Here is a 55,488-nt window from a genome sequence, read left to right as displayed (position 1 = left end):
ATGATTCCGGCACCCTATCCCAACCGCGCGGCCATCGTGACCGTGGGTTTCGGGCGGCCCGAGATGCTGGTCGAGATCCTCGCCTACGCGGCACTCGGCTGAGTCGCCCCCGCGCCAACGCTTATCTCCGAAGGACTGATCCCATGCCATCCTGCGACCTGTTGTTCACCAACGCCACGTTGATCGATGGTACCGGCGCCACACGTCGTACCGGCGCGCTGGCCGTGACGGACGGACGCATTGTCGCGCTCGGTGACTGCTCCGGCTGGCAGGCCGCGCGTACCGTCGACGCAACCGGCCATGTACTGGCGCCCGGCTTCATCGACGTGCACACGCACGATGACAGCGCCCTGCTCAGCACGCCTGCAATGCCGGCCAAGACCAGCCAGGGCGTGACGAGCGTGATTGCCGGCAACTGCGGCATCAGCATCGCGCCGCTAACGCCGACCCACGGCCTGCCGCAGCCGCTGATGCTGCTGGGCGAGGTCTCGGACTACCGCTTTCCCTCCGTCGCCGACTACCGGCGCGCGCTGGAGGCCTCGCCACCCAGCGTCAACGTCGGTCTGCTGGTGGGTCACAGCACGCTGCGCGCGGGCGCAATGACCGATACCACGCGTGCCGCCACCGCCGAGGAAATCGAGGCGATGGCCGCGATGCTCGATCAGGCGCTGAGCGATGGCGGCTTGGGCATGAGCACCGGCCTCAGCTATCCGGCAAGCCGCGCGGCGCCAACCGCCGAAGTAGTGGCCCTGGCGCGCGTGACCGCGCGTCACCCGGGCGCGATCTACACCACCCATATGCGCAGCGAGCGCGATCAGGTCGTCGAGGCCGTCGGCGAAACGCTGGAGATCGGCCGCGAAGCCGCGCTGCCCGTCGTGATCTCGCACCACAAATGCATCGGGCGCAAGAACTTCGGCAAGACCACCGTCACCCTGAGCCTGATTGACAAGGCGCTGGCCACCCAGGACGTATCCCTCGACGTCTACCCCTACACGGCAAGCTCCACCGTGCTGCTGCCCGAGTTCGTCGGCGAGGCGGAACGGATCATCGTCACGAGTTCGCAGCCGCATCCCGAGCAGGCACGCCGGGACCTGTCGGCCATCGCCGCCGACTGGCATGTATCGCTGGAGGAAGCGGCCGCACGGCTCGGGCCGGCCACCGCGATTTATTTCCAGATGGATGAGGGCGACCTGCGCCGCGTGCTGTCTCACCCGCGCACGATGATCGGCTCGGATGGCATTCCCGGCCCTTACCCGCACCCACGGCTCTGGGGCAGCTTTCCGCGCGTGCTCGGCCACTACGCCCGCGAACTGGGCCTGCTGACGCTCGAAGACGCCGTGCGGCGCATGACGTCGCTGCCGGCCTCGGTCTTTGGCCTGCCCGGGCGAGGGGTGCTGGAAGTGGGCTACGCCGCCGATCTGGTGCTGTTCAATCCCGAACAGGTGATCGACCGCGCCGACTACACGCAGCCGTGCGAGCCGTCGGCCGGCATCGAAGCGGTCTATGTCAACGGCGTGCAGGTCTGGGGCCCGGATGGCGCCACCGGCGCCGCCGCCGGACAGTTCCTGCGCCACTGAGCCGGACGATCCAACTACCGGCCCGCCGCCCCCGACACATCCATTCCGACAAGAATCACGAGGAGACCCAACTTGAAACGCAGACACTTCCTTCTGGCGCCCGTCCTCGGCGCCATCGCGCTGGGCACCGCCACGCTGGCGCACGCCGCCTATCCCGACCGGCCGATCACGCTGGTTATCCCCTTTTCCGCCGGGGGTCCGACCGACGTCGTGGGACGTATCGTTGCCAGCAAGGCTTCGGAGATCCTGGGCCAGCAGATCGTGGTCGACAACCGCGTCGGCGCGGCCGGCACGATCGGCATGAATGCCGTGGCACGCGCCAAGGCCGATGGCTACACGCTCGGCCTCGCCACGGTCAGCACGCACGGCACCGCGCCGCATCTGCTGGCCAAGCCGCCCTATGACCCGGTCAAGGACTTTACGCCGGTCGTCAATCTGGTCAGCAGCCCCAACATCCTCAGCGTGCACCCCGGCTTCCCGGCCCGCACGCTGAAGGAGTTCGTGGATTACACGAAGAAGCACCCCGGCAAGGAAAGCTACGCCAACGCCGGTGCCGGAGGCATCAACGACCTTGGCATGGCCTGGTTCCTGCAGCTCAACGACGCCAACATGATCAGCGTGCCCTACAAGGGCTCGGCGCCGGCGCTCAACGATGCGATCGGCGGCAACGTCAAGGTCATCTTCGACAACTTCCCGTCGTCCCTGCCATTCATCAAGGCGGGCAAGCTGCGCGCGCTCGCCATCACCGGCACGCAACGCAACGACAAGCTGCCTGACGTCCCGACCTTCGCCGAGCAGGGCTACAAGGACTATGACGTCAGCGCCTGGTATGGCGTGGTAGCGCCGGCAAAGCTGCCGCCGGAGGTTCGCACCCGCCTGGTGGAAGCCTTCCAGGCAGCGCTGGCCGATGCCAACACGCGGCAGCGCCTTGTCGATGCCGGTGCCTTCCCGGTCTCGGTCGGGCCGGATGCCTTTGCCCGCCAGATCCGTCAGGAATACGAGCGTTGGGGCACGGTGATCCGCAAGGCTGGCATCACGCCGCAGTAAGCCTCGCGGACATCGCGAGCACAGGGACGGGAGCGGGCAGCGCCGGCAGAGGCCTGCCCGTCCAGCAATACAAGACGACACAAAGATAAGACGAGAGCAGGCAGGAGCCGTCACATGACATCAGTAGCAAGCAAAGCCCCCACTTCCTCAGACCTGCAGCCGAGCCGGCGCATCGCGGCGATCGCGGTGTTCGTGGCGGGTCTGGCAATCGCCCTGTACACGCACCTGGCCATGCCCGGCGAGACGAGCCTCTGGGGCCTGACGCCCGTGCTCGTGTTCGCCATCATCGCGCTGCTCGGCGTTGACATCGTGCTGTCGACCATCGCCGCCATCGTGCTCGGCGCGATCATGACCGGCACGACGCCGGTGGGCATGGGCAAATTGCTGGCCGACTCGCTCGGCTCCTTTATCGCGGTTGTCGGCCTGATCATCGTGCTGGGCGCCGGCGTGGGCGAAGTGGCCTCGCGCACGGGCGCCGCCGAGCAACTGGTGCGTGCCATTGTGCGGCGTATCGGCTTGTCCAATCAGGTACGCGTGCGCCTCGGCATCATGGTCACCTCCACGCTGATCTGCGGCGCGCTGGGCACGCTGGCCGGCGGTAACGCCATCATCGCCGCCGTGGTGATCCCGATCGCCGCGGCGGTGCGCCTGTCGCCGCCCGCGGTGGCCGCGCTGTTCCAGACTGCGGGTTCCGCCGGCCTGGTGCTTGGACCGTTCACGCCCAACGTTGTGACCGTGCTGGGGCTGACCGGACTGAGCTACCCCGAATACCTGATGGTGGCCGGCATCCCGATGGCGGCGGCCACGCTTGCCAGCGGCTGGTTCATGTCGGGCCGCATCCAGAAGATGACCGAGGCCGAGCACCAGTACGACGAAGCCAAGAACGGCATCGCCGCGTTCGACCTGTCCGCCACGCCACCGCGCACGGCAGTACGCGCCGCGTGGGCGTTCTGCCTGACCATCATCGGGCTGGCCACGGCCGGCGTGATCGTCAAGGCCGGCTTTGCCTTCGCCATCATCGTCATGGTGTCGCTGGCCGCCACCACCGGCCTGGCCGGCGGCATGGGTCCGCGTGCCATCCTGCAGGCGATGTATGCCGGCGCAGGCAAGCTGATCTGGATCTTCTTCCTGTTCTGGCTGTTCAACCCCGTGCTGGTGCTGGTGGACAAGCTCAACGCCTACCACGCACTGCTCGACATCGCCAGCCCGCACCTGGCAGGCATCGGCGGCGCCATGCTGTGCGTGATCATCCTGTGGTTCAACGTGATCGGACACATCCCCGGCGCGGCAGTCGCGCAGATGACCTTCACGGCCAAGATCTTCGGCCCGCTGCTGGCCGCCGCCGGCGTCGGCCCCGCGGCCACCACCGCCGTGATCCTTGGCAGCTCGCAGATCGACTGGTTCGGCCCCTTCCCGACCTCCGACATGTTCGGACAGATGGGCCTGGCCCGTTCGACCCAGCTAAAGTACATGCTCTACAACGGCTGGGCGGTGATCATCGTGAATCTCTGTCTGTTCTCTGGGCTGTTCTTCTTGCTGGTCTGAGGAGGCGATATGGAACTCGTGGCATTTCCGCTAGGTAGCCGGATTCCCGATGCCGCCGCGCTTCGCGCGCGGGTAGAAACCGCGCTGGCACCGCTGCTGGCCGGCACGCAGGCACGTGTGGCGATCAGCCTGCGGCTTGCCGATGGCAAGGTGGTGCTGGAGCGCGAGGCCGAGCGCGTGCAGCCATCGGCCAGCATCATCAAGCTGCCGATCCTGTTCACGCTGCTGGAACAGGTGGCGCAGGGGCATCTGCAGCTTGAGCAACGATTCTCTCTGGACGGACTCGAGCGCGTGGGCGGTACTGGCATCCTCAACCAGTTGCCGAGTGTCCAGAGCCTGACGCTGGCGGAACTGGCGCGGCTGATGATCGTGCTGAGCGACAACCTGGCGACCAATGCGCTGATCGAACTGCTCGGCTTCGAGGGCGTGAACGACTGGTGCGATCGCGCGGGACTCGGGCAGACGCGGCTGCAGCGTCGCATGATGGACGCCGCCGCGCGCGCCGCAGGGCTGGACAACTTCACGAGCGCCAGCGACGCTGCGGCCTCGCTGTGCTGGCTGCTGCGTGATGGATCGTTGCCAGCCCCGCTGCGTGACTTCGCACTGGGGCTACTGGCCGATCAGCGCGAGCGCGCCCATTTCGGCGCGGCGCTGCCAGCCGGCGCCATGCTGGCCAACAAGACCGGACAGTTGCCCGGCCTTCGTCACGACGCCGGCATTCTGACCGTAGGCGCCTACAGCGTCGTGCTGGCCGTACTGGCCGACGGTTTCACGGACGCGCGCACCGCGCAGACGCTGCACGGTGGCGATGGCGCGCAATGGCTGGCCGAAGCGGCGCGGATCGTGGCGCAGGCGCTTGCCGCGCAGCAAGACGAGAACGGAGCCGAATGATGCGGATAAAAGTCGCTGCCATCCAGATCGACAGCCGGCAGGACCGCGAGGCCAACCTGGCGGCACTCGAACACTGGATTCTTGCCGCCGCGGCGGACGGCGCGAAACTGATCGTCACGCCGGAGTACAGCGACGTCCGCGGCGATGCCAACGCGCTACAGGCGGCCGCCAGCGCGGTTCCCGGCCCCGTCTCCGAGCACATCGCCTCGCTGGCGCAACGCACCGGTTGCTGGATTCATCTGGGCTCGATGCATGAACGGTTGCCAGGCGAGACCCGCCTCGGCAATAGCGGCATCACGTTCGCGCCAGATGGCGGCATTGCCGCACGCTATCGCAAGGTGCACCTGTACGACGCCGTGGTGAATGGCAAACCCTATCGCGAGTCAGCCGACTTCGCGCCGGGGGACGGCCTGCATACCGTGGACGCTGCCGGCCTGACCCTGGGTCTGAGCATCTGCTACGACCTGCGCTTCGGCGAGCTGTACCGGACCCTGCGCGCACGCGGCGCCAACGTGCTGCTGGTGCCCGCCGCCTTCAACGTGCACACCGGACGCGACCACTGGGAAACGCTGCTGCGGGCCCGTGCCATCGAAAACCAGTGCTACGTGATTGCCGCCGCGCAGATCGGCGGCCCGGGACCCGCCCTGCCCTGCCTGGGGCGCAGCATGATCATTGACCCCTGGGGCACCGTGCTGGCCTGTATGCCGGACACCACCGGCTTCATCACCGCCGAACTCGATACAGAGCGCGTGGCCGGCCTGCGCGAGGCGCTACCGGCATGGGAGCATCGCCGCACGGACCTGTATTTCGGCGGCATTCAGAACTCAGGCTGAGCCCTGGCCCCGCGTCCAAGAGACGCTATCAAAATGGGGCGAAGCGGCTCTGGCTGGACGCGCGGCCGCAGACAGTACAGGTACGCCAGAATCGTTCTGATCGTATCTCTAGGCCCGCGCGCACTTGATGACGGTGTCCAGCGTGCGCGTGGTGATGTCCTTTCCGAACGAGCGCTCGAGCAGCGTCATGAATACCGGTCCTTTCTTCGGGTCCGGCAAATATGCACTGAAGACTTCCGCTGCGCTGGCCTTGATGATGCTGGCGCCGTCGCGCTCGATTGGCAGTGCGATTTCGGGCGCCACCGGACTGCGGAGAAAGGTGACGACCCGCTTGGCCCCGGGCGCCAGGTCAAACTCGGCAAACGGATCGGCCTCGATCAGGTCCCGGAGATAGCCAGCGGGCCGAACGAACGTGCCAAAGCTATGACCCAGTTCGGCGTGCATGGCCTGCTCGGCGCGTCGCTCCAGCGCTGTGGTGGACGCCGAACGCGCGTCGAACACAACGTTCCCGCTGGACAGCAACGTTCGTACCTCGGAGAAGCCCGCCGCTTCGAAGCAAAGCTTGAGCTCTGGCATCCTGGCGTTCATCGGACTGACACCGCGAAGAAAGGCGACGTATCGGGGCATGGTGATCTCCTGCTGGCTGCCGGGCAGCCGCTCACGATTGGCGTGACACGCAGTCTACGCCCACCAGGCCCCCTTCCTGCGGCGTCGCGCCACTGAAGGCGCGAGGCATCGCCCGTTGCATGCGATGCCCGCCGAGTATCGAATCAGTCGACCTGCGCGCCCGAGACTTTCACCGCTTCGGCCCAGCGCTTGCTCTCGCTATCGATGAATGCCGAGAACTCCTTCGGTCCTTCGTTCACCGCGTCGCCGCCCAGGTCCTCGATGCTGGCACGCGTGGCGGGCTCCGCCACGATGCGCGTCACGTCCTCGTTGATCTTCTGACGCAGGCCGGGCGGCATGGTCGCCGGGCTGAAGAGACCGAACCACGTGGCCGCCTGGAACGGCAGGCCAGCCTGCGTGAACGTCGGCACGCTCGGCAACGTCGGGCTGCGCTTCGAATGGGCCAGCGCAATCGCGCGGAGCTTGCCGGACTTGATATGCGGCAGCGCCGATGACAGCGTGACGAACGCCATCTGCACCTGCCCGCCCATCAGGGGGCAAGGCTCGACTGACAAAAAAGACAACGGCGCCCGGGCGCCGACACCGCTGCGTCAGGCAGCGAAAAACCGGCGCTCCGCTTCCGCGGGCATCGCCATGCCGGTGACCCGGGCTTTCTCCAGCACCTCCCAGAAGTAACGGTAGGTGGCGCGGTCATGTAGCTCGCCCTTGTACTGGATCGGTCCCCAGTCGGCATCCTGCGCGGCGAGCAGGATGCCGGCAGCGTCCTCCACCTCGGCAAAGTCCGGGCGCATTGCGCTGACGATCGGCAGGATCTGCGCGGGATAGATGCTCCACATGCGCAGGAAGCCGAACTGATTGCGCGCACGGCTGGCGTCGGCGCCAATCACGTCGGCGTCCTTGAGGTTCAGGCAGACGTTGTGCGCAGGCACGATGCCGTTGGCCAGCGCCGCAGCCACCATGTCGGCCTTGGCGCGTGCCAGCAGCGCGTGCTCGAACTGGCCGGGGCTGCGCATTGCCGCAGCGGGAATCGCGCCGTGATGGCCACTGACAAAGTCCATCAGGCCGAAGTCCAGCACCTCGATGTCCGGCAGTTCGGCGATCGGGAACACGTCGCGCAGCGCGCCGTGGGTTTCGATCAGCACGTGCACCGGCACCGGCCGTTCCAACCCGGCACGTTGCGCGGTCTCGCGGATGAACGCGATGACCTCCGCCACCTGCTCGTGATGCGTGGCCTTGGGCACGGTGATATAGGCCAGCCGGCTGCCAGCCTGCCCGACGATGATCTCCACGTCCTGACGCCAGGCCGGGTGCGACGGATCATGAATCCGCGCGCCTGCGCGCCCGAAGCGGTTGCGGTCGGAGGCGATCATCCTCGCCACCATTTCCGCGTGCTCGCGTTCCTGCCCCGTAGCGGCGCCGTCCTCGCAGTCGCAGGTCACGTCGAATACCGGCCCGTACTCCACTTGCAGGTCCATGGCCTTGCCGATCAGCTTTTCGCTACCGGCAAAGTGCTCGCAGGCGGCCAGCGCGGGAAAGGCTTTCTCGCCGGCAAACAGGGCATTTCTCGGGTGTGTCGCGGTTGTCATGCTTTGTCTCTCGTGTGTGTCGTGTGTCGTGTGTCGTGTTCTCGATGGGTCGGACAGGCCGGGGCTTACCCCGCCCCTTGTCGTTACCGCCTTGTCGTTGCCGCCTCGGCATTGGCGCCGGGGTATTACCGCCTTGGGATGGCGATGGTGTAGTCCAGGTCCAGCACCACGCTGGATGGATGCGCGGTCCGGCCCTCGCCGGGCGCGGGGAACGCGATGGATGCCGCGCTGGCGTTCTTCACGCCGATCATGCGCAGCCGCAGACCACCGAGGTGGTCCTGCCCCAGGTCGAGTTTCTCGATCACCTGCGTCGCGCAGGCGATGGTGTCGCCGGCATAGGTCGGATTCACGTGGCTGCCGCCGTTGATGGCGAGAATCGACAGCGCGTTCTCCAGTCCGTCGTACGACAGCGCGCGGCATACCGAAATGATGTGGCCACCATAGACCAACCGACGGCCACCGCCGGCCGCCATGGCATGACCGTCGAAGTGCGCGCGGGCCGTGTTCTGGTACAGGCGCGTGGCGATGCTGTGGTCGCTGTCGTTGATCGTCATCGCGCCCGGGTGGTCGATGCGCTCGCCCACTGCGTAGTCGTCCCACAGGTCCGCAAAGCCGGTCATCGCCGTGATTTCGCGAACGCGCGCGGTGTAGTCGTCGCGACGCATCCATGCGCTCGGCACCACCGCCTGCGTGGCCGGCACCACCGCTTCCGCGCACGCCGCACCGTGGTCCCGCTTGTGCACCATCACCCAGCGCACCCAGCTCAGCACCTCGCGGCCATGCTGGTTGCGCGCCATGGATCGCACGTAGACCACGCCGCTCTTGCGACTGGTGTTCTCCTTCAGGCCGATAACCTCGGACTCGACCGCCAGCGTGTCACCCGGATACGCGTGGGCGAGAAAGCGCACTTCCGCATAGCCCAGGTTGGCCACCGCATTGAGCGAGATATCCGGCACGGTCTTGCCGAACGCCGTGTTGAACACCAGCAGGTCTTCCAGCGGCCGTCGCTCCATCCCCAGATCGCGTGCATTGGTCTCGGCCGTGCACAGCGCCGCCCGGCTGCCGGTCAGGCCGATGTACAGACTCCGGTCGCCTTCGGTCAGCGTGCGCGGCGTGGCATGCCTGATCTTCATGCCGACCCGGAAGTCCTCGAAATAGTTACCGCTGCGGCACTTCTCCATGTCCACTCCGTTTTGTTTGTACGCACATAATTGCAACGAAAGTCGCGAGTGTCAACCGAGATCTTTGCCGCCGAGGCCGCGTATATGGGCTTAAATCGCGCATAAATCGCGCTTAGCTTCGTAACAGCCTCGACAGTTTCGCTTGCAAAAGGCCGGACATCCTGATTACTATGTCCGTACATAACAACGAACCAATGCGAAAGTGAGGAGTCGTCGATGCAAAAACTGACCGAAGAGCGGCGCATGATTCAGGAGGCAGCGCGCCAGTTCACGATGGAGCGCGTGCTGCCGATCGCCAACAGGCTGGACCCTGAAAAAGGCCAGATCCCGCGCGACCTGATCGACGAAATGGCCGAGCTTGGCTACTTCGGCATCCTGATCCCCGAGGAGTACGGTGGCCTTGGGCTGGGCGCCTACGAGTACTGCCTCGTGGCCGAGCAGCTTTCGCGTGGCTGGATGAGCGTGGGCAGCCTGATCGCCCGCGGCAATGGCCTGATCGGCGCGCTGAAGGGCCTGGCGCCCGAGAAGAAGGCCGAGTACCTGCCGCGCATGGCGCGTGGCGAATTCCTGGGTGCGTTCTCGCTGTCCGAGCCGAATGCCGGCTCGGACGTGGCCAACATTTCCTGCCGCGCCGTGCGCGATGGCGACGACTGGCTCATCACCGGCAACAAGTACTGGTGCACGTTCGCCGACCAGTCCGACTTCATCCTGGTGATCTGCCGCACCGATCCTGTGATCGACCCGAAGGCGCGCCACAAGGGCTTGTCCGCATTCCTGGTGGAAAAGCCGCGCGGCGAACTGCCCGAAGGCGTCAAGGGCAGCGTCATCCCGAAGATCGGCTACCACGGCTGGACCACCTGGGAACTGGCGTTCGACAACTGCCGCGTGCCGCACTCGAGCATGGTGGGCGAGGAAGGCAAGGCGTTCTACCTGACCACCGCCGGGCTGGAAACGGCGCGCGCCCACACGGCCGCCCGCTCGATCGGGCTGGCTCAGGGCAGCCTCGAGGATTCGATCCAGTACGCGAAGGACCGCGCCCAGTTCGGCGCCCCGATCGGCAACTTCCAGGCCATCCGTTTCAAGCTGGCCGACATGGCGACGCAGATCGAAGCATCCCGCGCCCTGCTCTACACCGTCTGCGAAAAAATCGACGAAGGCGTGCGCGCCGACACCGAGGCGTCGATGGTCAAGTTGTTCGCGAGCGAGATGTGCGAGCGCGTGACCAGCGAAGGGCTGCAGATCCATGGCGGCGCCGGTTACACCACGCACTTCGCGGCTGAGCGCTACTGGCGCGATGCGCGTCTGACCAAGATCTTCGAAGGCACCTCCGAGATCCAGATGCGCATCATCTCCGATGCGATGCTGGGCAAGGTAGCAGCCTGATCTCCGGGGCACGCGATGACTTCGAACATGACTGCCACCGGCATCACTGCACGCGCCGCACGCATCGCGGTTGACCGCGCCCTGCGCTTTCCAGCCGCCGCGCTCGACGTGGCCCGCTTGTCCGTCTACGACTGCCTGGCCGTAGCGATCGCGGGTGCCGGCGAACCGGTCAGCGTGGCCGTGCGCGAGCTGGTCAGCGGCGAAGGCGGCACCGCGCAAGCGAGCGCGATCGGCCTGCCGGCGCGCATTCCCGCCCGCGCGGCCGCGATGCTGAACGGCACGGCCGCGCACGCGCTCGACTACGACGATACGCACTTCGACTTCGTCGGCCATCCCACCGTTGCCGTGCTGCCCGCCGCATTGGCCGTGGCCGAACAGCAGCAGGCCAGCGGCAAGGATCTGCTGGAAGCGTTCCTGACCGGGGTGGAAGTCACCTGCCGCGTCGGCGGCTGGCTGGGACGCCCGCACTACAACGCCGGGTTCCACCAGACCGCCACATCAGGCGCTTTCGGCGCCGCCGCAGCCGCCTCGCGGCTGCTGGATCTCGATGCGGAACGCGCGGCCCACGCGCTGGGTCTCGCGGCCACGCGCGCGTCGGGGCTGAAGTGCCAGTTTGGCACGATGGCCAAGCCGTTCCATGCAGGCATGGCGGCGTCCACGGGCGTGGAGTCCGCCACCCTCGCAGCCCTGGGATTCGTCGCCCGCCCTGACGCCATCGAATGCGCCGGCGGTTTCGCCACCACACATGGCGCCGGACAGGGCTGCCTCGACAATCCGTTTGACGGGCTACCCGAAGCCTTCCGCTTTGTCGACGTCCAGTACAAGTTCCATGCGTGCTGCCACGGCACGCATCCTGCGCTGGAGGCATTGCAGGGCCTGCGCGAACAGCATCGCCTAACGGCCGGCGACGTCGAGCACGTCACGTTGGCCATCGCGCCTCAATGGCTACCGGTCTGCTGCATCGCGCAGCCCGCGACCGGCCTGGAGGCCAAGTTCAGCCTCGCGCTGACCGGGGCGATGGTACTGGCCGGTGTGGACACGGCATCGCTGGCGTCGTTTTCCGATGCCTGCTGCCAGGACCCCGCATTGACCGATCTCGCGCGACGCATCGAGATCCACCCCGACCCGGCGATTACCGACACCGCCTGTCATGCGACGGTGCTGACTCGGAGCGGCGCGACACTGTCCCGCCACGTCGATCTCAGCACCCCGGTGCCCTACGACACCAAGGCCACCAAGCTCAAGGCCAAGGCCGGCGCCCTGCTGGGCCAGGCCCGTGCCGAAGCACTCTGGACCTTCGTCGCCGCGCTGGACACGCTGCCAGCCGCCGCTCTCTACCCGCGCCTGCATGACTGGTTCGCCGATGCCGCCGCCTGATACCCCACACATCGGAGCCCCACGCATGCAAACCCACGCAGACACCCAGACCCATCCCCCCGGCGCCCTTGCCGGCCTGCGCGTGGTCGACCTCACGCAGATGCTCGCCGGACCGTTCTGCACCCAGGTGCTGGCCGATCACGGCGCGGACGTGATCAAGGTGGAAGCGATGACCGGTGACGGCACCCGCATCACCGGCCCGTTCTGCGACGACGACACCCTGCGCGACTTCGGCGGCTATTTCCAGAGCGTCAATCGCAACAAGCGCTCGATCGCGGTGGACCTCAAGAGCAGCACTGGGCGCGAGATCCTGCGCAAGCTGATCGACAGCGCCGACGTGGTGGTCGAGAACTTTCGGGCCGGCGTCATGGAGCGCCTTGGCCTGTCGTACGAAACCCTGCGCGAAACCAATCCGCGTCTGGTATATGGCACGGTACGGGGCTTCGGCGACCCACGCAGCGGCGAAAGCCCCTACGCGCAATGGCCCGCCTACGACGTCGTGTCGCAGGCGATGGGCGGCATGATGGGTATCACCGGCCCCGACCGGGACACCCCCACGAAAATCGGCCCGGGCGTCGGCGATACGATACCTGCGCTGATGCTCTGCATCGGCATCCTCTCCGCCGTGCACCGCGCGCGCGACACCGGACAGGGCCAGTTCGTCGACGTGGCGATGACCGACGCGGTACTGGCCATGTGCGAGCGCATCGTCTACCAGACGTCCTACACCGGCGTGGTACCCGCGCCCGAAGGCAACCGTCACCCGTTGCTGTGCCCCTTCGGCCTGTTCCGCTCGCGCGACGGCCAGGTCTCGATTGCCTGCGCCACCGATGCATTCTGGGAAAAGCTGGCGATCGCCATCGGCCGCCCGGACATGGCCACCGACGAGGCGTTCGCCACCAATGCCGCCCGTGTGCAGCACCAGCAGCCAGTCATCGACGCGATCGAAGCATTCACCACCGTGCGCACGAAGGAAGAGATCGCTGCCGTTCTCGGCGGCAAAGTGCCGTTCGGCCCGGTCTACACCGCCGCGGAGATCTTCGCTGACCCGCACTACGCGGTACGCGAGATGCTGGTCGAAGTCGAGCAGCCCGGCTCGGCCAGACCGGTGAAGATCGCCGGCGTGCCCATCAAGCTGAGCGACACCCCTGGCGCGGTACGTCGGCGCGCGCCGCTGCTGGGCGAGCACACCGAGGAAATCCTGCTGGCCACCGGCTACACCGAACGGGACATCAAGGGCCTGCGGGAGACAAAGGCCGTTCGCTAGGAAACTCAAGACAACCAAAAACAAGCAACAAAGGAGACAGGACATGAACTTCGCGAGAACCGCACTGACGACCTTGCTATTGACGCTTGCCGTTATGCATCCCGCCGCTGCCGCCGACTACCCGGAGAAACCAGTCAAGGTGCTGGTGGGTTTTCCGGCGGGGCAGACTACTGACGTGATTGCCCGCAAGCTGGCGCAGCAACTCTCGACGTCGCTCAAGCAATCGTTCTACGTCGAGAACAAGCCGGGCGTGGGTGCCGGACTCGCTGCGGAAGAAGTCGCACGCGCGAAGCCGGACGGCTACACGCTGCTGGCAACCTCGAGCGGGCCGATGGCCGTCAACGGCTGGATCTACAAGAACCAGCGCTACGACAGCGTGCGCGACTTCGAGCCGCTGGCACTGATCGGGGTCTTTCCGCTGGTGCTGGTCGTCAATCCGAACTCGCAGTTCAAGACCGTGGCGGATCTGGTCGCCTATGCCAGGCTCCATCCCGGCAAGGTGAACTACGCATCCGGTGGAAACGGCGTCACCAATCATCTGGTGATGGAAATGTTCAAGCAGACGGCAGGCATCAACCTCGCCCACGTCCCTTACAAGGGCGGCGTCGCCGCGATGACCGACGTGGTCGGCGGGCAAGTAGAGGTGATGTTCGAAGTGGTGTCGATTGCGGAGCCGCTGATTCGCGGCGGAAAGCTGAGACCGCTTGCCGTGGCCAGCGAACAGCGGGTGTCGACGCTGCCGAACGTGCCCACGATCGCCGAATCAGGCTTTCCGGGCTTCCGTGGCAACCCATGGATCGGCGTCGTGGCGCCGAAGAACTTGCCCAAACCGGTCGCGGACAAGCTGTCCGCGGAGATCATCCGCATCTCGAAGACCCCGGAGTGGACCAAGGCGATGGGTGAACTGGGCGCGATTCCTGAAACGATGGGGCCTGCCGACTTCAACCGCTTCGTGCGCGCCGAAGTCACGCGCTGGGGCGACGCGGTCAAGGCCGCCAACGTCAAGATGGATTGACGGGGCCACCACCGCTGTCATGCGGGACGGCGGTGGCAGCCGTGGCAGGTCACGCGCCTGCGTGCCTGCCGCGCCTGAGCTGAAACGACACCGACACCCGATCGGCCGGATACACCGTATCGGTGATCTCCAGAATTCGGCCCGCCGAATCCTTGTACTGACGCACCAGCCGCATACCCGCCGTGCCAGCCTCCACACCGAGTTGATCGGCCAGGGGGCTCTCGATCAGCGTGGCGGTGATCGTTTGCCGGATCTCGGCAATCGCGATCGCATACTCGCGCTCGATCAACGCGCTGACCAGCACCTGGGGGCTATTCCGAATCGTGTCGACCAGCCCCGCCAGCGTGGCCTCGATATAGATATCCGCGACCGCGACCGGGGTCTGACCCTTGCGCGCATCCACGCGCGTGCCGGACAGCAGCACCCATGCGCTGCCGATCGGCGCTTCCAGCCGCCGCGCCAGCGCGCGGTCCAGCGTGATATCGCGTACCGCTTCGATCGCCCGCACTTCGGTGGCGGCCACGCGCACCAGATCCTCGGCCGTCCCGAACGACTGCGTATACGACGCCCCCGGGTTGGCGGATTCGACGATGGTCCCCACCGCTTTCTTGCGTGAGATATAGCCCAGATCCTGCAGCATCCGCAGCGACGCCCGCACCGTATGGCGGCTGACGCCATGCAACTCGGCCAGTTCGTGCTCGGTCGGCAACAGACTGCCCACCACATGGCGGCCTTCGGATATCTCGCGAATCAGCATGCTCGCCAGTTCGGCGTAGCGCGTGGGGGCGGGTGACTCGGTCTTGCTGTCCTTCTGGGCGGTTGCCATTGCGATGGATGTCTGGATCTGGATGCCGCCGCATTGTACGGCCTGGCACCGGTGTTGGCTGCGAATGCCGGCCGCGTTCGGCCAACGTCTTGCCGCGCGGCGGGCTTGCCGCGCCTGCCTGCGCGGTGATTCTCATACGCCGTGCAGATGCGAATCTGCCTCCAACTTATCTCCGATCTTGTACGCACATAGTACACGACGATCAACAATGATCACCCGGCTTTCCGCTTCCTCCCTCGTCTCCGCAACCCCTCGAATTTTGCGCCACCCATCTTGGGTGGGCAGGCGCGTCAGATCTTGCGCACCCCCTATTGGTAGCGGCTACTATGTACGTACATATAGATTTATAGAAAACTGCCATCGATGCAGCGGATAGCTAGGAGACAAGGATGAAGAGAGGGTTCATAGCCACCATGCTGTGCGTGGCCGCGGGCGTGGCGGGCGCGTCCGGGATCTACCCGGCCCGCCCGGTCAAACTGATCGTCGGCTACTCGGCAGGTGGCCCGGTCGACAGCGCCGCGCGAATCTACGCGCAGCATCTGGGCACCGTGCTTGGGCAGGCTGTGGTGGTGGAGAACCGTGGCGGCGCGGGCGGTGCCATCGCCGCGACCATGATCACCAAGGCCAGTCCCGACGGCTACACGCTGTTCTTCGTCGGCAGCCCAACACTGACGATGGCGCCGATGGTGCAGAAGTCCGCCACATACAAGCCGCTCAAGGACTTCACGCTGGTCGGTCTGCTCAACACCTATACCAACGCTCTACTGGTGGCGGAAGACTCGCCGCTCAAGAATGTGCAGGACCTGGTCGCCTACGCGAAGACGCACCCTGACGGACTCGCATTCGGCTCCGCTGGCGTGGGCGCCTCCAACCATCTGGCCGCCGAACTGCTCGCGCAGCGTGGCGACGTCAAGTTTCTCCACGTCCCCTACAAAGGCAACTCTCCGGCCATCGCAGACCTGATCGGCGGAAAGATCGGCTTCATGTTCGATGTCACCGGCAGCGCGGTCGGCTATGTGCAAGGCGGCAAGGTGCGGGCGCTGGCGGTCTCCTCTGCGACGCGCAACCCCGCCCTGCCCGGCGTGCCGACAGTCGCCGAATCGGGCCTGAAAGGCTTTGACGTGAGCGGCTGGTTCGGCCTGATCGGCCCGCCGGGGATGCCACAGCCGGTCATCGACCGCCTGGTCGGGGCCAACCACGAAGTCGGCCGCAATGCGGCGTACCTGGAGAGTCTGGCACGCGGCGGCTATGCCCCCAGCATCAGCGGCCCCACCGAGTTCACCGACCGCCTCAGGCAGGACCTGACGCTTTGGAGCGACGTGATCAGGAAAGCCAACATCGAGCCGCAATAAGCCTGCCGCTTCGGCACGCAATCTCACCAACATTCAGGAGCAACACGATGCAGGGAATCATGGAAGGCAAGGTCGCGCTGGTCACGGGCGCGGGTGGCGGTATCGGACGCGGTATCGCGCTGGCCCTCGGGGCCGCTGGCGCCCGGGTAGTCGTCAACGACCTCGGCGTGTCGATGAGCGGCGAAGGCGGCGATGCCGGCCCCGCGCAGCGCGTGGCCGAGGAAATCCGCGCGGCCGGCGGCCAGGCGGTGGCGAACACCGACAGCGTGTCCACGTGGAATGGCGCTCACAACATCATCCAGTGCGCGCTAGACAACTTCGGCCGCATCGACGCCGTGGTCAACAACGCCGGCAACCTGCGTGACCGCATGTTCTTCAAAATGAACGAGGAAGAATGGCGCTCGGTGATCGACGTGCATCTGCACGGCACGTTCTTCGTCAGCCGCGCTGCCGCCAACCATTTCAAGGACCAGGATGGCGGCGCGTATGTGCACATGACGTCGACCTCCGGCCTGATCGGCAACTTTGGCCAGGCCAACTACGCCGCGGCCAAGCTCGGCATCGTTGCACTGTCCAAGTCGATCGCGCTGGACATGCAACGCTTCAACGTGCGCTCGAACTGCATCGCGCCGTTTGCCTGGAGCCGCATGACCAGCTCGATCCCGGCCGAGACGCCCGAGGAGAAAGCCCGCGTGGCCAAGCTGCAAAGGATGGAGGCCGGCAAGATCGCGCCGATGGCCGTATTCCTGGCGAGCGACGCGGCGCGCGACGTCAGCGGCCAGATCTTCGCCGTGCGCGCCAACGAGATCATGCTGATGAGCCATTCGCGCCCAATCCGCTCGGTGCACATGGGCGAAGGCTGGACACCCGAGGCCATCGGCGAAGTCGCCGTGCCGGCCATGCGCAACAGCTTCTACAAGCTCGAACGCTCCGCCGACGTGATCGGCTGGGACCCGATCTGAGGGGCCGCGCATGAGCATCAAGGGCAAGGCCTATATCGTCGGGGCCTACGAGCACCCGACGCGCAAGGCGCCGGACAAATCCGTCGCGCAGCTTCACGCCGAATGCGCCAGAGGGGCACTGGAAGACGCCGGACTCTCCCTGTCCGACGTGGACGGCTACTTCTGCGCGGGCGACGCACCGGGCCTCGGCGCGACCAACATGATCGACTACCTCGGGCTGCGCGTGCGGCACGTGGATTCCACCGACACGGGCGGGTCCGCCTATCTGGTCCACGTATCGCACGCCGCGCAGGCGATTGCCGCCGGCAAATGCAACGTCGCGCTGATCACGCTGGCGGGCCGCCCACGCTCCGAAGGCTCCAGCGGCACGCAAGCACGCAACTGGGGCGCCAACCTGCCTGACGCGCCATTCGAGGCGCCGTTTCACCCGGTCACCGTGAACCTGTACGCGATGGTCGCCATGCGCCATATGCACGAGTACGGCACCACGCCGGAACAACTCGCGTGGATCAAGGTGGCCGCGTCCCATCACGCACAGCACAACCCCCACGCGATGCTGCGCGACGTGGTCACGGTGGAAGACGTGCTGAACTCGCCGCTGATCTCCGACCCCTTGCGCAAGCTTGATTGCTGCGTGGTGTCCGACGGTGGTGGCGCCCTGATCGTGGCACGCCCGGAGATCGCCGCGAAACTGAACCGCCCCAAGGTACGCATCCTGGGCGCCGGCGAACACGTGAAGGGTCAGCTTGGCGGTCAGGTGGACCTGAGCTGGTCCGCCGCCCGCGTATCGGGTGCGGCCGCTTTCGCCGAAGCAGGCATCACGCCCGCAGACATCAAGTACGCGTCCATCTACGACAGCTTCACCATCACCGTGCTGATGCAGCTCGAAGACCTGGGCTTCTGCAAGAAAGGCGAAGGCGGCCGCTTCGTGGCCGACGGCAACCTGATTTCGGGCGTGGGCCGGCTGCCGTTCAACACCGACGGCGGTGGGCTCTGCAACAACCATCCGGCCAATCGCGGTGGCATCACCAAGGTCATCGAGGCCGTGCGCCAGTTGCGTGGCGAAGCCCATCCCGCTGTGCAGGTGAAGCACTGCGACCTGGCGCTGGCCCAGGGCACCGGCGGCTACCTCGGCAGCCGCCATGGCAGCGCCACGCTGATTCTCGAACGGGAGCAATGAGATGACCACCCCGTATATCGCCGCCCCGTTCCCAGCCCCGGAGGAACGCCCCGACAACGCACGCTTCTGGCAGGCCGCCCGCGAGGGACGGCTGCTGGTCAAGGTCTGCGAATCGTGTGGCAAGCCGCACTGGTATCCGCGCGTGCTGTGCCCGTTCTGCATGGGCGACACCGCCTGGAAGGAGGCCAGCGGCCTTGGCACCGTCTACGCGTTCAGCGTGACCCGCCGCGCCGGCCCGAACCCGTTCTGCATCGCCTACGTAACGCTGGAGGAAGGCGTGACGATGATGACCCATATCGTCGACTGCGACCTCGACACCGTGCGGATCGGCCAGCCGGTGCGCGTCAGGTTCTCGCCCAGCAAGGATGGCGCGCCGGTTCCAACCTTCGCGCCCGCGTGAAACGCCCCCCATTTCCGGAGTGAATCGTGAATCCAGTCGCCTCGCCAGTCATATCGCTCAGCACCCTGCTCAACCCGCGCTCCGTCGCGATCATCGGCGCCTCGGATGATCCCGCGCGTATCGGCGGCCGTCCCATCGACGCCATGCGCAAGCTCGGCTATGCCGGACGCATCCTGCCGGTGAACCCGAACCGGCGCGAGGTGCAGGGCCTGCCCGCCTATGCCTCCGTCGCGGACTTGCCCGAGGTGCCTGACGTCGCGGTGGTGGCCGTGCCTGCGGCGCACGTGCTCGATACCGTCATCGCCCTGGGTGAGCGCGGCACCCGCGCCGCCATTCTGTTCAGCGCCGGCTTTGCCGAGATTGGCGGCGACGGCGTCACGCGGCAGGCGGAATTGCTGGCCGCCGCGCGTCGCAGCGGGCTGCGTCTGCTCGGCCCGAACGCGCTCGGGCTGATCAATGTGCGCACCGGCTTCGTCGGCAGCTTTGCCTCAAGCATTTCTCTGGGGCCGGTCCAGGCGGGACATGTCGGTATCGTCAGCCAGTCTGGCGCCTATGGCGGGCATCTGGTGATGGCGGCCCAGTCCGCGGGCATTGGCCTGTCCAGCATCGTGATGACCGGCAACGAGGCCGACATCACGTTGGGCGAGGTTGTCCAATTGATGGTGGATGACCCGCATACACGCGTGATCGCGCTCTATTCGGAGGGCATCAACGACGGCAACGGCCTGGTGGCGGCGCTACAGGCGGCGCGCCGCGCGCGCAAGCCGGTGGTGATGATGAAGGTTGGGCGCAGCGAGGTTGGCGGCGCCGCCGCGCGGTCGCACACGGCATCCATCGCTGGCGACGATGCCGTGATCGATGCCGTGCTGGCCGAGCTTGGCGTGGTGCGCGCTCGCAGCACAGAGGAAATGCTCGACATCGTGCGTCTGGCCGCGCGTGGCATCTATCCATCCGACAACACGCTGGGGGTCATCACCGTCAGTGGTGGCGCAGGTGTCATCGCGTCGGATGCCGCCGAGGACCTGGGACTGCCAATGCCGGAGATGCCGGCGGCCGCCCAGGTCCGGCTACTGAAGCTGCTGCCGATCTGCTCGCCGCGTAACCCGGTGGACACCACGGCGCAAATCGTCAACGACCTGTCGCTGATCGAGCCGTTCGCGGAGGCCATGGTGGGCGAAGGCGGCTACCGCTCGGTCCTCGGTTTCTTCACCTATGCCGGCGCCACGCCGGCGGTGGCGCCAAGCCTGCGCGAGCAACTGGCGCGCGTGCGAGAGCGGTATCCGGACCGGCTCTACGTACTGGTGCTGCAGGGGCCGCGCGATGTGTTGAATACCTATGAGGAAGCCGGCTTCACGGTGTTCGAGGACCCTACCCGCGCCGTCGTCGCGCTGGCTGCGATGGGCCGCTTCGGGCATGCCTTCGCGGAGCCCGAAACTACGCCCCTGCCGGCAGCGCAACCGGTCGCGCTGCCCACGCAAACGCCGAGCGAAGCCGAAGCCAAGGCCATGCTCGACGCCGCCGGCATCCCGGCCGTGCCCGAACGCGCGTGCGCCGTGGCCGAGGCGGCCGTGATCGCCGCGCGCGAGCTGGGCTTCCCGGTGGTGATGAAGATCCTGTCGCCAGACATCCTGCACAAGTCAGAAATCGGTGGCGTGCTGCTCGACGTGCGCGACGAAGCGGCGGTACGCGGCGGCTTTGCCACGTTGATGCAACGCGCCCGCGACGCGGCACCCGACGCCCGGATCGATGGCGTGCTGGTCGCACGGCAGGTCAGCGGCGGGGTGGAATGCATCATGGGCATCAAGCAGGACCCCGCCTTTGGCCCCATCGCGATGTTCGGCCTCGGTGGCGTGTTCGTTGAAGTGCTCCGCGACGTGGTCTTCCACCGCTGCCCGTTCGGTGAGGACGTGGCCGAACGCATGATTCGCTCGATCCAGAGCGCACCGCTGCTGTTGGGCGCGCGCGGACGCCCGGTGGCGGATATCCCCGCGCTTGCCCAAGCGTTGTCGCGGCTGTCGATCTTCGCGGCCGCCGCTGGCCCGCGCCTGCAGGCCGTGGACGTCAACCCCGTATTCGCCATGCCGGCAGGACAAGGCGCATTCGCCGCCGACGCCGTTATCGACGTAACCCCACCCCAACCCTCATCAGGAGACCTTGCATCATGACCTTCGACATCCCCAGCGAGTGGGTGGAATTCGGCGACGCGCTGATCCGCTTTGTCGATCGTGAAGTCGTCGCGCTCGAAAAGGAGCATCGCACCCTGCTGGCGAGCGAACGCACGGTCTATACCGCCGACGGGCGCTATGCCCCGGAGGTGCTGGCCCTACGCCGCCAGGTACGCATGCGATCGGCCGAACTGGGCTTCTACACCGCGCTGTCCGCCGAAGCGCTCGGCGGTGGCGGGCTGGGGCCGCAGGCCGCCGTCTACATCCAGGAACGCCTGAACGCCCACTGCGGCCCCGAGCGCCATCTGGTGCAGACCGTGGTGCTGCCCTCCCCATTCACCAATGGGCTGTCGCCGGTACTGAAGCACCTCGATCCGTCGGTCTTCGACACCGTGCAGCCAGAATTGGCCAGCGGCGACAAGACGATGTGCTTCGGGCTCTCCGAACCGGATGCCGGCTCGGACGTCTTTGGCATGCGCACACGCGCTACGCGCGATGGCGACCATTGGGTGCTCAACGGCACCAAGCAATGGATCACCAACGCGCCCTATGCGGACTACGCGATGATCTTCGCCGTCACCGACGAAGAGAAGGCCCGCGCCCACAAGGGCGGCTTCACCGGCTTCTTCCTGCCCACCCGCACACCGGGGTTCTCGGTACCGAGTGTGATTCCGACGATGGGCCACCTTGGCGCCGACATCGGCATCATCTCGCTGGAAAACGTGCGCGTGCCGGACACCCACCGGCTGGGGCCGGTCGACCGTGGCCTGTCCGTGGCGCTCGATGGCGTCAACGCCGGTCGCCTGAGCATGGCCGCCAGTTGCCTCGGCCTGGCCGAGTGGGCGTTGGAACAGGCCGTGGCCTACGCCAAGGTCCGCAAGACCTTTGGGCAGCCTATCGGCGACCACCAGGCCGTGCAGATCATGCTGGCCGAATGCGCGATGGACATCTACGCCACCAAATCGATGGTCCGCCACTGCGCCTGGCTGGTGGACAACGATCTGCCCGCCACCAAGGAGGTTTCCATCATCAAGGCATCGTCCACGGAGATGGCCGGGCGTGTCTTCGACCGGGTAATGCAGATTCACGGCGGCATGGGTCTGACCAACGAATTGCGACTCGAGGCCGGCTACCGCTTCGTGCGCACGATGCGCATTCCCGATGGCACCTCCGAGATCCAGCGGCGCACCATCGCGCGGCGTCTGCTCGACGGCGACACGGCATTCTGACCGGCGACGAGCGACTGCCCCAATACAAGACAAAAGACACCAAGGAGACTGCCATGCGAACCAGCGACACCAAGGACACCGAGGACACCAAGAACGCCGAGGACACCAGAGCCTGGCCCTTCACCCTCCACCGCTGCACGCCGACGATCGGCGCCGAGGTCAGCGGCGTGGACCTGGGCAACCTCGATGACACCACCTACCGCGCGCTGCGACAGGCGTTGCTCGAACACAAGGTGCTGTTCTTCCGCGATCAGGACATCACCCCCGCCCAGCATGTTGCCGCCGCGCGGCGCTTCGGCGAACTGGAGGTCCACCCGATGATCGGCCACCATCCCGATCATCCGGAGCTGGTGGTGTTCGGGCGCGGCGGCGACAAGCGCGGCCGGGAGAACCTGTATCACTCCGACGTGTCGTGGCGAGAACTCCCATCGATGGGTTCGATGCTGCGTTGCGTGGAGTGTCCCGAGATCGGGGGCGACACCATCTGGGTCAACATGGCAGCCGCCTACGCGGCCTTGCCGGAGGACGTGAAGACGCGCATCGCCGAACTCCGGGCTGTGCACGACGCCATGCCCACCTTCGGCCAGAGCATGGATGGCGAGCGCTACGACGAAATGCGTGCCAAGTATCCGCCGATGGTTCATCCGGTCGTGCGTACCCACCCGGAAACGGGCGAGAAGATCCTTTACGTCAACGAGGGCTTCACCACTCATTTCGCCAATTACGCGCGGATGCAGCCGTACCGCATCGGCTCGGATTTCCGCATGGCGGAGATGGACCTGATGCAGTACCTGTTCCGGCAGGCCGCCGCGCCCGAGTACCAGGTGCGGCTGCGCTGGCGCGCCAACACGGTGGCGCTCTGGGACAACCGGTCCACCCAGCACTACGCCGTGCAGGACTACTTTCCGGCCGTGCGCCACATGAACCGGGCGACGATCATCGGCGACCGTCCGGCGTAGACCCCATTACCGACACACACGGCGCCACGGTACTGACCCTGATAGGGCAATCCCGCCCATTCGATTTGGCGGGTTCTCGCATTCCGGATGTCCGCTACCTTGGCGACAAGGGATCCACCGCACATCCGGAACACAGAAAGGAGACACGCAATGTTTATCAAACGACTGCTCGTCGCGGGCATCATGGCCTGGAGCGCGGCCAGCCCGGCGCAGACCTATCCGTCGCGGCCCATCACTTTCGTGGTGCCGGGTCCGCCCGGCGGCGCAACCGACGTCATGGCCCGCGCGCTGGCCGAAGACATGGGCAAGCGTCTGGGACAGACCATCATCGTCGACAACAAGCCCGGTGGCGGTGGCGTGATCGCGGTGCAGGCCGTCACACGCGCCGCGCCCGACGGCTACACCCTGCTGCTCACGCATTCGACGCCGCTGATCAACACGCCCTACCTGTACGCGAATGTCCCGTACAACGTGCGCCGCGACCTGGCCTTTATCTCCGAGCTGTGCGTCGGCAAGCTCGTGCTGGCCGTGGGCCGCGACGTGCCAGTCAAGACCGTGCCCGAGTTTCTGGACTGGGCGGCAAAGAACAAGGGCAAGGTCAGCTTCGGGTCGTATGGAGTGGGCAGCTTTCCCCATCTGGTGGGCGCGCATCTGAACCAGACCCGTCACCTGGACATGATCCACGTGGCCTACAAGGGTGAGGCCCCGATGGTGCAGGACATGCTTGCCGGCAATATCGCCTGGGCCATCGGCTCGGTCACCACACTCGGGCCGCAGATCAAGAGCGGTCGCCTGCGCGCGCTGGCCGTCATGGGCGATAACCGCATCAAGGAAATGCCCGACGTGCCGACCATGACCGAGGCCGGCATGAAGGACCAGGAGATGCGTCCGCCGGCATGGATCGGCCTGTTCGCGCGCTCGGGCACGCCGGCCGCCATCCTGTCGCGCGTCGAGGCAGAGGCGCGCGCGTCGATCCAGTCCCCCGCCATGCGCGCGCGGCTCGACTCGCTGGCGCTGGAACCGGTCGGCAACAGCCCCGAGGAATTCCGCCGCTCGTTCGAAACGTCGGAGCCCATCATGGCCCGCCTGATCAAGAGCAGCGGGGCGACGGCGGAGTAATCACGGCGGAGTCATCACGACCGCGTCCGGCGGACCCGGAAAACAAAAACGGACGGCGCCAAATATGGCGACCGTCCGTTTCTGCGTGATGCGTTGGTAGGCTCGATTGGACTCGAACCAACGACCCCCACCATGTCAAGGTGGTGCTCTAACCAGCTGAGCTACGAGCCTGTTGAAGGGAGCGCATTGTATAGACACTGCCACTCTTGCGCAAGCATTTCCTTCGACCGATATTGAAATCGGCGATCGGCCCGCGCGATCGGCTGCGGCAACCGCCCCTGCAACGGCTCCTGCAACGGCTCAATCCGGCGCCGACAGCGGTCCAACGCTCAAGCCAGCTTCTCCTTCAGGAACGCCACCATATACGGTGTGGCGGCGGCCGCGACAGTCGCCGCCGTGCCGGGGTCGAGCCCCATTTTCTCGCCGAGCGATTCGGCCACGCGGCCGGTCAGGATGCCTTCACCTCCCTCGGTCAGCGACTTGAAGAATCCATCGCCATGCACCAGTCCCGCCGCGAACGCCGCGAAGAAACTCTTGCCTGCGTGATCGCCCAGGAGGCCACCACCCTGCTCTTCAACGTGGGCGTGAGCGGTCTCCGCGACCTGCCCGAGCATCTGCTGAGCATCGGCCGGATTGACCCCCTGATCGGCCAGCGCCTGGGCCGCCTGGGTGCCGTGATCGGAAGCCAGGAATTCAGAAACGAGTTGCTGCATATCCATGAAACGCTCTCCTTCGAATAGCCACCACGGCGCCGGGCAGAGGCGCGCGGCGGACCCGCCGGCGCAGCCCGTGGTGGATTCAGCATAGTGCGCAACGCGTGTGTCCGGAGAACGTCGGCGCGGACAAATTCGGAGTACAGTCCCCGACAGGCTCCGGCCACGCGGGCAGATACCGAGCCTGAAGGAGGGATGTCATGGATGACACTGGTAACGACAGGGCCGTCACCGTCACGGTGCAGGACAACGGGCCCTACCGCATCAAGGGGCCGATCACCATCGTGACCCCCGCCGGCGTACCGTTCACGTTCGAGGGGGATCAGGTCTGGCTATGTCGCTGTGGCCATTCCGAGAACAAGCCGTTCTGCGATGGTTCGCACAAGCGCGGGGGATTCGCGAGCGTGCCCCAACCGAAAGCCTGAGACACGAAGACCCTGAGACGCGGAGACCCTGAGACCCTGAGACCTGGTGTACCGGCGACTTCACATCGGCCCGGGGAGCGTCTTCAGTCCGACCCACAGCACGCAGATGACGACGTTGATGGGCACGCTCAGCACGCCCGGCACGTAGAAGAACGCCGACAGCACTGGCGCGCTCAGCATTAGCTCGATCGAACCGCCGAGCAGGCAGAACAGCGCACCACACCAGACCCAGCGGCGCAGATAGGTCAGCAGCCAGTGCGCGTGCGCCTGGTTGAAGCGCCACGCGGCCGAGCGCTCGCGCAGATCGCCTCGACTGGCGTCCTTGAACAGCCAGTCGAAGAAAAAGTACCGGTATAGCAGGGTGCGAAAAGCAAGCTCTTGCATGGTTTGCTCGGGACGTGCCAGCGCCGTGACCATGAGCTTACCCCTGCCAGATCCTCGGTCGCCGGTCTTCCCCGGACTTTTTTCCTGGACGTTCATGGTGATGCGCAATCCATGGCAATTCGTCCATGAATTGAAAACAATCCGTCCGGATGGTATCTTCCGGGTCCATGAGTGAAGCCCACCGCCGCCCCAAACAACCGCTCCTGATACGCGACCGCCTGCTCTCCGCCACCATCGACCTGCTGGTCGAGGAAGGCATCGGCGCCGTCACCCTTAACTCTGTCGCCACGCGCGCGGGTGTATCGAAGGGTGGCCTTCAGCATCACTTCTCAAGCAAGGAGGAACTGCTGGAAGCCCTGTCTGCCAAGGTGCTCCAGCATTTCACCGGCCAGGTTGCCACGCTGGCCGAATCCGATACCGATGCCCAGGGACGCAATACACGAGCCTATCTGCGTGCCTCCGCCGATGGCTTCGCCGAATCCGGCGAACGCGAGCTGTGGAAGGCCGCGATGATGCTCATCATGGCGCGTCCCGAGTTCCGCACGCCCTACCAGGAATGGGAATCCGGCAGCCTGAATACGGATCTCGCGCAATGCGAGGACCCCATCGGCCTGCTCCTGTGCCGGCTGGCGGCTGACGGGCTCTGGCTGGCCGATCTTCTCGGCCATCGCGCCATCCCCCCGGCTCAACGGGCCGAGCTGGTTCGCCGGCTCGAGCAATTGACGCACTGCCGTCCTCAACAAGCATGACCAGAAAAACAATCCCCGCATCGGAACTCGATGCTGCGATCGTCCGCGCGCGCGACGCATTGCTGGACCGCCAGCACCCCGACGGCCACTGGTGTTTCGAACTCGAATGCGATGCCACCATCACGGCCGAGTACATCCTGATGATGCACTTCGTCGACGAGATCGACACCGCGCTGCAGGCCCGCATGGCGAAGTACCTGCGCGCGGTGCAACGGCTCGACGGCCATGGCGCATGGGACCTCTACTTCGGCGGCGATCTCGATATCTCCTGCAGCGTCAAAGCCTACTTCGCGTTGAAGGCGGCGGGCGATCCGCCGGATGCGCCGCATATGGTCAGGGCGCGCGAAGCCATCCTGGCGCGCGGCGGCGCGGCGAAGTCGAACGTGTTCACGCGCATCCTGCTGGCGACCTTCGGCGAGATCCCTTGGCGCGGCACGCCGTTCATGCCGGTGGAATTCGTGCTGTTTCCGCGCTGGGCGCCGATCCACATGGACAAGGTGGCCTACTGGGCGCGTACCACGATGGTGCCGCTGCTGGTGCTGTGCTCGATACGCGCCGCCGCGAAGAATCCGCTTGGCGTGCACGTGCAGGAACTGTTCGTCACGCCGCCCGAACTGGAGCGCGAATACTTCCCGCGCAAGCGTGGACTGCAGCAAGCGTTCCTGGTCGCGGACCGCGTGGTTCGCCATCTCGAACCGCTGATTCCGCGTGCATTGCGCCGCCGCGCCATCCAGCGCGCGGTGGAATGGTCCGAAGCCCGCATGAACGGTGAAGACGGCTTCGGCGGCATCTTCCCGCCGATGGTGTACAGCTACGAAATGATGGTGCTGCTCGGCTACCCGGAGGATCATCCTTTGCGGGTGGAGTGCAAGGCCGCGCTGAAGAAGCTCGTGGTCCATCGCGACGATGGTTCGTCGTATTGCCAGCCCTGCCTGTCGCCGGTGTGGGACACAGCCTGGAGCGTGATGGCGCTTGAGCAGGCACCGCCCGACGCACGCACCGAAACCGCCATCGCCCGCGCCTATGACTGGCTCACTGATCGTCAGGTGCTGGACCTGCGCGGCGACTGGGAAAACAATGCTGCGCCCAACACGCCGCCTGGCGGCTGGGCATTTCAGTACGAGAACCCGTACTACCCGGACATTGACGATTCGGCCGTCGTGCTGGCGATGCTTCACGCGCGGGGCAAGCGCACCGGCCAGCCCGGGCGCTACGAGATGCCCGTGGCGCGTTGTCTGGACTGGATCATCGGCCTGCAGTCGCGCAACGGCGGCTTTGGCGCGTTCGATGCGAACTGCGATCGCGACTTTCTCAATGCGATCCCGTTCGCCGATCACGGCGCTCTGCTCGATCCGCCAACCGAGGACGTCTCCGGCCGCGTGCTGCTGGCACTTGGCATCACTGAACGTCCGCAGGACGCTACGGCACGCGAGCGCTGCATCCAGTACCTGCGCGACACGCAGCAGCCCGATGGCAGCTGGTGGGGACGCTGGGGCACCAACTACATCTACGGCACCTGGAGCGTGCTGGCGGGCCTGGGGCTCGCCGGTGTCGATCGCAAGCTGCCGATGGTGCGCAATGGCCTGCAATGGCTGCGCGGCAAGCAGAACACCGACGGCGGCTGGGGCGAGACGAACGACAGCTATGCCCGCCCGGAACTGGCCGGCAAGCACGAAGACGGCAGCATGGCCGAGCAAACGGCGTGGGCCATGCTCGGACAGATGGCGGTCGGCGAAGGCGACGCGGATTCGGTACATCGTGGCGCCGCGTATCTGCTCGATGCGCAGAACGAGGATGGCTTCTGGATGCACCCGTATCACAACGCACCGGGCTTCCCGCGCATCTTCCACCTGAAGTACCACGGGTACACCGCGTACTTCCCGCTGTGGGCGCTTGGCCGATACCGGCGGCTCGCGGCCGCGCGCGCATCGGCTATGCAAAAGACGAAAGCCGAATCCACCGAATCCGCCGAGTCCATGACGGTGCACTGACCGGGAAAGCACGCTAGGCGGCGCGGGCTGGAAAGTGCTACTGTCGCCCCATCCCCCGCTCCCGCCAGCCAGGCATGTCAGAACGCCCGACGTATGAGGTACCCGCCGCAACGCCGGGCGCCACACCGAACACGCAGTGGCTGCGCGTAGCGCCCGCGCTGTTCCTGCTGCTCTGGTCCGGCGGATTCGTCTTTCTGAAGCTCGGCCTGCGCCACGCCGACCCGCTGACCTTTCTGGCCTTGCGCTATGCCTGCGTGGTCGGGCTGCTGATCATCCCCTGCCTCTGGATCCGCCCCGCGTTCCCGTCGGGCATCAAGCCCTGGCTGCATCTGGGCATGGTGGGCCTGCTGATTCAGGCCGGCTATTTCTCGTTCACCTATCTGAGTCTCAAGCACGGCATGTCGGCCGGCGCGGTTGCGCTCGTCACGTCACAGCAACCGATCCTGATCGGGCTGCTCGCGCCAGCCATCGCCGGCGAACGCGTGGACCGGGTGCGATGGCTTGGGCTGGCACTTGGCGTGACCGGCGCGGCCATCGTCATCACATCCCGTTCATCCATCGACGTGGCCACTCCTGCCGGGCTGATGTTCGCCTTGCTCGCGCTGTTGGCGATGACGGGTGGCACGCTGTGGGAAAAGCGCTTCGGCACGACCGTGCATCCGGTGGCGTCGAATCTCGTGCAGTACGCCGTCGGGCTAGCCATCACCGCGCCACTGGCCTATGCGCTCGAACCGATGCATGTGGCATGGACGCCGGCGCTGTTCGGCTCGCTGGCCTACCTGGTGATTGGCAATTCGATCATCGCCATTTCGCTGCTGCTGACGATGATCCGGCACGGCGAGGCCTCGCGGGTATCGGCGCTGTTCTTCCTCGTGCCACCGATGACGGCGGTGATCGCCTTCGCGGTGCTTGGCGAGTCGATTCCGCTCGCCGCATGGCCGGGGATGGCAATGGCCGCAATCGGGCTCTATCTGGTAATGGGCAGGCGGGGTGGATAGACCCGACGATGCCCGTCAGTGCGGGCCAGCCGCGTATCGTCCGCGCAGTGCCTTGATGACGCGCCGCTCCGCCAGCACCACGACGTAGTCCAGAATCCGCGCATCGGACGATAGTGAGCACCATGCGTCCCAGAATTCCCGCTCGACCAGTTTCCTGGGTGCGCCATAAAGCTCCGCAATCCGGTCGATCGCGTGTTCGCCCGATGCCGGGCGACGCATCGAACCGCCTCCCGACGCAGAGGGAATTGCAGGGCTTGAACGATCTGGCTCGGTTCCAGGTGCGAGATACATGGCAGGGCCTTCACGGTGAGGAGTTTGTCGAGTGTAGTCGCTACGGCAGGCATTCCAAGTACAGCCAACGTACTGCATATGGCCTAGTACCCTTGATAGTCCCCCACGTCGATTGCCCCTTGATTCGACGCAAGGAGTGGTCGTATTTTGCTTTCCTGCGGTGGGTATCCTGCGTCACCGTTAGTCTTTGGGCCAATAGAGATCGCCCCAGTCACACGCTAAGGTGTAAAACGCTAACCACGGGAGAACCGCATGAGATATCTGGCAAGCCTGATCATGATTTCCGCGACACTTTGCACTGCCCCGGCCTGGGCGCAGTCGGCCTCCGGGGCGGCGGCGCAGGGCAGCAATGACGCCATCGTCAAGATGCGCGGAGAGGTTAACGCGGCACGCAAGGAATACAACCGGAAGGTTGCCGAAGCGAAGAAGGTCTACAACGAGGCCAAGGCGGCTGCGGCCAAGGAGCGCGATGCGGCGATCTCGGCTGCTCACGCTGCTGCCGGCCAGAAGTAACTACGTGCGCGCCCAGGCGCGCGAAGTCCCGCCAGACCCGGTTGCCGGGCCACCTTGCCAACCCAAGGTGGTCCGGCAATCGCACTTTCATGCCCAGTGGCCGTTCGCGCCACGACTCTTCTCCCCTTGCCCCCAAGATTGCGCTGCTGGCGCCGCCAGATCACGCGCTGGCTTCTATCATGCAGTTGTGGATGTGGCCTTGAACGCCGCATTGCTATCGTCGGCGCCGGCGCGGGAGGAATGCGTGCATGGACCTGCTGGAAGTTCATCACCTGTCCAAGTCTTTCGGCGACCGGCCGGTCCTCGACGATATCGGCTTCAATGTCGGATCGGGGCAATTCTTCACGCTCGTGGGGCCTTCGGGATGCGGCAAGACCACCCTGCTTCGGCTGCTAGGCGGTTTCTCCGAGCCCGATAGCGGCGAGGTGCTGTTTGACGGCAAGAGCCTTCAGGGCGTGCCACCCGAGCATCGCCCCATGCACACGGTTTTCCAGAGCTACGCGCTTTTCCCGCACATGACCGTGGCCGCCAATATCGCTTTTCCGCTGCGGATGCAGAAGTTGCGGCGCCACGACATCGACGGGCGCCTGGGCAGCCTGATCGAAAACGTCCGTCTGCAAGGCTTCGAACGCTACTACCCGCACGAGCTTTCCGGCGGACAGCGTCAACGCGTGGCTATCGCCAGAGCACTGGCCGCGCGTCCCCGGCTGCTCCTGCTCGACGAGCCGCTGTCCGCGCTCGATGCGGCGCTGCAAACCCAGATGCTTCATGAGTTGATCGCGTTGCAGCAGCAACTGGGCGTGGCGTTCATCTACGTCACGCACGATCAGACCCACGCACTGGCGCTCTCGCAACGCATCGCGGTGATGCATGAAGGCCACATCGTCCAGCTCGACACACCCGAAGCGATCTACCGCGCACCGGCCACGACATTCGTGGCTGGATTCATCGGGTCCTGCAATCTGCTGGATGCCACCGTCGCGGAATCGAGTGCGGCGCGCCTGCGTGTGCGCATCGCCGGTGTGGGCGAGCGTGACATGCCCGCGGGGCAAGCGCTGGCCATCGGCAGCCGCGGCACGGTCGCCATCCGGCCCGAGGAAATCCAGTTGCGGCCACGTGGCGCATCGCCGGGCGGCAACGCCAGCGCGCCGATGCTCGAAGGCGCCGTCGTCGACCGGCTGTACCAGGGCGATGTCACGCTATACACGGTCGAGCTTGCCAGCGGACACCGGCTGCAAACGATGGTCGCCAACGCGGGGCCGGTGACCGACGGGCAGTTCACGCGGGGCGATCGGGTCGAGCTCGACTGGCCCGGCAACGCCGGCGTGTTTCTAAGCCGGTGAGGCGAAGAGACAGCCATGATCACGCGCGCGGATCGGCTGGCCCGCTGGCTTGTCTGTGGCATCCCCATCGCCTTCCTGCTCGTCTTCTTCGGCATTCCTTCGGCCATCATGATCGTGGCGGCATTCCGGACACCGGCGGAGTCCGGCGGATTGCTGCCGCTGATTCCACCTGACCAAGGCCTGACCACCACCGCGGCCCTCGCCGTGCTCAGGCACTGGCCGGATCTATTCACGCTCGACAACCTCCGCGAGTTGATCCAGGAACCGCTCTATGCCGGGCTGTTTCTCAAATCAGCCGGCTATGCCGCGCTAACCACCGCGATCTGCCTGGTGGCTGCCTACCCGCTGGCTTGGTGGATCGCCCGCAGCGACAGGCGACGGCGCGACCTGCTGCTGATCCTTGTGATCCTGCCGTTCTGGTCGAACTTCCTGATCCGGATCTACGCGTGGATGATCATCCTGAGTCCACGCGGATACCTGATGCATGGCGTCAACAGTCTCATCGGCTGGATGGGCTTCGCCCCGGTCGAAGCGCTCTACACACCCGCTGCCGTCATCCTCGTGCTGGTCTACGTGCACCTGCCGTTCTTCATCCTGCCGCTCTATGCCAGCCTGGAAAAGCAGGACCCCCTGCTGCTCGATGCCGCGCGCGACCTGGGCGCGAATGGCTGGCATTGCTTCTGGCAGGTGATCTGGCCGCTTTCGCTGCCGGGCGTCTACGCGGGCATCGCGCTCGTCTTCACGCCGTGTCTGGGGATCTTTGCCGTGCCTGAACTGGTGGGCGGCACGCGATCGATCCTGATCGGCAACCTGATCAAGCAGCAGTTCCTCGATAGCCGAGACTGGCCACTGGGGTCGGCGCTATCGCTGGCGCTGGTGGGCATCGTGCTGGCGTTGATCGGACTGGCGACGCTGGCGGCACGCGTGAAGGGCACAGCGCGTGCCGCCTCGCAGCGGGGTACGCAGAAGTCCGCCCATCGTTCAGCGCAACCCGCGTCGGCCGCCGTGGCCACTGGCAGGAGATCGTCATGAATCGCCCCCGATGGCCTGTGTGGGTGGCCTGCCTGGGCTGCGCGGTCTATGCGTTCCTGTACCTGCCGCTGCTGATCGTCGTGGCCTACTCGTTCAATGACTCGCGCCTGAACGCGGAATGGGACGGCTTCACGCTGCACTGGTATGACGTGCTGGCAAATGATCCGGACATGCTCGGTGCGGCGTGGAACTCGTTGATGATCGGCGCGATCGCGGCAGGCACGTCATGCGTGCTCGGCACGCTCGCCGCCATCGCGCTGCACCGCTACCGGCCGCCATTGCTGGCTACGCTGGTGCTCGCGCCGATCGCGATGCCCGAGGTATTGATGGGGGTGTCGCTGCTGCTGTTCTTTGTTGCCGTGAATATCGATCTCGGCCTGACAGCCGTGGCGCTGTCGCATATCACGTTCTGCGTGGGCTTTGTTGCCGTGGTGGTGCGTGCCCGGCTCGAAGGGCTCGACGAGAGCCTGATCGACGCCGCCCGCGATCTCGGCGCCTCGCCGCTTCAGGCCGGGTGGCATGTCATGCTGCCGCTGATGCTGCCGGGCGTCCTCGCGGGCGCGTTGCTGGCCTTCACCCTGTCGATGGACGACTTTGTCGTGACCTTCTTCACGGCGGGACCCGGCCAACCGACACTGCCGCTGCAGATCTACTCGATGATCCGGATCGCGGTCACGCCGGAAGTGAATGCGATCTCGTCCATCCTCATGATGCTGACACTGGCCGTGTCGCTCACGGCCTATCGCGTTTCGCGCGACGTCTGGAGGGCGCAACTATGAGTCATCGCATTTGGGCGAAGGTGCGCCATCTGCTGGTGGGCCTGACGCTGACGGGGTGCTTCGGTCTGGCCATGGCCACGGAAGATCTGAACGTATTCACCTGGAACAACGCGCTGTCGCCCGAGACGATCGCCCGATTCGAGTCCGAATGCGCCTGTCACGTGAACCTGACGTACTTCGGTTCGATGGAGGAAGCGCTGGCCAAGCTCGCGGGCGGCGCGCAAGGGTTCGACGTGATATGTCCGAGCAACTACGGCATTCCGGCGCTGATCCGCCTGGGGCTGCTCCGGCCGCTGGACAAGCACGCCATCCCGAATCTTCGCAATATCGACCCGGCGTTCCTGAACACGCCGCTTGACCCTGGCAACGTCTATTCCCTGCCCTACGATTTCACGATCACGCTGGTCGGCTACAACGCCACGCGCCTGCACGCTCTGGGGCTCGATGCGTCGTCATGGTCGCTGGTCTTCGACCCGCACATGCTGGAGAAGCTGCGGGGCCGTGTCACCGTGCTGGACGACCCCCGCGAAGTCATCGCGGCCGCGTTGCGCTACAAGGGCCACTCCGGTAACTCGACAGACCCTGCGCAACTGCGCGAAGCCGAGGCGGCCATCCGCGCCGCGCTGCCCTACTGGGCGGCGTTCAACAGCCAGAGCTATATCCGCGAGCTTACGGTCGGCAATATCTGGGTGGTGCTCGGCTATTCGAGCGATGTCTATCAGGCCGGGCTGGACGCGCGCAACACCCACCGGGCTTTCTCGATCACCTCGTCGCTGCAACGCGAGGGCAATGGCATGACCGCCGACAGTTTCGTGGTCACTAAGACGGCGCCGCATCCCGCACTGGCATACAGGTTCATCAACTTCATGTTGCGCCCTGAAAATGCCGCTGAGATCACTAATGCCATCGGCGCGGGCAATCCGAATGCCGCGGCGCGCGCGTTCATCCGGCCAGACCTGCTGGCCGACCCGGTCATCACGCCGGGCGCCGCGCAGCGGCAGCGGCTCGAACAGTTGAACGACCTCGACAGCGGCACGCGGCGGGCGTGGAATCGCGCGTGGACCGACCTCAAGGTCGGCCACTAGCGATTCGATCGGGCAAGGATGGGGATGGGGAATTACGCGGAAGTGGTGCTTTGGCCGGCGGCCACTTCCTCGGCCAGCGGAATGTCGCCACGCACCACCAATACGGGAACGGAAGCGTGGCGCACCAGGGTTTCGGCCACGCTGCCAAGCACGACGCGCTGCAGCCCGCTCTTGCCGTGGGTGCCGATGACCACCAGGTCAGGCTTGCTGTCCTGGATGTCATGGATCAGCCGGTTCGCAACGTCGCCGAGCGTGGACTTGTCGTCGAGCAGCCGCTCGGTGAACTTGATGCCGGCGCGCTCGGCGTGGTGCCGGGCCTTGACGAGCAGCGCATTGCCGGCCGCCACGCGATGCTGGTGCTCCTCCTCCAGTTCACCGCCATGCGCGCGCACCCTAAGGAAACCGTAGTCGATGACATGGATGATCTCGAGATTTGAACCGGTGGCGCGGGCCAGCCGGACGGCTTCGTCCAGCGCGCGGGACGAGCAGTGGCTATCGTCGATCGGGACCATGATGTTGCGATACATGTGGGGCTCCTTTTGGAATGGCAGTCCCCGCCGGGATGGCGGAGATTCTCACACGTCACTCTAAGCGGGGAGGTTGTTGTTGCTTTGATGTAGCGCAAACTCGCTCCAGTCTTAAATCTAGCCGACTCCGGGAACCTGCGCTTGCGGCACTGCAGCCACCCAGCCAGTCGCATCGACCGGACATTCGGGCCCGTGCTACAGTCCGCCGGGTATCAGACGCCACATTCAGACGCCCCAAGACTCCGCCCGCCATGCCAGAGCGCCCCGCCCCTTCCGCTGCCAAACCGTCGTCGATGAACGTCAAGACGGCGCTGCGCGTCATCGAAATCATCGAAACGTTCGCACGCGAGCGCCGGGCGTTGTCGCTGTCGGAACTGGCCCGCCTGCTGGCCGTGCCGGCGTCGAGCTGTCTGGCGCTGATCCGCACGCTGACCTCGCTCGGCTATCTCTACGAAACCGCGCGCCGCCAAGGCTACTACCCCACCGGCCGCCTGCTGGCGATGGCGCAGCAGATTGCTCGCCACGATCCGGTGCTGGATCGCGTGCATGGCACGATGAGCGAGTTGCGTGACGCCACCGGCGAAACCATCGTCATCGGCAAACTGCATGAAGGGCAGGCGGCGGTGTATCTGGATGTGCTTGAATCACCACATGCGATTCGATACATCGCTACGGCGGGCGAGCGCCGCGAGCTTCATGCCAATTCGATCGGCAAGGCCCTGCTGGCGGCGATGGACGAGGCCGAACGCGCGACGCTGCTCGCGCAACTGCCCTTCCAGGCGTTCACCTCGCGCACGCTGACCACGCCCGCCGCGCTGGAAGCGGATCTGCAGCAGGCGCGCGAACGCGGCGCCTACGTGAACCTGAGCGAGTCGATGCCCGACGTGGGGGCGCTGGCATGGCCGGTGCGGCTGTCCGGCGAGTGCTACGCGATTTCGATTGCGGGTCCGGTCTACCGGATCGAACCGCACCTCGACCGCTATGCGCCAATGCTGCGCGCCGCCTGTGCGGCGCTGGAAAAAACCTGAGCGGAGTCAGTCGGCGGCGTCGCGCTCGCGCAGCCGCCAACCGGTGGCATCCGGCAAGCCCAGTCCGTCCACGGGCGCGGAAGCCGCCAACGCCAGCACGGCGTCATCGCGCCGCCAGGTCACCGCATTGGCCTGGGATATCGGCGCCGGCAGCGCCTCCACCACATGTCCCATCATGGTCTGGAACAGGTTGCCACCGTGGCACTTGATCCACGCTTCCTTCAGGGTCCAGAGTTGAAAAAACGCCACGAGACGCGCATCGGCATCGCTCTCGCGCAACAGTTCGGGTAGCGCGGCACGCTCGGCCTCCGTCGTGGTGGCTTCGATCAGCGTGTCCAGATGCTTGCGCGGCTGCAGGTGCTCGATATCGATGCCAACCGGCACATCGGCCACCGCGCAGGCCAGATGGTCGCCGGAATGGGCAATCGACACGAACACCGGCACGCCCACCGCACCACTCGTATGTATCGCCAGTGGCGGCGAATCCTCCGCGGCCGACAGCGCCCACTCGGACGCATCGCCGCCGAATGTCACCGCCAGCAGCCGGCGCGCCAGCCACCGGCCAGCGGCGAACTGCTCCGCCCGCGCCTCGGCCCGCATCGTCGCCAGCCGCCCCAGTTCTTCCTGCGACATCCAACGGCTCACGGGCGGCGCCATTGCCGCGAAGGCCATCACAGATCCGGTACGCAGTGCGAGCGGCATGTCAGTGGAAGGGTTCGAATGCGTAGAAAAGGATCGAAAAGGATCGAAAAAGGCCGAAAGGGTCAGGAACGACTCAGTCGTTCCAGCGGCGCAAGACCAGCGACGTATTGATGCCGCCGAACGCGAAATTGTTGCTCATCACGTACTCGGTGTCGATAGCACGCCCCTTGCCCACGATGTAGTCAAGTTGCGCGCAGCGGGGATCGGGGTTCTCCAGATTGATCGTCGGCGCGAACCAGCCATCGCGCATCATCTCGATCGTCATCCACGCCTCGAGCGCACCACACGCGCCCAGCGTATGGCCGACGTAGCTCTTGAGCGAACTGATTGGCATTCGGGCGCCAAACACGGCGTGCGTGGCCTGTGATTCGGCGATATCGCCCTGATCGGTAGCCGTGCCATGCGCGTTCACGTAGCCGATTCGATCCGGCGAGACGCCGGCATCGTCCAGCGCCATCCGCATGGCCAGGGCCATCGTGCCGGCATCGGCCTGGGTCACATGCACGCCATCGCTGTTGGTGCCATAGCCAACGATCTCGGCCAGGATCGGGGCGCCACGCTGCCGCGCGTGCTCCAGTTCCTCGAGTACCAGCGTGCAGGCGCCCTCGCCCAGCACCAGGCCATCGCGCGCGGCATCGAACGGTCGTGGCGTCGCCGTGGGCGCCTCGTTGCGCGTGCTGGTGGCGAACAGCGTATCGAAGACGGCCGCCTCCGTGGCGTCAAGCTCTTCGGCCCCGCCTGCCACCATCGCCACCTGACGGCCCATGCGGATCGTCTCGTAAGCGTAGCCAATGCCGTGGCTGCCTGACGTGCAGGCGCTCGACGTGGTCAGGATGCGGCCCTTGATGCCGAAGAACACGCCGATGTTCACGGCGGCCGTATGCGACATCATGCGGATGTACGTGGTGGCATTGACGCCCTCGGTGGTGCGGTCGCTCATCATCCGCGCGAAGTCCTGCGCGGCGGACGGCGTGCCCGTCGAGGACCCGTACGCGATCCCCATCTGTCCGCCGGTCACCAGCGGATGTCCGGCCAGCCCGGCCCCGGCCAGCGCCGATTCGGTCGCCAGCACGGCCATCTGCGACACGCGGCCCATGGTCCGCATGAGTTTGCGCGTGTAGTGCGGCGGCAGCGTGAACGGCGGCACCGGCGCCGCGATGTGCGTGTTGAGGCCACGGATCTCGCGCCAGCCTGGCATGACCACTATCGCATTGCGACCGGCGGCCAGGCGCTCGCGCACCGTCGCCCAGTCGTTGCCGATCGCGCTGACCGCGCCCGCTCCCGTGACCACCACCCGCTTCATCCGAACATGCCTCCGTTCACCGAAATTACCTGGCGCGTAATGTACCCGGCATCGGGCGAAAGCAGGAACGCCACCGTGGCCGCCACCTCGTCCGGGGTGCCCATGCGGCGGGCGGGAATCATCTTCATGGCTTCCTCGCGCACGTGTTCTTCAATCATTTCCGTGTCGATCAGCCCCGGCGCCACGCAGTTGACCGTGATCTGGCGCTTGGCCAGTTCGATCGCCAGCGCCTTGGTGGCGCCGATCACCCCGGCCTTGGCAGCGCTGTAGTTGGTCTGCCCGCGATTGCCAACGATCCCGGACGCCGACGACAGCGTGACGATCCGGCCCGGCCGACGCCGCTGCACCATCGGCAGCACCACAGGGTTGAGCACGTTGAAAAACGCATCGAGGTTGGTGTGAATCACCTCGTCCCACTCCTCGCCGCTCATGGCCGGAAACGCTGCATCGCGGGCCAGCCCGGCGTTGCAGACCACTCCGTAGTAGCAGCCGTGATGGTCAATATCGGCCAGCAATGCGCTGGCCGCGGCCTCGCGTTGCCCGACATCGAAACACAGCACGCGCGCATTTCGGCCGAACGCGCGCACGGCGTCGGCCACCGATTCGGCTTCGTTGCGACGCGCGCGGCAGTGGATCACCACGTCATAGCCATCGCGCGCAAGACGCAGCGCAATGGCGCGGCCGATGCCGCGCGATGATCCCGTGACGAGCACGGTCTGGGTTGTCATGTCTGCTGCCCCTCGAGGAAGGCCTGCGCGTCCGCAGGCCGATATACCGAAACCGTTGCCCGAGCCACCTCCTGGCCGCCCATGTCCAGCGTGCAAGCGAACAGCGACAGGCCGTCATCACCCGCCATCTCCAGCCGGGCACGAATGGTCAGCACGCTGCCCACCGGAAACGCGGGCACGTCGCTGGCATAGCGGCGCGAGCCCAGCAGGAAACCCGGGCCGGGCTTGCTTCCATTGCCGCGAGCCTGCATACCCGCCCATGCCGCGATCGTCTGTGCCATGTACTCGATGCCAATCCATGCGGGCATCCCAGCGTCATCGACGAACAACTGCGTCGACCTGACTGTCGCGCGCGCCACGCACTGGGTGTCATCGGCTGCCAGCAGTTCGTCGATCAGACGCATCGCGCCGTCATGCGGCACCAGCTCGCCAACGGGCGGCAAGGTCGATATCGGTGCGGGTGTGCGCATCTTTAGCCCTCCCCCATCACCAATACGCAATTGCTACCCCCAAACGCAAACGAATTGCTCACCGCATGGCGCACCGGCCGGCCCAGGGATTCGTCGGCGCCCGCCACATGCAGCGGCGGCATCGCCGGGTCAGCGATGCCATCCCACCAGTGCGGCGGCAGACGACCCCGAGGGTTGTCCGTCAGCGTCAGGTACAGCAGTGCGGCTTCCACCGCGCCAGCGGCCCCAAGCGTGTGCCCGGTCTGCGACTTGGTGGAACTGACCGGCACATCGGCGCCGAACAGGTCGGACACCGCGCGCGCTTCCATCACGTCGTTCTGCTCGGTGGCGGTTCCGTGCAGGTTCAGATAGTCGATGTCCGCGGGCTTCAGTCCGGCGCGAGCCAGCGCCTGCTGCATGGCCGTCCGCGCGCCGACACCCGATGGGTCGGGTGCGGACATATGGTGGGCATCCGAAGTCTCGCCCCAGCCGGTCAGCCGCACGGGCCCGGCCTCGCGGGACATCAGGAACAACCCCGCGCCCTCACCCAGATTGATGCCGCGCCGGTTCGCCGACAGCGGGTTGCACCGCTCGGCGCTCACCGAATCGAGCGAAAGGAAGCCGGAAATCGTAAACGTGCACAGGGTGTCGACACCGCCCGCGATGGCCACGTCGACGATGCCATGCTCGATCAGGCGGGCCGCGGCCGACATGGCCTTGGCGCTGGACGAGCACGCCGTGGAAATCGTGTAGGCAGGCCCGCCAACGCCGAGCCGCCAGGCCAGGTAGCGGGCTGGCGAGCCAAGCTCCTGCTGGGCGTAGTGGAACTGCTCGGGCCACGTGCCCTCTTTCGCGTGCGTGCGCACGGCAAGCTCGCCCTCGTAGATGCCGGACGTGCTGGTACCGAGCACGATCGCCACCCGCATCGGGCCCACCCGCGCGATGGCCGCATCCACCGCCGGACGCAAGCCGGCAAGCGTGCGCTCCAGCATGGCGTTGTTGCGGCTGGCCAGTTCCAGCGCGGTGCCCGCCGGAAGGTCGGTGGCCGCCATGGGCTCCGCAACGGTGCCCAGATGCAGCGGGCTACCCGGCGTGTAGCGTTCGGTGACCTCGCCACCAAACGGTCCGTCACTGCGCCACAGCGCGGCACGCACGGCGTCACTGCCGCTACCGAGCGCGCATATCACGTTCATTGCGTTCAGATAGATCGTCATGGCGTCTTTCCTTCTTCCTGCAACGTGCGAATGGTCAGCCGATAGCCGTCACGCAACTGCGTGAACAGCGTGGTGGTGGCATCCGGATAGCGCACTTCGGCCACGACCTCATCGCCGTACCGCAGCACACGCATGGCCGGCGTGGCATCGACGCGCCAGCCATCGGGCAGCGCCGCCTGAATCGCTTCGACAGGCCAGAGCGACAGTTGCAGGTCGCTCAGGATGCGCTCGGGCATCAGTTCCCGTGGGGCCCACGGGGCCCGCGTCACACGCAGTTCCCGGCCATCCCAGTCGATACGCGCCAGCACCTGGCCACCTGCCATGGCGGCCAGCCGCGTATGGGCGGCATCGGCTTCCAGCATCGCGATCATGTCACGTGTCTGCTCGCCCTGCGGCGACGGGAACTGCACTGTGATCTGCTGCTGCAGGTTCAGCGTCCTGCCCAGCGAGGCCGGCGGCAGGCGCAGCAGCGGCACCTCGGCTCGCGTCGGGGCAACGGTGGCGCAACCCGTCAGCACCGCTAACGCGGCCAAGGCGGCCAGCATCGCGAGCGTCGCCAGCGCGGCGGGCAGCCTCAATCGTCGCAAAATTGCTCCAGCACGCTCAGCCGACGGCGCGACTCCGTCACGAACGGATTGTTCAGATCCCAGGCATAGCCCGCCAGGATCGACGAGATCATGTCGCGAATGTCGGTGGGCGCGTTGGGATGGAAGATAAGCTTCTGGAAGCTGCCTTCGTACCATGCTTCGACAAAGGCACGGAAGCAGTCAACGCCTGCTTTCAGCGGCCTGGCGTACTCGGTTTCCCAGTCCACGGATTCGCCGGCCAACGCGCGCGCCACGCAGGCGGTGGCGAGGCTGGCCGACTTGAACGCGATCGTCACGCCCGACGAGAACACGGGGTCGAGGAATTCGCCGGCATTGCCAAGCAGTGCGTAGCCATTGCCCCAGAGCGACCGGACGTTGGCCGAATAGCCGACGATCTGGCGGGCCGGCGTGTCCCACTCGGCATCCTTCAGCAGCTTCGCGAGGCCCGGCTCCTCGGCCACGAGTTGCCTGAGGCGAGTCATTTCATCGCCTTCGTACCGGTCGAGGAACGACTTCTCGGCCACCACGCCCTGCGAGCAACGCCCGTTGGAGAACGGGATGGTCCAGTACCAGACATCGACGTGTTCCGGATGCACGCTGACGCGGATCTTGTTGCGATCGAAGCTGCCCCCCGGAATCCTGTCGGCCACGTGCGTGAAGATGGCGGCGCGCACCGGAAAGTTCGACGGCGACTCCAGGTCGAGCAGGCGCGGCAAGACCCGGCCAAAGCCAGAGGCGTCCAGCAGGAAGCGTGATTCCACCTGATACACGTTGCCATCCGGATCGCGCACGGTGACGACCGGCGCGGCACCGCTGACGTCCACCGCTTCCACGACATGGCGAAAGCGCACCTCGGCGCCCTGCTTCTGCGCCTCGCGAATCAGCACATCGTCGAAATGGGCGCGCTGCACCTGATAGGTGGTGCCCCATCCCGGCGAGAATTTCTCGCGAAAATCGAAATCGGTATAGCGGTCGCCCCGCGCGAAGGCCGCCCCATTCTTGTACTGGAAGCCCGCCTCCACCACGGCCTGCAGCATGCCGGCCTCCTCGATGTAGGCCATGCTCTGGGGCAGCAGGCTCTCGCCGATCGAGAAACGCGGGAACGTTTCCTTTTCGATCACCATCACGCCGATGCCGCGCTTGCGCAGCAATCCGGCCGCCACGGAACCCGCCGGGCCCGCGCCGACGATCAGTACGTCCACTGTCTCTTTCTTCATTGAGATCCTTCCTGACTGATTTGATGCGATGACGTTCCGGGCAGCGGCCTGAACCACGGCGACATCACCCAGACCGCACCCACGCCTGACAGCATCGTCGCCCCGAACGCATGAAGCGCGGGTGTCGACGACAACGCAAGCAGCCCGAACGCCAGCAACGTGCTGGCCGCCCCGAGCACGATGGCGGTCCAGGACACGCCATCGCCCGGATGTTCGAGCAGGAAAATGCCATAGTCGACGCCCACACCCAGCAGCAGCGCCAGGGCGAGCACCGAGAACAATTGCAGTGGCACGCCGGTCCAGCCCAGCACGGCCACACTGAACGCAGCCGCCAGCAGCGTCGGCACGAGGGCGCGCCAGCCCGAGCGGCCATAACGCCACCAGAGCAGCAGTGCCACGCCCACGGCACCTGCCAGCAGGAACCAGCTCATCAACACCCGGTAGTGATGGAGCAGGAACGAGATATCGGCCACGCGATCGACCCACTCCGCGCCGGGCACCTGCCGCACCGACGCCGCGATACCGGGAATCGCCGACACGTGTTCGAGGCCGCGCAACAGCATCACACTGGCAAAGCCATTGCCTTCGCGGCCAAGCCACAGGTGTCGCAGGGTTTCCGACACCGGATTCGCCAGCCACGCGGGCAGCGTCAGCACGGCGTCGCCAGCACGCGCGGACGGAGCGGGCGGCGCGATCGAGCCGCCCACTGCGCTGGCCACGCGTGCGCGGATCGCCGCCTCCTGCCGATCGGCCAGCGCGGCATCGGCTTGCTGACGGCCGGCGGACGGCACCCAGTCCGAGATCGCAATGAAGCCGGCCAGATCGCCGCGCCGGATCGCATCGGCCAACCCGGCCTTGATCGCCTCCTCGCGCGCGAGCACCTCGTCCGGCGTCGCGCCACGCACGAGGATGAACTGCGCCGGGCTTGGCGTGCCCAGCAACTGCCCTGCCGTGCGTTGCGCCTCGATCAGCGCGGGCGGCGAACTCTGCAGTTGCCGGATGTCGTCGGCAACGCGCACCTGCCAGATGCCGCTCACGATGAACAGCATCAACACGCCAAGCGCCAGCCAGGTACGCCGGTCATTGCGTGCGTACGGCCAGCGCGCCAGGCTATCGGCAAGCCAGGTGGAAAGACGCGTCGGACGCAGGTTGCCCCGATCGAGTAAAGGGAACCAGAACAGCACTGTCAGGAAGGCCGTAATCAGGCCAACCGCGGAGAACAGCGCCATCTGGCGCAGCCCGGGGAACGGTGCGATGCCAAGCGCGAGATAGGCCACCACGCTCGTAGACAACGCCAGCGCCAGTCCCGGCGCCAGGAAGCGCATCACGGCAGGCGGCGTCGCGCGCGGCATGGCCTGGCGCGTCACGAAGTAGTGGATGCCGAAGTCCTCGGCCACCCCGACCAGACTGGCGCCGAACACCAGCGTGATCAGGTGAACGCGGTCGAAGACGATCGCCGTGGCGGAGATTGCCGCCGCCGTCCCGATCAGCAGTGACAGCCCCACCAGCACGATGGGCCGCAGCGAACGGAAGGCCAGCCACACCAGCAGCAGCACCGCGGCCAGCGAACCCCATCCGATCACGTTCATTTCCCAATTGGCCTGCGCAGCCGCGGCTTCGGCGTGCAGCGGGATGCCGGCCGTCACCACGCGCACCCCGTCGTCGCCCTGACGCGCCGCCGCTTCCGCCGCATGGAGCAGGTCGCCGTAGTCGGTGCTGCCATTGGCGGAAAACGCGGGCTTGGTGATCCGATACGTCAACAGCACCCAGTCCTTGCCTTCGCCGGTCACCGTTGCCAGACCATCGCGCTCATGCACGCGGGTCACCGCCGCGCGAGACAGCCACCAGTTCTGCCACAGCCCGAGCGGGTCGGACGCCCAATCGGTCAGGCGCGGTCCGGTGGAAAACTGGTAGAGCCGCGTCAGCGCCTGCTGCGCGAGCGTATCGGCATTGGTCGTGCGCAATGCCTCGCGCTGCGCGTCGGTCAGAAGCCCGTCGCGCCACGGCCGGTAGAACGCCAGCGCAGCGTCGAAATCGAACGCGGCAATCTTGTCGACGGGCTTCAGCAACGCGCTGCCGCCGGACGTGGCCTGCGAGAAGCGCTGCGCCGCCGCGCGCGTGCGGGCCCAGTCCGAGCCCCCCACCAACACGACGATCTCGCGCGACACACCGTCGGTCAGCTGACGCAGCACGCGGTCGGCCGTGGCGGTGCGCTCGCTGGTCGGCAGCAGCGCCATCACGTCGGTATCGAGCCGCGATGCACGCCAGAACTGCACCTGGTGTGCGATCAGCGCAATCACGAGCAGCAGCCAGCCAATCGCCAGCAGGCGCTCGCGGCGGGTCAGCCCGCCCTGCATCGCGGCCCCGTGGGCCAGTTCATTCAAAACGTTGTTCCTCCGAAGGACTGAGTTTTTCCGCTCCGGCGGGGTCGATCATCCTGACAACGGTGCTGTCGCCGCTGGCTTCCACGAGCCTGACGTCGCGGACGTAGCGGTCTCCGGCCAGATCGATCCGCGTGAACGCGCGGCGCACACCCGCATCGGTCGGTGTCAGGGTCAGCGTCCAGCCCGACTTGCCGACGAGCTTGCCGGTCACGCTAAAGCGCGTGGACAGACTGCGCAGGTCGCCGCGCAGGATCGCGATCATCGACTCCCCGACCAGCCGCATGGCGGGCTGGGCGTCCGCCTGCATTTCCTGCTGCACCTTGCCGTCCGCGCCCCGCATCACCAGCTTCTCTGGCGTGACCAGCAGGCTCGACGCGAACGGCTCACGCGTGGCCCACACTACGCCCCGGCCTTGCGCCATCACGAAGTCGCCCCGCGAGATCAACGGGTTACTGAAGCCGGCCAGCCTCCGCGTCTGCTCGAACTGACCATGGATGACCGGCGCATCGGACAACCGCGCCGACACGGCTGCGGAAAGATCCTCGGCGTGTGCCGGTACGACGCTCATCGCCGCCATCGCCACCAGCGCAAACATCGCCTGCAAAGCGCGGCGGCGCATCATGGCTCGACTCCAAGCCGTTGCAGCAGCACGGGCGGACTGACGTACTGCATCTCCTGGGTGGCCATATCCACCGCCACCTGGATGGAGTATCCCTTGGTCAGCCGCGCACCGGACAGCGCGTCGCGCATCTCATAGTCAATTCGGAGCCGGTTCTCCCATTCCGCGAACGTGGCACGCACAATCACGGGCTGGCCGTATCGCAGCGGGCGAACGTACTTGACGCGCACGTCGACGATCGGCCAGGCATAGCCCGATGCTGACATCTGCGGATAGTCGTAGTCGATCTGCTGCAGCAACGCGCAGCGTGCCAGCTCGAAGTAACGGAGATAGTTGCCGTGCCAGACCACGTTCATCGGATCGAGATCGTGGAACGCTGGCGTCAGCGTGATCTCATGACTCAGGATTCTTGGCATCGCGCTCCTGTGCGGGCTGCTGCATGTCACGGCGGCCGATGCTGATCGGATCGTCCGCCCAGAAATCATAGAAATTGAACCAGTCGTACGGTGAACGCGCCACGAGGTCCTCCAGCCAGCGGGCGTAGGTCGCGGCCAGCGCCTGCAGACGTGCCTCGCGTGTGGCGCGCGGTAGCGTCACGACGCGTTCCAGCTCGGTGAAGCGGATCAGGTGCCCGCGCCCTTCCCGCACACAGCCCATCGCGTACAGCGGGCATTTCAGCAGGCTCGCCAGCACATAGGGGCCTACCGGGAAGCGTGCGGGCTGACCGAGGAACGGCACCCGCACAGCCCGGCCACCGTGCGCGGGCGCGCGATCGCCGGCAATCGCCACGAATTCACCGGCCTCCACGCGCGCAGACAGTTCGAGCGCCGTGGCCGGAGAGATATCGTCGATCTGGTAGAGCTGCAGCATCGAGTCCGGGTCCAGCCGGGCCAGGATGCGATTGAAGCGCTCGGCATGGGCGCTGTGGACAAGCACGGTCAGCCGCAGCCCGTTCAACCGGTTGGCCATCGCCCGGCAAAGCTCCAGACAGCCGACGTGAGCGGTCATGATGATGCCGCCCCGCCCGCTCGCGATCTGCCGGAGCAGCACGTCGCCGCCTTCCTTGGAAACATGCTCGAAGCGATACCGTCCGCCGATGGCCAGCAGCTTGTCGAGCATCGTGTCGCCAAACGAAAACAGATGCCGCAGCGACTGGCGCCACGTGGGCTGCGTGCCGATGGCACCTGTTGCCGCCTCGACTCGCGCGAGGTACTCCATCGACGACCGGCGCGCCAGCGGATACGCCAACCAGAAGTAGACGACCACGGGGTACATCACCACGCGGAACAGCAGCCGGCCAAACGCGCGGTACAGGCCGTAGAGCAACCAGATGCCCCAGACGCAGGTGGCTTCGCCGATGGCGCTCCAGTGCGGCGTGCGGCGGCGCGGCGCGGCGCCCGGTGTTTCGGGGTGCAAGGTGCTCATGCGGGGCGCACCTTGCGCCACAGCAGACGCGGCATTCGCCACAACATGCCGAAGAACAGGCGGGTCAGCATCCCCGTCATCAGCAGGTTGTCCTGGATCAGACGGAAATGCGAGACGCCATCGCTGGGATACGTGACCCGCGTCGGAACGTTGACGACCGGCACGCCGCGCCAGTACAGGCGCACGATCACCTCGGTGTCGAACTCCATGTGGTGGCCGAGCCGCACGTCCTGCATCAGCGCTGTCACCGCGTCGAGCGGATAGACCCGCAAGCCGCACATCGAGTCGCGGATCTCGAACGAGAGCGTGTTGATCCACACCAGGATGTGCGTGAGATACCGGAAATAGAAGCGGTGGCGCGGCACCGTCTGGTCATACACCGGGCAGCCCGCGATGACCGCCGTCGGGTTCTCGCGTGCCAGCGTGAAGAAACGCGCGATGTCGTCGGCATTGTGCTGCCCATCGGCATCGATCTGCAGCGCGTGCGTATAGCCGAGCTTCGCGGCCTCCTGGAAGCCGGCCATCATCGCTGCACCCTTGCCCCGGTTTTGCGGCAGACGGATCAGGATCACGCGCTCCCCATGGGCATCGGCAAGGTCGCGCAGCACCTGGCTGCACGCCGGGCCGCTGCCGTCATCGACCAGCAGGCACGGCCACGGATGCCTCAGGATGGCCTCGACCATGGCTCCGATGGCATGTTCGTGGTCAAAGACCGGAACCAGCACGATGGGACGAAAAACGGCGGTCATGAAACTGCGGGGTGAAAAACGATCTTGCCGCTCGCGTGCGAGCCGGCATCGGAGGTTAGTCGAAAGGCCAGCGTGCATGACGCCGGCTGCCAGTCGAGCGCCATGCGCACCGCTGCGCCGGGACGCATCACAGCCTGGAATTTGAGCACATCCAGCCTGGCAAAACGTTGACGTGGCGGGACCGCCAGCCGTTGCGGCGCCAGCGCCATGACCCAGTCGATCTGGGCGACGCCCGGCACGATCGGTGCGCCCGGAAAGTGGCCATCGAAGATTGCGAGGTCTTCGGCGATGTCCAGCTCGGCGGTGGCCGACGTATCGTCGGCCTCCACCCAGCGCGCCACCGGAATACTGTGGCGCAGCAGTTCGCGCAGCATCGCCTCGGTGGTCTTGCCCTGCGCGTTGCACGGCAACGCCTGCGGGAACGCCCAGCGCCGCGGCAACGCCAGCCGGTCAACACCGTCGACCAGCGCACGGCGCAGCGCGGCAATCAGCGCATGACGGCCCTTGCCGTCGAGCATCGACTGGCCGGCCTCCTGCAGCACGATCGCCGTGCCCACGCGCGTGCCGATGGCGGTCTCGATCAGCAGCGCGCGGGCTTCGCGCACCAGCGGCGACGCCAGCAACCGCTGCTCGATCGCGCTCAGCGACACCCGTTTTTCCTCGATCTTGACGATACGGTCCGCCCGACCGGCCAGCACGAATCCGCCATCTCCAGTCGGCAGCACCCGGTCGGCGCACACCTGCCAGTCATCGTCGGCGAGGTGGGCCGAGCGCACCGCGAGGAAACCTTCCTGCAGCCGCCACGCCACACCGGGCAGCGGCGTCCAGCGGTCGTCCCCTGCCGCGCGCTGACGCCACGCGATGCCACCGGTCTCGGAACTTCCGAATACTTCAATCGGCGAAACGCCGATATGGCGCATCACATCCGACGCACCCTCGGGCGGCAACGGACCACCCGACGAAAACACCGCCCGCACCACGCCGCGCGTGGCGGCCCAGTCCAGCGCTTCCGGCATCCGCTTCAGATGCGCCGGACTGCTGACCAGGACCACCGGTGTCCGGTCTTCGGCACAGGCCGCGACCAGCTCCTCGTGGAACGCCATGCGCGCCACAGGCATCGACCGGCCCACCGCCAGCGGCCACAGGATCGTGAACAACAGGCCGTAGATATGTTGATGCGAAACCGTCGTCAACAGACGGCTTTCTCGCGGCATCGTCGGGCCAAACGCCTGTTCGAGCGCATGGACCTCGGCCTCTAGTTGCGCCAGCCGCTTGGGCGCCGCCTCCGGCGCACCGGTGGAGCCGGACGTGAACAACGTGATCCAGGTTTCTCGCGCGTCCAGGCGGGGCCATTGCAGCGGAGACTCCGTGGCCGACGGTTGCAGGCCCTGCGGAAGATCGCCGGCCATGCCATCGACCTGCTCGCGCAGCGCGGCAAGCGTATCGGGCCTCGCATCGCCGGGCAGCACCACATGCTTGCCCGCGTGCCAGGCGCCGAACAGCGCAGCGGCAAACTCGGCCGGGCTGTCGACGAACAACGCCCAGCGCGCGCCGGGCGCCGCCAGGAACGCGTGTCGCCATGCCGTTGCCCGCGCGACCAAGGCGCGAGCATCGTCTCGGGCAGCCAGCGCTGCCATCGTTGCACTGACGCCGTTCAGACGGTCATCCATGATGGCCCTCCGCATGACGGCGCTTCACGCGCTGGCGCACCAGCCACTCCACCGCGAACATTGCGCCGATCAATCCGTAGGCAATGCCGCCGTTGTAGATCGCCCAGGCACGGTCGCTACCGGCCAGGGCCGTAATCGCGGCAATCGTGCCGTTGACGACGAAGAACACGCACCAAGCCTGTGTGACCCGGCGCGTATAGGCCACGCCGCTCGGCGGCAAATCCGGCTCGCGCAGGCGCGCAAGGCGTTCGATCAGCGTGGGAGGATGGCGCAGGCTCCAGCCAAAGACGGCGAGCATGGCCACATTGACGAGGACGGGGTAGAGCTTCAGCGGCAGTTCATGATCGGAGGCCAGCACCGCTATTGCCAGCCCGGCCGCCAGCAGCGCCGTGACGCGCCAGCCGGTCTGGCGGCTGGTGGCGGCACGCAGCAGCGCGAGCGCGACCAGCGCCAGCGCCATCACGCGCGGCGAGTAGTGCTGCAAGCCGAAGTAGATCACGAGCGGGTAAGCCATCGTCAGCAGCCCCAGCCCCCATTTGCGCCATGCCATGTGCTTGTCAGGCGGTGGCCGGCGAGTCGATCAGCGATGCCAGGGTCCGCACCACGTCGCCCACCGTCTTCACCGATTTGAACTGCTCAGCCCGGATCGGCCGGCTCATCAGCGGTTTCATTTTCACCAGCAGGTCCACGGCGTCGATGCTGTCGATATCGAGATCGTCATACAGGCGCGCATCGAGCGTGATGCGGGCTGGGTCGATCTCGAACATCTGTTCGAGCACCCCGGCCACGCGTGTGAAGATTTCGTCGTGCGTCATGCTTGTGGCTCCGTGTTCCCCGATTCAAACCATCCAGACCATCATCCGCGCGTCACGCGGTGGCCTGGCCGCGCTGCGACGCAATATAGGCGGCCAGCGTGGCGACGCTGGCGAACCGGGCGCGGACTTCGTCCTTCTCGCCCTTCATGGTGATTCCATAGCGCTTCTGCAGCGCCAGGCCGAGTTCCAGCGCGTCGATGGAATCGAGCCCCAGCCCTTCCACGAAGAGCGGCGCGTCGGTCTCGATATCTTCCGCCTTGATATCTTCCAAAGACAGCGAGGTAATAATGAGTTCCTTGATTTCCTGCTCAAGCGACTTCACGGCGGATCTCCCGAGAAAAATAGTCAGATAGTGAATGATTCAACCGGCGTACGGCCTTTACGGGCTCCAGGCCTTGCGGCACCCACTGGGCGACGCTGACATCGGCATGAACGTCGATGACAAAGCGCGGCCGCCGCCGTGGGACGTGGTACCACTTCTCGCCTTTAGTCAGCGTAGGCGGTACGCAGCGGATCACCACCGGTGTCAGCGCAATATCACCGCGCACGGCCACGTTGGCCGCGCCGCGCTGCAATTGCAGCGGCGCGCCGGGCCGCGTGCGGGTGCCTTCCGGAAAGATGATCAGGCTGCTGCCGGCGCGGAGTGATGCGATGCAGTCGTCGACCATCGCCACGCCACCGCTGTCGTTGCGTACCCAGCCGGTGGCCTGCACGGCCCCCCGCGTGAACGGATTCCGCGCCAGCGACCCCTTCACAACGCAGTTCGCGTTGGGTGTCAGCGCCAGCAGGAAGACCGCGTCGATCAGCGACGGATGATTGGCCACGATCAGCAGACCGGGCCGGCGCAGCCGATCCGCGTTGCGAATTTCGTAGTCCAGCACGCCCAGGGTGCGCATCAGCCACAGGAATCCCCACAGCGTGGAATGAATCACGCGGCGACAGGCCCGCTGCGCCCTGGCACGCGCCCAGAGCATCAGCGAGAGCAGCGGGAATACCAGAACGCCCAGCACCAGGCCCCCGATGCCGAAGATCGCGAAGCAGAATGCCGTGGCGACAACGCGCCACGCGCGGCCGAGGCGGTCAAACATGGCGACCCCACTTCCAGATCGCATGATCCGCGCGATGCAACAATTGCGACTTGCCGGCCCCTGCGTCATTGGACAGGACGAAATGCAATACCTCCAGGCCGTGTGGCAGCAGCGGCTGCCCCTGACCGTCCACGGGGCCGTCCCCCGACTTGTCGGTCACCGCGATCGCGGGATCGGCCAACTCGAGCGACCACACTGGCGCGCCTGCACGCGGCAAGCCCACGCGCCACGCCCACCCATACAGGCACTGCGGTTCGTCGGCATACGTCAGGTACGGCTCGGGAAGCGGTGTGTCATAGCAGACCAGCAGGACCTCGTCGGCACCATCGGCCAGCAAGCTGCAGGCCTCGACGATGGCGGCCTCTACGGTGTCCTTCCCACCGGACAACGCCTGGATATTGGATGCCGCGCTCCGGTCGATGGAAAACATCGCCCCGATCGCGTTGTGCACGGACAGACCGAACGCCGTGGGCGACAGCTGTTCGCCGGCGGCAAGCTCGCTCAGCATCGAAAAAGCGCGGCGCGAATCACCGTGACGCGAAGCGAAGACGGCCGGCATTACGCCTGCGTCATTGGCGGCGATCTCGTAGGCGGGATGTAGCGCGGCACGTCCTGTGGCATTGACACGGCGACGCAACATCGGCGCCATCGCGGCAAGCGCGGGCAGATCAGCACCTTCCGGCAGCCATGGGGCTCGGCTCCATGCCAGCCAGTCGGCGTGTGTCTGCAACGCCGGCGCACATGCCGCCCATGCGCGGATCTCGAATTCAAGTGTCATGCCTTGCGCGTGGGAGGATTGTGACCCGGTCCGCCGCCAGATTCTGATAGGTTGGATATCTGGTCGGCGGCGCATTCTCTCATGCTCCTGCGCGCACTGGCTGTGCCAGAAAAGTAACGGAATTTCGGAAATGTAACAGGGCGGATGCAGCACTTTCTTGCCGCTCCGCCCTGTTGACTTGCCGTGGCCGCCGTAGCGGCCGTCGCGGTACTTAGCGCGCCGGCAGGATTTTACCTGTTACCTCGCCGAAGCCGACGCGATACCCCTCGCCCTGACACCAGCCCTTCATGGTCACGGTATCGCCATCCTCGAGGAAACCGCGCTTCGCGCCATCAGCCAAGGTGACGGGTTCCGCACCATTGCGCGTGGTTTCCAGCAGGCTGCCGCACGAATCCGACGTAGTGCCGCTGATCGTGCCGGAGCCCATCAGGTCGCCAATGCGCACATTGCAGCCCGATACCGTGTGGTGGGCCAGTTGCTGCGCCATGGTCCAGTACATCGCCTTGAAGTTGGTGCGGCACACCGTGCTGGCCGCCGTGGCGCCGGCTGGTTGCAGCGCCACTTCCAGGTCGATGTCATAGGCGTTTTGCCCTTGCTGCTGCAGATACGGCAACGGCTCCGGCGATTGCGCCGGGTTTTCGCGGCGGAACGGCTCCAGCGCGTCCATCGTCACCACCCACGGCGAAATTGAGGTGCCGAAGGACTTGCTGTTGAACGGACCGAGCGGCACGTACTCCCACTGCTGGATATCGCGGGCGCTCCAGTCGTTGAGGATCACCAGACCGAACATATGGGCCGGGGCATCGCCCGTGCTCACCGGCTCGCCGAGGTTCGAGGGCTTGCCGACGATAAAGGCCATCTCAAGCTCGTAATCGAGCTTGCGGCAGGGACTGAAGATCGGGCGCGCCTCGTTCGGCAGCTTGATCTGGCCATTGGGACGATGCAGCGCAGTGCCGCTGACGACCACCGAACTCGCACGACCGTTATAGCCGATCGGGATTTCGAGCCAGTTCGGCAGCAGCGCGTTTTCGGGATCGCGGAACATGCGGCCAACGTTGGTGGCGTGTTCGCGCGACGAATAGAAGTCCGTATAGCCGGGAATATCCACCGGCAAGTGCAGCGTGGCGGCCGACATCGGCACGAGTGCCTTGTCGCGCAGCGCTGCATTGCCAGAGAGCCGCTGGTCATCGGCGGACAGCAGCGCGGTCAGGCGCGCGCGCACGTCGGTCCAGACCGGCTTGCCCAGCGCGATAAAGCGGTTGAGGCTCGACGCTGCAAACGCGCCCTTCGCCGCCGTCGGCATCAGGCCGGCATCGTCCAGCGCGGCCAGATCGACGATCTGGTTGCCGATCGCCACGCCCACGCGCGCCGCGCCGCCCGTGGTCGAAAAGATGCCATACGGCAGGTTCTGCAGCGGGAAATGGGTCTGGCCGTCGTTCGCGGAATCGACCCAGCTAGTCTTGGGGGCAGTCATTATCTTGTTACTCCTATTGGTGCGAGAGTCGCGTCAGATCAACGCACGTTCGGGTTGAAATGCTTCTTCAGGCCTTGCCAGCAGGTGTAGTAATCGTGCTGGAGCAGCGCCGACTCGGCAGCTTGCCGCGTCGGACGGATCACGCCCGGGGTTTCGAACATGAATGCCATCGTGTCCGTGATGTGGTGCGGCTTGCTGGTGTCAGAGGCGGACGCACGCTCGAAGGTCTCCGCATCAGGGCCATGACCGCTCATGCAGTTGTGCAGGCTCGCTCCGCCCGGCACAAAGCCTTCGGCCTTGGCGTCGTACTCGCCCGCGATCAAACCCATGAATTCGCTGGCGATATTGCGGTGGAACCAAGGCGGACGGAACGTGTCTTCCGCGGCCAGCCAGCGCGGGCCGAAGATCACGAAGTCGATCGTGTCCACGCCCGGCGTATCCGACGGCGATTGCAGCACCAGGAAGATCGACGGGTCCGGATGGTCGTAGCTGATCGAGCCGATCGTGTTGAAGAGACGCAGATCGTACTTGTACGGCACATAGTTGCCGTGCCACGCCACCACATCGAGCGGCGAGTGGCCAATGTCGGCACGCCAAAGATTGCCCTGGAAACGGGCGACCAGTTCGAAGTCGCCTTCGCGATCCTCGTAGCTGGCGACCGGCGTCAGGAAATCCCGTGGGTTAGCCAGCCCGTTGGAGCCGATCACGCCGAGGTCGGGCAGCTTGAACATCGCGCCGTAGTTCTCGCAGATATAGCCACGCGCCGCGCCGTCGGGCAGTTCCACGCGGAAACGCACGCCGCGCGGGATCACTACGATCTCCTGCGGCTCCACGGCCAGGCGCCCCATCTCGGTGACGATCAGCAGACGGCCCTCCTGCGGCACGATCAGCATTTCGCCATCGGCGTTGTAGAAGAAGCGGTCCCGCATCGACGCGTTGGCCAGATACAGATGGATCCCGCACCCGGACAGCGCTTCCGGACCGCCGTTACCAGCCATCGTGACGATGCCATCGACGAAGTCGGTGGGAGCGGTCGGCATGGCCGGCGCACTCCAGCGCATCTGATTTGGCGATGGCGCCACTTCGTCGAACCGGCTCAGCCAACGATCCTGCTCGATCAGCGTGAACGGCTTGTGCATGGCTGCCGGGCGAATGCGATACAGCCACGAACGGCGATTGTGGGCGCGCGGCGCGGTGAACGCGGTGCCCGATAGCTGTTCGGCATACAGGCCATACGGCGCCCGCTGCGGCGAGTTGCGTCCTACCGGCAACGCACCGGGCAACGCCTCCGTGGCGAACTCATTGGCAAAACCGGACATGTACTCCGCCACGGCGGTGTCGGCCACATTGAGTTGGGTCTGGGTCATGAAGTCTTCCTCTCACTTTGCTCGTACCTGCGACGCGGCGAGCATCCTGGGCGGCAAGGAGACTGGCTGCTGGCGAACGCCAGGCCCGTCCTGTGACGATGTCTCCGCTTTATCTTCGATTTACGTATTGTGAAATCGATTTACCAAATCGTAATCACCGTCTTGCGCAATGTCAAACCACAATTACGATAGGCGACAGCGCGCGAGCAAACGCGCAGATGCACGGATGTGCTGCGAAAGCAGGACAGACAGGGAAGAAAGTCTTTCGGAAAGGGGCTGCCAATCACGCCGGAGAATCGGCGAGGCAGAATGCCGGCTGCATGGACGACAGCGGCGATGGCTGCGCCCAGGCCAGCCAGGAGGAAAGGGTCATCGCGCCCGAATGCAGGGGCGACTGGACCTCGGCACGGCGAACGAACGTTCGCCGTGCCGAGAAATCCGGAGCCCTACCGGGCTCAGACGGGCTTGTGACCTTCGGGCGTCGAGCCCGAACCGAACCCGCCAGGGGCCGGCGCAGCAGGCGCGGCGGTTGCCGGGCCC

The 55,488-nt window shown here is 66.0% G+C and carries 58 protein-coding genes and 1 tRNA gene (1 of these 59 only partly in view); 28 read left to right on the top strand and 31 right to left on the bottom strand.

From position 1 onward, the window contains the following. From RN01_RS12700 to RN01_RS12675, 6 genes are all read left to right on the top strand, one after another. A protein-coding gene (locus RN01_RS12700; protein WP_017511060.1) for a RidA family protein crosses the window boundary here: on the top strand, window positions 1-102 show its 3' portion. The gene continues 273 nt to the left of window position 1, outside the view; the window shows 102 of its 375 coding nt (coding positions 274-375); its start codon lies off the left edge, out of view; the stop codon is at window positions 100-102. A gap of 41 nt (window positions 103-143) precedes the next feature. Further along, entirely contained in the window at window positions 144-1,577 is a 1,434-nt protein-coding gene (locus tag RN01_RS12695; RefSeq protein WP_017511059.1) for an amidohydrolase family protein, read from the top strand. A gap of 72 nt (window positions 1,578-1,649) precedes the next feature. Beyond that, window positions 1,650-2,624 (top strand): tripartite tricarboxylate transporter substrate binding protein, encoded by a 975-nt coding sequence (locus RN01_RS12690; RefSeq protein WP_008643254.1) that lies wholly within the window; start codon window positions 1,650-1,652, stop codon window positions 2,622-2,624. A gap of 114 nt (window positions 2,625-2,738) precedes the next feature. After that, complete coding sequence (locus RN01_RS12685; protein WP_017511058.1) at window positions 2,739-4,169, top strand: hypothetical protein; 1,431 nt, start codon at window positions 2,739-2,741, stop codon at window positions 4,167-4,169. Between the two features lie 9 nt (window positions 4,170-4,178). Continuing rightward, window positions 4,179-5,060, top strand: coding sequence for a serine hydrolase (locus tag RN01_RS12680; protein WP_017511057.1), 882 nt, complete (start codon window positions 4,179-4,181; stop codon window positions 5,058-5,060). Then, window positions 5,057-5,893: a carbon-nitrogen hydrolase family protein gene (locus tag RN01_RS12675; RefSeq protein ID WP_029309581.1), complete on the top strand. Its 837-nt coding sequence runs from the start codon at window positions 5,057-5,059 to the stop codon at window positions 5,891-5,893. Before RN01_RS12680 ends, RN01_RS12675 begins: the two co-directional genes overlap by 4 nt. A 108-nt stretch (window positions 5,894-6,001) precedes the next feature. On the opposite strand, the gene RN01_RS12670 is transcribed toward RN01_RS12675, so the two are convergent. From RN01_RS12670 to RN01_RS12655, 4 genes are all read right to left on the bottom strand, one after another. Continuing rightward, entirely contained in the window at window positions 6,002-6,520 is a 519-nt protein-coding gene (locus RN01_RS12670; protein ID WP_017511055.1) for a DUF1697 domain-containing protein, read from the bottom strand. Window positions 6,521-6,663: 143 nt separating this feature from the next. Beyond that, window positions 6,664-7,050 (bottom strand): tripartite tricarboxylate transporter substrate-binding protein, encoded by a 387-nt coding sequence (locus RN01_RS12665; RefSeq protein ID WP_017511054.1) that lies wholly within the window; start codon window positions 7,048-7,050, stop codon window positions 6,664-6,666. 60 nt (window positions 7,051-7,110) lie between these two features. Next, window positions 7,111-8,106 (bottom strand): CoA ester lyase, encoded by a 996-nt coding sequence (locus RN01_RS12660; RefSeq protein WP_017511053.1) that lies wholly within the window; start codon window positions 8,104-8,106, stop codon window positions 7,111-7,113. Window positions 8,107-8,231: 125 nt separating this feature from the next. Then, a complete protein-coding gene (locus RN01_RS12655; protein ID WP_017511052.1) occupies window positions 8,232-9,287 on the bottom strand; it encodes a MaoC family dehydratase in 1,056 nt (351 codons plus the stop codon). A gap of 216 nt (window positions 9,288-9,503) precedes the next feature. Here RN01_RS12655 and RN01_RS12650 point away from each other — a divergent pair, with 216 nt between their 5' ends. The 4 genes from RN01_RS12650 to RN01_RS12635 are packed head-to-tail and all read left to right on the top strand — an operon-like array spanning window position 9,504 to window position 14,329. Next, window positions 9,504-10,670 carry an acyl-CoA dehydrogenase family protein gene (locus RN01_RS12650; RefSeq protein WP_011518898.1) on the top strand — a complete coding sequence of 389 codons (1,167 nt, stop codon included), beginning with the start codon at window positions 9,504-9,506 and terminating at the stop codon, window positions 10,668-10,670. Window positions 10,671-10,697: 27 nt separating this feature from the next. Then, entirely contained in the window at window positions 10,698-12,047 is a 1,350-nt protein-coding gene (locus RN01_RS12645; protein WP_223277429.1) for an MmgE/PrpD family protein, read from the top strand. Window positions 12,048-12,072: 25 nt separating this feature from the next. After that, window positions 12,073-13,314 (top strand): CaiB/BaiF CoA-transferase family protein, encoded by a 1,242-nt coding sequence (locus RN01_RS12640; protein ID WP_024570802.1) that lies wholly within the window; start codon window positions 12,073-12,075, stop codon window positions 13,312-13,314. Between the two features lie 43 nt (window positions 13,315-13,357). Next, window positions 13,358-14,329, top strand: a complete 972-nt coding sequence (locus RN01_RS12635) for a tripartite tricarboxylate transporter substrate binding protein (RefSeq protein ID WP_017514109.1) — start codon at window positions 13,358-13,360, stop codon at window positions 14,327-14,329. Window positions 14,330-14,378: 49 nt separating this feature from the next. Here RN01_RS12635 and RN01_RS12630 read toward each other — a convergent pair whose 3' ends face one another. Next, window positions 14,379-15,155 (bottom strand): GntR family transcriptional regulator, encoded by a 777-nt coding sequence (locus RN01_RS12630; protein WP_017514108.1) that lies wholly within the window; start codon window positions 15,153-15,155, stop codon window positions 14,379-14,381. Window positions 15,156-15,544: 389 nt separating this feature from the next. Between RN01_RS12630 and RN01_RS12625 the strand changes: the two genes are divergently transcribed. From RN01_RS12625 to RN01_RS12590, 8 genes are all read left to right on the top strand, one after another. Continuing rightward, a complete protein-coding gene (locus RN01_RS12625) occupies window positions 15,545-16,507 on the top strand; it encodes a tripartite tricarboxylate transporter substrate binding protein (protein WP_024570803.1) in 963 nt (320 codons plus the stop codon). Between the two features lie 47 nt (window positions 16,508-16,554). Beyond that, window positions 16,555-17,469: an SDR family NAD(P)-dependent oxidoreductase gene (locus tag RN01_RS12620; protein WP_024570804.1), complete on the top strand. Its 915-nt coding sequence runs from the start codon at window positions 16,555-16,557 to the stop codon at window positions 17,467-17,469. A gap of 10 nt (window positions 17,470-17,479) precedes the next feature. Further along, window positions 17,480-18,649 carry a thiolase domain-containing protein gene (locus tag RN01_RS12615; protein WP_024570805.1) on the top strand — a complete coding sequence of 390 codons (1,170 nt, stop codon included), beginning with the start codon at window positions 17,480-17,482 and terminating at the stop codon, window positions 18,647-18,649. Window position 18,650: 1 nt separating this feature from the next. Beyond that, a complete protein-coding gene (locus tag RN01_RS12610) occupies window positions 18,651-19,049 on the top strand; it encodes a Zn-ribbon domain-containing OB-fold protein (protein WP_017513447.1) in 399 nt (132 codons plus the stop codon). Between the two features lie 26 nt (window positions 19,050-19,075). Then, a complete protein-coding gene (locus RN01_RS12605; RefSeq protein ID WP_017513448.1) occupies window positions 19,076-21,214 on the top strand; it encodes an acetate--CoA ligase family protein in 2,139 nt (712 codons plus the stop codon). Then, window positions 21,211-22,443, top strand: a complete 1,233-nt coding sequence (locus RN01_RS12600) for an acyl-CoA dehydrogenase family protein (RefSeq protein WP_017513449.1) — start codon at window positions 21,211-21,213, stop codon at window positions 22,441-22,443. The genes RN01_RS12605 and RN01_RS12600 overlap by 4 nt, the downstream gene beginning before the upstream one ends. A gap of 53 nt (window positions 22,444-22,496) precedes the next feature. Then, window positions 22,497-23,402, top strand: a complete 906-nt coding sequence (locus RN01_RS12595; protein WP_017513450.1) for a TauD/TfdA family dioxygenase — start codon at window positions 22,497-22,499, stop codon at window positions 23,400-23,402. 150 nt (window positions 23,403-23,552) lie between these two features. After that, entirely contained in the window at window positions 23,553-24,521 is a 969-nt protein-coding gene (locus RN01_RS12590) for a tripartite tricarboxylate transporter substrate binding protein (RefSeq protein ID WP_017513451.1), read from the top strand. A 94-nt stretch (window positions 24,522-24,615) separates the two neighbouring features. Here RN01_RS12590 and RN01_RS12585 read toward each other — a convergent pair. Next, window positions 24,616-24,692 (bottom strand) — tRNA-Val (locus RN01_RS12585). A gap of 158 nt (window positions 24,693-24,850) precedes the next feature. Further along, window positions 24,851-25,240, bottom strand: coding sequence for a hypothetical protein (locus RN01_RS12580; RefSeq protein WP_017513452.1), 390 nt, complete (start codon window positions 25,238-25,240; stop codon window positions 24,851-24,853). A 194-nt stretch (window positions 25,241-25,434) separates the two neighbouring features. On the opposite strand from RN01_RS12580, the gene RN01_RS12575 reads away from it, so the two are divergent. Beyond that, window positions 25,435-25,659, top strand: a complete 225-nt coding sequence (locus RN01_RS12575) for a CDGSH iron-sulfur domain-containing protein (RefSeq protein WP_017513453.1) — start codon at window positions 25,435-25,437, stop codon at window positions 25,657-25,659. 60 nt (window positions 25,660-25,719) lie between these two features. Here RN01_RS12575 and RN01_RS12570 read toward each other — a convergent pair whose 3' ends face one another. Further along, complete coding sequence (locus tag RN01_RS12570; protein WP_024570806.1) at window positions 25,720-26,043, bottom strand: hypothetical protein; 324 nt, start codon at window positions 26,041-26,043, stop codon at window positions 25,720-25,722. A 167-nt stretch (window positions 26,044-26,210) separates the two neighbouring features. Here RN01_RS12570 and RN01_RS12565 point away from each other — a divergent pair, with 167 nt between their 5' ends. The 3 genes from RN01_RS12565 to RN01_RS12555 all read left to right on the top strand — a co-directional run bounded on the left by RN01_RS12565 (window position 26,211) and on the right by RN01_RS12555 (window position 29,781). Further along, window positions 26,211-26,792 (top strand): TetR/AcrR family transcriptional regulator, encoded by a 582-nt coding sequence (locus RN01_RS12565; protein ID WP_024570807.1) that lies wholly within the window; start codon window positions 26,211-26,213, stop codon window positions 26,790-26,792. Continuing rightward, complete coding sequence (gene shc, locus RN01_RS12560; RefSeq protein WP_017513314.1) at window positions 26,789-28,783, top strand: squalene--hopene cyclase; 1,995 nt, start codon at window positions 26,789-26,791, stop codon at window positions 28,781-28,783. The genes RN01_RS12565 and shc overlap by 4 nt, the downstream gene beginning before the upstream one ends. 74 nt (window positions 28,784-28,857) lie before the next feature. After that, window positions 28,858-29,781 (top strand): DMT family transporter, encoded by a 924-nt coding sequence (locus RN01_RS12555; RefSeq protein WP_017513313.1) that lies wholly within the window; start codon window positions 28,858-28,860, stop codon window positions 29,779-29,781. Between the two features lie 15 nt (window positions 29,782-29,796). Here the strand turns inward: RN01_RS12555 and RN01_RS12550 are convergent, their stop codons facing one another. Next, complete coding sequence (locus RN01_RS12550; protein ID WP_008651536.1) at window positions 29,797-30,000, bottom strand: DUF3562 domain-containing protein; 204 nt, start codon at window positions 29,998-30,000, stop codon at window positions 29,797-29,799. Window positions 30,001-30,324: 324 nt separating this feature from the next. Here RN01_RS12550 and RN01_RS12545 point away from each other — a divergent pair, with 324 nt between their 5' ends. The 5 genes from RN01_RS12545 (at window position 30,325) to RN01_RS12525 (ending at window position 34,824) form a co-directional block, all read left to right on the top strand. Next, entirely contained in the window at window positions 30,325-30,585 is a 261-nt protein-coding gene (locus RN01_RS12545; RefSeq protein WP_008651534.1) for a hypothetical protein, read from the top strand. A gap of 248 nt (window positions 30,586-30,833) precedes the next feature. Next, window positions 30,834-31,928: an ABC transporter ATP-binding protein gene (locus RN01_RS12540; RefSeq protein ID WP_017513312.1), complete on the top strand. Its 1,095-nt coding sequence runs from the start codon at window positions 30,834-30,836 to the stop codon at window positions 31,926-31,928. Between the two features lie 15 nt (window positions 31,929-31,943). Further along, a complete protein-coding gene (locus tag RN01_RS12535; protein WP_017513311.1) occupies window positions 31,944-32,960 on the top strand; it encodes an ABC transporter permease in 1,017 nt (338 codons plus the stop codon). Beyond that, entirely contained in the window at window positions 32,957-33,739 is a 783-nt protein-coding gene (locus RN01_RS12530) for an ABC transporter permease (RefSeq protein ID WP_017513310.1), read from the top strand. Before RN01_RS12535 ends, RN01_RS12530 begins: the two co-directional genes overlap by 4 nt. Then, entirely contained in the window at window positions 33,736-34,824 is a 1,089-nt protein-coding gene (locus RN01_RS12525) for a PotD/PotF family extracellular solute-binding protein (protein ID WP_008651527.1), read from the top strand. The genes RN01_RS12530 and RN01_RS12525 overlap by 4 nt, the downstream gene beginning before the upstream one ends. Window positions 34,825-34,856: 32 nt before the next feature. Here the strand turns inward: RN01_RS12525 and RN01_RS12520 are convergent, their stop codons facing one another. Then, on the bottom strand, window positions 34,857-35,351 hold the full coding sequence (locus RN01_RS12520) for a universal stress protein (RefSeq protein ID WP_011518877.1): 495 nt from the start codon (window positions 35,349-35,351) through the stop codon (window positions 34,857-34,859). Window positions 35,352-35,644: 293 nt separating this feature from the next. Here RN01_RS12520 and RN01_RS12515 point away from each other — a divergent pair, with 293 nt between their 5' ends. Next, the gene (locus RN01_RS12515; protein ID WP_017513959.1) at window positions 35,645-36,379 is read left to right on the top strand and encodes an IclR family transcriptional regulator; all 735 of its coding nucleotides are present in this window, start codon (window positions 35,645-35,647) and stop codon (window positions 36,377-36,379) included. Window positions 36,380-36,385: 6 nt separating this feature from the next. Here RN01_RS12515 and RN01_RS12510 read toward each other — a convergent pair whose 3' ends face one another. The 21 genes from RN01_RS12510 to RN01_RS34600 all read right to left on the bottom strand — a co-directional run. After that, window positions 36,386-37,051, bottom strand: a complete 666-nt coding sequence (locus tag RN01_RS12510) for a 4'-phosphopantetheinyl transferase superfamily protein (RefSeq protein ID WP_227874128.1) — start codon at window positions 37,049-37,051, stop codon at window positions 36,386-36,388. A gap of 103 nt (window positions 37,052-37,154) precedes the next feature. Further along, a complete protein-coding gene (locus RN01_RS12505; RefSeq protein ID WP_017513961.1) occupies window positions 37,155-38,384 on the bottom strand; it encodes a beta-ketoacyl-ACP synthase in 1,230 nt (409 codons plus the stop codon). After that, entirely contained in the window at window positions 38,381-39,112 is a 732-nt protein-coding gene (gene fabG, locus RN01_RS12500) for a 3-oxoacyl-ACP reductase FabG (RefSeq protein WP_011518873.1), read from the bottom strand. The genes RN01_RS12505 and fabG overlap by 4 nt, the downstream gene beginning before the upstream one ends. Continuing rightward, window positions 39,109-39,582: a hotdog family protein gene (locus tag RN01_RS12495; protein WP_017513962.1), complete on the bottom strand. Its 474-nt coding sequence runs from the start codon at window positions 39,580-39,582 to the stop codon at window positions 39,109-39,111. The genes fabG and RN01_RS12495 overlap by 4 nt, the downstream gene beginning before the upstream one ends. 2 nt (window positions 39,583-39,584) lie before the next feature. Continuing rightward, window positions 39,585-40,775 (bottom strand): beta-ketoacyl-ACP synthase, encoded by a 1,191-nt coding sequence (locus RN01_RS12490; RefSeq protein ID WP_017513963.1) that lies wholly within the window; start codon window positions 40,773-40,775, stop codon window positions 39,585-39,587. Continuing rightward, the gene (locus tag RN01_RS12485; RefSeq protein WP_024570811.1) at window positions 40,772-41,353 is read right to left on the bottom strand and encodes a DUF3261 domain-containing protein; all 582 of its coding nucleotides are present in this window, start codon (window positions 41,351-41,353) and stop codon (window positions 40,772-40,774) included. Before RN01_RS12485 ends, RN01_RS12490 begins: the two co-directional genes overlap by 4 nt. Next, entirely contained in the window at window positions 41,350-42,579 is a 1,230-nt protein-coding gene (locus RN01_RS12480) for an NAD(P)/FAD-dependent oxidoreductase (RefSeq protein ID WP_017514977.1), read from the bottom strand. The genes RN01_RS12485 and RN01_RS12480 overlap by 4 nt, the downstream gene beginning before the upstream one ends. After that, on the bottom strand, window positions 42,576-44,963 hold the full coding sequence (locus tag RN01_RS12475; protein ID WP_223277427.1) for an MMPL family transporter: 2,388 nt from the start codon (window positions 44,961-44,963) through the stop codon (window positions 42,576-42,578). The genes RN01_RS12480 and RN01_RS12475 overlap by 4 nt, the downstream gene beginning before the upstream one ends. Then, a complete protein-coding gene (locus RN01_RS12470) occupies window positions 44,956-45,585 on the bottom strand; it encodes an outer membrane lipoprotein carrier protein LolA (RefSeq protein WP_017515622.1) in 630 nt (209 codons plus the stop codon). Before RN01_RS12470 ends, RN01_RS12475 begins: the two co-directional genes overlap by 8 nt. Continuing rightward, window positions 45,582-45,998: a thioesterase family protein gene (locus RN01_RS12465; protein WP_017515621.1), complete on the bottom strand. Its 417-nt coding sequence runs from the start codon at window positions 45,996-45,998 to the stop codon at window positions 45,582-45,584. Before RN01_RS12465 ends, RN01_RS12470 begins: the two co-directional genes overlap by 4 nt. Then, window positions 45,976-47,007 carry an acyltransferase gene (locus RN01_RS12460; protein ID WP_024570812.1) on the bottom strand — a complete coding sequence of 344 codons (1,032 nt, stop codon included), beginning with the start codon at window positions 47,005-47,007 and terminating at the stop codon, window positions 45,976-45,978. The genes RN01_RS12465 and RN01_RS12460 overlap by 23 nt, the downstream gene beginning before the upstream one ends. After that, the gene (locus tag RN01_RS12455; RefSeq protein ID WP_011518864.1) at window positions 47,004-47,756 is read right to left on the bottom strand and encodes a glycosyltransferase family 2 protein; all 753 of its coding nucleotides are present in this window, start codon (window positions 47,754-47,756) and stop codon (window positions 47,004-47,006) included. Before RN01_RS12455 ends, RN01_RS12460 begins: the two co-directional genes overlap by 4 nt. Continuing rightward, window positions 47,753-49,426, bottom strand: a complete 1,674-nt coding sequence (locus RN01_RS12450) for an AMP-binding protein (RefSeq protein WP_017514764.1) — start codon at window positions 49,424-49,426, stop codon at window positions 47,753-47,755. Before RN01_RS12450 ends, RN01_RS12455 begins: the two co-directional genes overlap by 4 nt. Next, the gene (locus tag RN01_RS12445; protein WP_017514763.1) at window positions 49,419-49,976 is read right to left on the bottom strand and encodes a membrane protein; all 558 of its coding nucleotides are present in this window, start codon (window positions 49,974-49,976) and stop codon (window positions 49,419-49,421) included. The genes RN01_RS12450 and RN01_RS12445 overlap by 8 nt, the downstream gene beginning before the upstream one ends. A gap of 7 nt (window positions 49,977-49,983) precedes the next feature. Beyond that, window positions 49,984-50,241 carry an acyl carrier protein gene (locus RN01_RS12440; RefSeq protein WP_008652282.1) on the bottom strand — a complete coding sequence of 86 codons (258 nt, stop codon included), beginning with the start codon at window positions 50,239-50,241 and terminating at the stop codon, window positions 49,984-49,986. A gap of 52 nt (window positions 50,242-50,293) precedes the next feature. Continuing rightward, window positions 50,294-50,563, bottom strand: coding sequence for a phosphopantetheine-binding protein (locus tag RN01_RS12435; RefSeq protein WP_011518861.1), 270 nt, complete (start codon window positions 50,561-50,563; stop codon window positions 50,294-50,296). Further along, window positions 50,550-51,329: a 1-acyl-sn-glycerol-3-phosphate acyltransferase gene (locus tag RN01_RS12430; RefSeq protein ID WP_024570813.1), complete on the bottom strand. Its 780-nt coding sequence runs from the start codon at window positions 51,327-51,329 to the stop codon at window positions 50,550-50,552. Before RN01_RS12430 ends, RN01_RS12435 begins: the two co-directional genes overlap by 14 nt. Continuing rightward, entirely contained in the window at window positions 51,322-52,107 is a 786-nt protein-coding gene (locus RN01_RS12425) for a beta-ketoacyl synthase chain length factor (RefSeq protein ID WP_024570814.1), read from the bottom strand. The genes RN01_RS12430 and RN01_RS12425 overlap by 8 nt, the downstream gene beginning before the upstream one ends. 211 nt (window positions 52,108-52,318) lie before the next feature. Then, window positions 52,319-53,581: a fumarylacetoacetase gene (gene fahA, locus RN01_RS12420; RefSeq protein WP_017514873.1), complete on the bottom strand. Its 1,263-nt coding sequence runs from the start codon at window positions 53,579-53,581 to the stop codon at window positions 52,319-52,321. A gap of 38 nt (window positions 53,582-53,619) precedes the next feature. Next, window positions 53,620-54,948 (bottom strand): homogentisate 1,2-dioxygenase, encoded by a 1,329-nt coding sequence (hmgA, locus tag RN01_RS12415; RefSeq protein WP_017514872.1) that lies wholly within the window; start codon window positions 54,946-54,948, stop codon window positions 53,620-53,622. 283 nt (window positions 54,949-55,231) lie between these two features. Further along, on the bottom strand, window positions 55,232-55,488 hold a 257-nt coding region (locus RN01_RS34600), incomplete at its 5' end, for a hypothetical protein (RefSeq protein ID WP_231582271.1).

The sequence above is a fragment of the Cupriavidus sp. SHE genome, assembly GCF_000812445.1.
GTDB classification, from domain to species: domain Bacteria; phylum Pseudomonadota; class Gammaproteobacteria; order Burkholderiales; family Burkholderiaceae; genus Cupriavidus; species Cupriavidus metallidurans.
This window is presented reverse-complemented; position numbering and strand designations above follow the sequence as displayed.

What these genes read in the sequence shown, in the direction of transcription:
- RN01_RS12685 (WP_017511058.1), top strand. Translation starts at nt 2,739, where the DNA reads ATGACATCAGTAGCAAGCAAAGCCCCCACTTCCTCAGACCTGCAGCCG.
- RN01_RS12635 (WP_017514109.1), top strand. Translation starts at nt 13,358, where the DNA reads ATGAACTTCGCGAGAACCGCACTGACGACCTTGCTATTGACGCTTGCC.
- RN01_RS12570 (WP_024570806.1), bottom strand. Translation starts at nt 26,043, where the DNA reads ATGCAAGAGCTTGCTTTTCGCACCCTGCTATACCGGTACTTTTTCTTC.
- RN01_RS12625 (WP_024570803.1), top strand. Translation starts at nt 15,545, where the DNA reads ATGAAGAGAGGGTTCATAGCCACCATGCTGTGCGTGGCCGCGGGCGTG.
- RN01_RS12440 (WP_008652282.1), bottom strand. Translation starts at nt 50,241, where the DNA reads ATGACGCACGACGAAATCTTCACACGCGTGGCCGGGGTGCTCGAACAG.
- fabG (WP_011518873.1), bottom strand. Translation starts at nt 39,112, where the DNA reads ATGACAACCCAGACCGTGCTCGTCACGGGATCATCGCGCGGCATCGGC.
- RN01_RS12465 (WP_017515621.1), bottom strand. Translation starts at nt 45,998, where the DNA reads ATGCCAAGAATCCTGAGTCATGAGATCACGCTGACGCCAGCGTTCCAC.
- RN01_RS12540 (WP_017513312.1), top strand. Translation starts at nt 30,834, where the DNA reads ATGGACCTGCTGGAAGTTCATCACCTGTCCAAGTCTTTCGGCGACCGG.
- RN01_RS12630 (WP_017514108.1), bottom strand. Translation starts at nt 15,155, where the DNA reads ATGGCAACCGCCCAGAAGGACAGCAAGACCGAGTCACCCGCCCCCACG.
- RN01_RS12520 (WP_011518877.1), bottom strand. Translation starts at nt 35,351, where the DNA reads ATGTATCGCAACATCATGGTCCCGATCGACGATAGCCACTGCTCGTCC.
- RN01_RS12445 (WP_017514763.1), bottom strand. Translation starts at nt 49,976, where the DNA reads ATGGCATGGCGCAAATGGGGGCTGGGGCTGCTGACGATGGCTTACCCG.
- RN01_RS12660 (WP_017511053.1), bottom strand. Translation starts at nt 8,106, where the DNA reads ATGACAACCGCGACACACCCGAGAAATGCCCTGTTTGCCGGCGAGAAA.
- RN01_RS12535 (WP_017513311.1), top strand. Translation starts at nt 31,944, where the DNA reads ATGATCACGCGCGCGGATCGGCTGGCCCGCTGGCTTGTCTGTGGCATC.
- fahA (WP_017514873.1), bottom strand. Translation starts at nt 53,581, where the DNA reads ATGACTGCCCCCAAGACTAGCTGGGTCGATTCCGCGAACGACGGCCAG.
- hmgA (WP_017514872.1), bottom strand. Translation starts at nt 54,948, where the DNA reads ATGACCCAGACCCAACTCAATGTGGCCGACACCGCCGTGGCGGAGTAC.
- RN01_RS12615 (WP_024570805.1), top strand. Translation starts at nt 17,480, where the DNA reads ATGAGCATCAAGGGCAAGGCCTATATCGTCGGGGCCTACGAGCACCCG.
- shc (WP_017513314.1), top strand. Translation starts at nt 26,789, where the DNA reads ATGACCAGAAAAACAATCCCCGCATCGGAACTCGATGCTGCGATCGTC.
- RN01_RS12510 (WP_227874128.1), bottom strand. Translation starts at nt 37,051, where the DNA reads ATGGCCTTCGCGGCAATGGCGCCGCCCGTGAGCCGTTGGATGTCGCAG.
- RN01_RS12600 (WP_017513449.1), top strand. Translation starts at nt 21,211, where the DNA reads ATGACCTTCGACATCCCCAGCGAGTGGGTGGAATTCGGCGACGCGCTG.
- RN01_RS12650 (WP_011518898.1), top strand. Translation starts at nt 9,504, where the DNA reads ATGCAAAAACTGACCGAAGAGCGGCGCATGATTCAGGAGGCAGCGCGC.
- RN01_RS12480 (WP_017514977.1), bottom strand. Translation starts at nt 42,579, where the DNA reads ATGAAGAAAGAGACAGTGGACGTACTGATCGTCGGCGCGGGCCCGGCG.
- RN01_RS12525 (WP_008651527.1), top strand. Translation starts at nt 33,736, where the DNA reads ATGAGTCATCGCATTTGGGCGAAGGTGCGCCATCTGCTGGTGGGCCTG.
- RN01_RS12655 (WP_017511052.1), bottom strand. Translation starts at nt 9,287, where the DNA reads ATGGAGAAGTGCCGCAGCGGTAACTATTTCGAGGACTTCCGGGTCGGC.
- RN01_RS12425 (WP_024570814.1), bottom strand. Translation starts at nt 52,107, where the DNA reads ATGACACTTGAATTCGAGATCCGCGCATGGGCGGCATGTGCGCCGGCG.
- RN01_RS12575 (WP_017513453.1), top strand. Translation starts at nt 25,435, where the DNA reads ATGGATGACACTGGTAACGACAGGGCCGTCACCGTCACGGTGCAGGAC.
- RN01_RS12565 (WP_024570807.1), top strand. Translation starts at nt 26,211, where the DNA reads ATGAGTGAAGCCCACCGCCGCCCCAAACAACCGCTCCTGATACGCGAC.
- RN01_RS12515 (WP_017513959.1), top strand. Translation starts at nt 35,645, where the DNA reads ATGAACGTCAAGACGGCGCTGCGCGTCATCGAAATCATCGAAACGTTC.
- RN01_RS12645 (WP_223277429.1), top strand. Translation starts at nt 10,698, where the DNA reads ATGACTGCCACCGGCATCACTGCACGCGCCGCACGCATCGCGGTTGAC.
- RN01_RS12505 (WP_017513961.1), bottom strand. Translation starts at nt 38,384, where the DNA reads ATGAAGCGGGTGGTGGTCACGGGAGCGGGCGCGGTCAGCGCGATCGGC.
- RN01_RS12545 (WP_008651534.1), top strand. Translation starts at nt 30,325, where the DNA reads ATGAGATATCTGGCAAGCCTGATCATGATTTCCGCGACACTTTGCACT.
- RN01_RS12555 (WP_017513313.1), top strand. Translation starts at nt 28,858, where the DNA reads ATGTCAGAACGCCCGACGTATGAGGTACCCGCCGCAACGCCGGGCGCC.
- RN01_RS12675 (WP_029309581.1), top strand. Translation starts at nt 5,057, where the DNA reads ATGATGCGGATAAAAGTCGCTGCCATCCAGATCGACAGCCGGCAGGAC.
- RN01_RS12620 (WP_024570804.1), top strand. Translation starts at nt 16,555, where the DNA reads ATGCAGGGAATCATGGAAGGCAAGGTCGCGCTGGTCACGGGCGCGGGT.
- RN01_RS12495 (WP_017513962.1), bottom strand. Translation starts at nt 39,582, where the DNA reads ATGCGCACACCCGCACCGATATCGACCTTGCCGCCCGTTGGCGAGCTG.
- RN01_RS12470 (WP_017515622.1), bottom strand. Translation starts at nt 45,585, where the DNA reads ATGATGCGCCGCCGCGCTTTGCAGGCGATGTTTGCGCTGGTGGCGATG.
- RN01_RS12490 (WP_017513963.1), bottom strand. Translation starts at nt 40,775, where the DNA reads ATGACGATCTATCTGAACGCAATGAACGTGATATGCGCGCTCGGTAGC.
- RN01_RS12580 (WP_017513452.1), bottom strand. Translation starts at nt 25,240, where the DNA reads ATGGATATGCAGCAACTCGTTTCTGAATTCCTGGCTTCCGATCACGGC.
- RN01_RS12460 (WP_024570812.1), bottom strand. Translation starts at nt 47,007, where the DNA reads ATGAGCACCTTGCACCCCGAAACACCGGGCGCCGCGCCGCGCCGCCGC.
- RN01_RS12595 (WP_017513450.1), top strand. Translation starts at nt 22,497, where the DNA reads ATGCGAACCAGCGACACCAAGGACACCGAGGACACCAAGAACGCCGAG.
- RN01_RS12430 (WP_024570813.1), bottom strand. Translation starts at nt 51,329, where the DNA reads ATGTTTGACCGCCTCGGCCGCGCGTGGCGCGTTGTCGCCACGGCATTC.
- RN01_RS12530 (WP_017513310.1), top strand. Translation starts at nt 32,957, where the DNA reads ATGAATCGCCCCCGATGGCCTGTGTGGGTGGCCTGCCTGGGCTGCGCG.
- RN01_RS12550 (WP_008651536.1), bottom strand. Translation starts at nt 30,000, where the DNA reads ATGCGTCGCCCGGCATCGGGCGAACACGCGATCGACCGGATTGCGGAG.
- RN01_RS12450 (WP_017514764.1), bottom strand. Translation starts at nt 49,426, where the DNA reads ATGGATGACCGTCTGAACGGCGTCAGTGCAACGATGGCAGCGCTGGCT.
- RN01_RS12640 (WP_024570802.1), top strand. Translation starts at nt 12,073, where the DNA reads ATGCAAACCCACGCAGACACCCAGACCCATCCCCCCGGCGCCCTTGCC.
- RN01_RS12695 (WP_017511059.1), top strand. Translation starts at nt 144, where the DNA reads ATGCCATCCTGCGACCTGTTGTTCACCAACGCCACGTTGATCGATGGT.
- RN01_RS12590 (WP_017513451.1), top strand. Translation starts at nt 23,553, where the DNA reads ATGTTTATCAAACGACTGCTCGTCGCGGGCATCATGGCCTGGAGCGCG.
- RN01_RS12610 (WP_017513447.1), top strand. Translation starts at nt 18,651, where the DNA reads ATGACCACCCCGTATATCGCCGCCCCGTTCCCAGCCCCGGAGGAACGC.
- RN01_RS12680 (WP_017511057.1), top strand. Translation starts at nt 4,179, where the DNA reads ATGGAACTCGTGGCATTTCCGCTAGGTAGCCGGATTCCCGATGCCGCC.
- RN01_RS12665 (WP_017511054.1), bottom strand. Translation starts at nt 7,050, where the DNA reads ATGGGCGGGCAGGTGCAGATGGCGTTCGTCACGCTGTCATCGGCGCTG.
- RN01_RS12455 (WP_011518864.1), bottom strand. Translation starts at nt 47,756, where the DNA reads ATGACCGCCGTTTTTCGTCCCATCGTGCTGGTTCCGGTCTTTGACCAC.
- RN01_RS12670 (WP_017511055.1), bottom strand. Translation starts at nt 6,520, where the DNA reads ATGCCCCGATACGTCGCCTTTCTTCGCGGTGTCAGTCCGATGAACGCC.